Origin of the sequence: Raoultella sp. T31, assembly GCF_002806725.1 — a bacterium.
GTDB classification, from domain to species: domain Bacteria; phylum Pseudomonadota; class Gammaproteobacteria; order Enterobacterales; family Enterobacteriaceae; genus Klebsiella; species Klebsiella electrica.
In genome coordinates, this window is record NZ_PIBO01000004.1 from 114,412 (window position 1) to 172,082 (window position 57,671).

General features: G+C 56.1%; 42 protein-coding genes, 1 tRNA gene, 1 other RNA gene and 2 pseudogenes (2 of these 46 only partly in view). 26 read left to right on the forward strand and 20 right to left on the reverse strand.

Annotated elements, in window-relative coordinates:
- Together avtA and CWM52_RS04270 are read right to left on the reverse strand one after the other, a co-directional pair.
- Positions 1-984 carry the 5' portion of a valine--pyruvate transaminase gene (gene avtA, locus CWM52_RS04265; RefSeq protein ID WP_100682950.1) on the reverse strand. Its footprint begins 273 nt before the window's first position, so only the first 984 of its 1,257 coding nucleotides appear in the window; the start codon lies at positions 982-984; its stop codon lies beyond the left edge, outside the window.
- 174 nt (positions 985-1,158) lie between these two features.
- Positions 1,159-3,192 carry an alpha-amylase gene (locus CWM52_RS04270; RefSeq protein WP_100682951.1) on the reverse strand — a complete coding sequence of 678 codons (2,034 nt, stop codon included), beginning with the start codon at positions 3,190-3,192 and terminating at the stop codon, positions 1,159-1,161.
- 315 nt (positions 3,193-3,507) lie between these two features.
- Between CWM52_RS04270 and CWM52_RS04280 the strand changes: the two genes are divergently transcribed.
- Positions 3,508-4,326 carry a protein bax gene (locus CWM52_RS04280; RefSeq protein ID WP_100682952.1) on the forward strand — a complete coding sequence of 273 codons (819 nt, stop codon included), beginning with the start codon at positions 3,508-3,510 and terminating at the stop codon, positions 4,324-4,326.
- A 61-nt stretch (positions 4,327-4,387) separates the two neighbouring features.
- Here CWM52_RS04280 and xylR read toward each other — a convergent pair whose 3' ends face one another.
- The 4 genes from xylR to xylF all read right to left on the reverse strand — a co-directional run bounded on the left by xylR (position 4,388) and on the right by xylF (position 9,449).
- Positions 4,388-5,566, reverse strand: coding sequence for a D-xylose utilization transcriptional activator XylR (gene xylR / locus CWM52_RS04285; protein ID WP_100682953.1), 1,179 nt, complete (start codon positions 5,564-5,566; stop codon positions 4,388-4,390).
- A 125-nt stretch (positions 5,567-5,691) separates the two neighbouring features.
- Entirely contained in the window at positions 5,692-6,873 is a 1,182-nt protein-coding gene (gene xylH / locus CWM52_RS04290; RefSeq protein WP_100682954.1) for a xylose ABC transporter permease XylH, read from the reverse strand.
- A complete protein-coding gene (locus CWM52_RS04295; protein ID WP_100682955.1) occupies positions 6,851-8,392 on the reverse strand; it encodes a xylose ABC transporter ATP-binding protein in 1,542 nt (513 codons plus the stop codon). Before CWM52_RS04295 ends, xylH begins: the two co-directional genes overlap by 23 nt.
- Before the next feature lie 64 nt (positions 8,393-8,456).
- Positions 8,457-9,449 carry a D-xylose ABC transporter substrate-binding protein gene (gene xylF / locus CWM52_RS04300; protein ID WP_100682956.1) on the reverse strand — a complete coding sequence of 331 codons (993 nt, stop codon included), beginning with the start codon at positions 9,447-9,449 and terminating at the stop codon, positions 8,457-8,459.
- A gap of 374 nt (positions 9,450-9,823) precedes the next feature.
- Here xylF and xylA point away from each other — a divergent pair, with 374 nt between their 5' ends.
- A complete protein-coding gene (xylA, locus tag CWM52_RS04305) occupies positions 9,824-11,146 on the forward strand; it encodes a xylose isomerase (RefSeq protein WP_100682957.1) in 1,323 nt (440 codons plus the stop codon).
- Between the two features lie 88 nt (positions 11,147-11,234).
- Positions 11,235-12,692: a xylulokinase gene (xylB, locus tag CWM52_RS04310; protein ID WP_100682958.1), complete on the forward strand. Its 1,458-nt coding sequence runs from the start codon at positions 11,235-11,237 to the stop codon at positions 12,690-12,692.
- 38 nt (positions 12,693-12,730) lie between these two features.
- Here xylB and CWM52_RS04315 read toward each other — a convergent pair whose 3' ends face one another.
- The gene (locus CWM52_RS04315) at positions 12,731-13,726 is read right to left on the reverse strand and encodes an acyltransferase (protein WP_100682959.1); all 996 of its coding nucleotides are present in this window, start codon (positions 13,724-13,726) and stop codon (positions 12,731-12,733) included.
- A gap of 179 nt (positions 13,727-13,905) precedes the next feature.
- Here CWM52_RS04315 and CWM52_RS04320 point away from each other — a divergent pair, with 179 nt between their 5' ends.
- From CWM52_RS04320 to glyS, 3 genes are all read left to right on the forward strand, one after another.
- On the forward strand, positions 13,906-14,211 hold the full coding sequence (locus CWM52_RS04320; RefSeq protein ID WP_100682960.1) for a YsaB family lipoprotein: 306 nt from the start codon (positions 13,906-13,908) through the stop codon (positions 14,209-14,211).
- A 137-nt stretch (positions 14,212-14,348) separates the two neighbouring features.
- Positions 14,349-15,260, forward strand: coding sequence for a glycine--tRNA ligase subunit alpha (glyQ, locus tag CWM52_RS04325; protein WP_004205014.1), 912 nt, complete (start codon positions 14,349-14,351; stop codon positions 15,258-15,260).
- 9 nt (positions 15,261-15,269) lie between these two features.
- Positions 15,270-17,339 carry a glycine--tRNA ligase subunit beta gene (gene glyS / locus CWM52_RS04330; protein WP_100682961.1) on the forward strand — a complete coding sequence of 690 codons (2,070 nt, stop codon included), beginning with the start codon at positions 15,270-15,272 and terminating at the stop codon, positions 17,337-17,339.
- Between the two features lie 99 nt (positions 17,340-17,438).
- Here glyS and CWM52_RS04335 read toward each other — a convergent pair whose 3' ends face one another.
- Complete coding sequence (locus CWM52_RS04335; protein ID WP_100682962.1) at positions 17,439-17,627, reverse strand: hypothetical protein; 189 nt, start codon at positions 17,625-17,627, stop codon at positions 17,439-17,441.
- A 75-nt stretch (positions 17,628-17,702) separates the two neighbouring features.
- Complete coding sequence (locus CWM52_RS04340; RefSeq protein WP_100682963.1) at positions 17,703-17,912, reverse strand: YdgH/BhsA/McbA-like domain containing protein; 210 nt, start codon at positions 17,910-17,912, stop codon at positions 17,703-17,705.
- A gap of 379 nt (positions 17,913-18,291) precedes the next feature.
- Between CWM52_RS04340 and CWM52_RS04345 the strand changes: the two genes are divergently transcribed.
- A complete protein-coding gene (locus tag CWM52_RS04345; RefSeq protein ID WP_100682964.1) occupies positions 18,292-19,911 on the forward strand; it encodes an ABC-F family ATP-binding cassette domain-containing protein in 1,620 nt (539 codons plus the stop codon).
- A gap of 101 nt (positions 19,912-20,012) precedes the next feature.
- Here the strand turns inward: CWM52_RS04345 and cspA are convergent, their stop codons facing one another.
- From cspA to CWM52_RS04360, 3 genes are all read right to left on the reverse strand, one after another.
- The gene (gene cspA, locus CWM52_RS04350; RefSeq protein WP_000014594.1) at positions 20,013-20,225 is read right to left on the reverse strand and encodes an RNA chaperone/antiterminator CspA; all 213 of its coding nucleotides are present in this window, start codon (positions 20,223-20,225) and stop codon (positions 20,013-20,015) included.
- A gap of 261 nt (positions 20,226-20,486) precedes the next feature.
- Complete coding sequence (locus tag CWM52_RS04355; RefSeq protein ID WP_100682965.1) at positions 20,487-20,777, reverse strand: HTH-type transcriptional regulator; 291 nt, start codon at positions 20,775-20,777, stop codon at positions 20,487-20,489.
- Positions 20,778-21,018: 241 nt separating this feature from the next.
- On the reverse strand, positions 21,019-22,377 hold the full coding sequence (locus tag CWM52_RS04360; RefSeq protein ID WP_100682966.1) for an MFS transporter: 1,359 nt from the start codon (positions 22,375-22,377) through the stop codon (positions 21,019-21,021).
- Positions 22,378-22,817: 440 nt separating this feature from the next.
- Here CWM52_RS04360 and CWM52_RS04365 point away from each other — a divergent pair, with 440 nt between their 5' ends.
- The gene (locus CWM52_RS04365) at positions 22,818-23,528 is read left to right on the forward strand and encodes a DUF3053 domain-containing protein (RefSeq protein ID WP_100682967.1); all 711 of its coding nucleotides are present in this window, start codon (positions 22,818-22,820) and stop codon (positions 23,526-23,528) included.
- Between the two features lie 57 nt (positions 23,529-23,585).
- On the opposite strand, the gene ghrB is transcribed toward CWM52_RS04365, so the two are convergent.
- The 6 genes from ghrB to CWM52_RS04395 all read right to left on the reverse strand — a co-directional run bounded on the left by ghrB (position 23,586) and on the right by CWM52_RS04395 (position 29,551).
- Positions 23,586-24,557 carry a glyoxylate/hydroxypyruvate reductase GhrB gene (ghrB, locus tag CWM52_RS04370; RefSeq protein WP_100682968.1) on the reverse strand — a complete coding sequence of 324 codons (972 nt, stop codon included), beginning with the start codon at positions 24,555-24,557 and terminating at the stop codon, positions 23,586-23,588.
- 24 nt (positions 24,558-24,581) lie between these two features.
- A complete protein-coding gene (locus tag CWM52_RS04375) occupies positions 24,582-25,862 on the reverse strand; it encodes an MFS transporter (protein WP_100682969.1) in 1,281 nt (426 codons plus the stop codon).
- Between the two features lie 84 nt (positions 25,863-25,946).
- A complete protein-coding gene (locus CWM52_RS04380) occupies positions 25,947-26,885 on the reverse strand; it encodes a sugar kinase (protein ID WP_100682970.1) in 939 nt (312 codons plus the stop codon).
- Positions 26,886-26,888: 3 nt separating this feature from the next.
- Entirely contained in the window at positions 26,889-27,638 is a 750-nt protein-coding gene (locus tag CWM52_RS04385) for a sugar phosphate isomerase/epimerase family protein (protein WP_100682971.1), read from the reverse strand.
- 110 nt (positions 27,639-27,748) lie between these two features.
- Entirely contained in the window at positions 27,749-28,765 is a 1,017-nt protein-coding gene (locus CWM52_RS04390) for a LacI family DNA-binding transcriptional regulator (protein WP_100682972.1), read from the reverse strand.
- 123 nt (positions 28,766-28,888) lie between these two features.
- On the reverse strand, positions 28,889-29,551 hold the full coding sequence (locus CWM52_RS04395) for an OmpA family lipoprotein (RefSeq protein ID WP_100682973.1): 663 nt from the start codon (positions 29,549-29,551) through the stop codon (positions 28,889-28,891).
- A 166-nt stretch (positions 29,552-29,717) separates the two neighbouring features.
- Between CWM52_RS04395 and CWM52_RS04400 the strand changes: the two genes are divergently transcribed.
- Complete coding sequence (locus tag CWM52_RS04400; RefSeq protein ID WP_100682974.1) at positions 29,718-32,048, forward strand: molybdopterin guanine dinucleotide-containing S/N-oxide reductase; 2,331 nt, start codon at positions 29,718-29,720, stop codon at positions 32,046-32,048.
- Here the strand turns inward: CWM52_RS04400 and CWM52_RS04405 are convergent.
- Complete coding sequence (locus CWM52_RS04405; RefSeq protein WP_100682975.1) at positions 32,017-32,457, reverse strand: N-acetyltransferase; 441 nt, start codon at positions 32,455-32,457, stop codon at positions 32,017-32,019. The two genes, CWM52_RS04400 and CWM52_RS04405, sit on opposite strands and share 32 nt — an antisense overlap.
- A complete protein-coding gene (gene tag, locus CWM52_RS04410; RefSeq protein ID WP_100682976.1) occupies positions 32,435-33,016 on the reverse strand; it encodes a DNA-3-methyladenine glycosylase I in 582 nt (193 codons plus the stop codon). Before tag ends, CWM52_RS04405 begins: the two co-directional genes overlap by 23 nt.
- A 229-nt stretch (positions 33,017-33,245) precedes the next feature.
- Between tag and CWM52_RS04415 the strand changes: the two genes are divergently transcribed.
- From CWM52_RS04415 to CWM52_RS04500, 17 genes and pseudogenes are all read left to right on the forward strand, one after another.
- Entirely contained in the window at positions 33,246-33,890 is a 645-nt protein-coding gene (locus CWM52_RS04415) for an autotransporter outer membrane beta-barrel domain-containing protein (protein ID WP_100682977.1), read from the forward strand.
- A gap of 239 nt (positions 33,891-34,129) precedes the next feature.
- A complete protein-coding gene (locus CWM52_RS04420) occupies positions 34,130-35,332 on the forward strand; it encodes an MFS transporter (protein ID WP_100682978.1) in 1,203 nt (400 codons plus the stop codon).
- A gap of 362 nt (positions 35,333-35,694) precedes the next feature.
- Entirely contained in the window at positions 35,695-37,386 is a 1,692-nt protein-coding gene (eptB, locus tag CWM52_RS04425) for a kdo(2)-lipid A phosphoethanolamine 7''-transferase (protein WP_100682979.1), read from the forward strand.
- 91 nt (positions 37,387-37,477) lie between these two features.
- Positions 37,478-37,554 (forward strand) — tRNA-Pro (locus tag CWM52_RS04430).
- 34 nt (positions 37,555-37,588) lie between these two features.
- A non-coding RNA gene (locus tag CWM52_RS04435) (RtT sRNA) lies at positions 37,589-37,720 on the forward strand.
- 465 nt (positions 37,721-38,185) lie between these two features.
- On the forward strand, positions 38,186-40,132 hold the full coding sequence (locus CWM52_RS04440; RefSeq protein WP_100682980.1) for a helix-turn-helix domain-containing protein: 1,947 nt from the start codon (positions 38,186-38,188) through the stop codon (positions 40,130-40,132).
- Between the two features lie 403 nt (positions 40,133-40,535).
- Positions 40,536-40,699, forward strand: a pseudogene (locus CWM52_RS27050) (transposase); the annotation flags it as partial.
- An 822-nt stretch (positions 40,700-41,521) separates the two neighbouring features.
- Complete coding sequence (gene dppA, locus CWM52_RS04455) at positions 41,522-43,129, forward strand: dipeptide ABC transporter periplasmic-binding protein DppA (RefSeq protein WP_100682982.1); 1,608 nt, start codon at positions 41,522-41,524, stop codon at positions 43,127-43,129.
- A gap of 109 nt (positions 43,130-43,238) precedes the next feature.
- Positions 43,239-44,258, forward strand: a complete 1,020-nt coding sequence (dppB, locus tag CWM52_RS04460; protein ID WP_004868763.1) for a dipeptide ABC transporter permease DppB — start codon at positions 43,239-43,241, stop codon at positions 44,256-44,258.
- A 9-nt stretch (positions 44,259-44,267) separates the two neighbouring features.
- Positions 44,268-45,170, forward strand: a complete 903-nt coding sequence (gene dppC / locus CWM52_RS04465; RefSeq protein WP_100682983.1) for a dipeptide ABC transporter permease DppC — start codon at positions 44,268-44,270, stop codon at positions 45,168-45,170.
- Between the two features lie 10 nt (positions 45,171-45,180).
- The gene (gene dppD, locus CWM52_RS04470; protein WP_100682984.1) at positions 45,181-46,164 is read left to right on the forward strand and encodes a dipeptide ABC transporter ATP-binding protein; all 984 of its coding nucleotides are present in this window, start codon (positions 45,181-45,183) and stop codon (positions 46,162-46,164) included.
- Positions 46,161-47,174 carry a dipeptide ABC transporter ATP-binding subunit DppF gene (gene dppF / locus CWM52_RS04475; RefSeq protein ID WP_100682985.1) on the forward strand — a complete coding sequence of 338 codons (1,014 nt, stop codon included), beginning with the start codon at positions 46,161-46,163 and terminating at the stop codon, positions 47,172-47,174. The genes dppD and dppF overlap by 4 nt, the downstream gene beginning before the upstream one ends.
- A 492-nt stretch (positions 47,175-47,666) precedes the next feature.
- Positions 47,667-48,455: a cellulose biosynthesis protein BcsO gene (gene bcsO, locus CWM52_RS27055; protein WP_117433771.1), complete on the forward strand. Its 789-nt coding sequence runs from the start codon at positions 47,667-47,669 to the stop codon at positions 48,453-48,455.
- A 1-nt stretch (position 48,456) separates the two neighbouring features.
- Positions 48,457-49,249 (forward strand): annotated as a pseudogene (locus CWM52_RS04485) (cellulose synthase operon protein YhjQ/BcsQ).
- A 19-nt stretch (positions 49,250-49,268) separates the two neighbouring features.
- Complete coding sequence (gene bcsA / locus CWM52_RS04490; protein WP_100682987.1) at positions 49,269-51,380, forward strand: UDP-forming cellulose synthase catalytic subunit; 2,112 nt, start codon at positions 49,269-49,271, stop codon at positions 51,378-51,380.
- Positions 51,377-53,857, forward strand: coding sequence for a cellulose biosynthesis cyclic di-GMP-binding regulatory protein BcsB (gene bcsB / locus CWM52_RS04495; protein ID WP_100682988.1), 2,481 nt, complete (start codon positions 51,377-51,379; stop codon positions 53,855-53,857). Before bcsA ends, bcsB begins: the two co-directional genes overlap by 4 nt.
- Positions 53,854-57,671 carry the 5' portion of a cellulose biosynthesis protein BcsC gene (locus tag CWM52_RS04500; RefSeq protein ID WP_100682989.1) on the forward strand. Its footprint extends 235 nt past the window's final position, so 3,818 of the gene's 4,053 nt are visible here — the first part of the coding sequence; it begins with the start codon at positions 53,854-53,856; its stop codon lies beyond the right edge, outside the window. Before bcsB ends, CWM52_RS04500 begins: the two co-directional genes overlap by 4 nt.

The window sequence follows — 57,671 nt, forward strand, 5'->3', positions numbered from 1 at the left end:
ATCTTCCGGCAGATAGCGGCGAATAATGGCGATAGTTTCCTGTACGCGCTGGTAGTAGAACGGTTTGATGACCGTTTCCGACAGGCGCAGCAGGTCGTTGCGTTTGATCATTTCGCACATCATTGCCGGCCCCATTCCGCCCGGCGCAAGGCTGATGATCCCGTTCATATTGCTGATGGCGGTAATGATTTTCTCATTGGCGACGATGATCCCGCAGCGGCTTCCCGGCAGGCCCAGCTTGGACAGGCTCATACACAGCACAATATTCGGGTTCCACAGCGGTCTGGCGTCGCTGAAAATAATCCCCGGGAAAGGCACGCCATACGCGTTATCAATCACCAGCGGGACGCCGTGCTGGTGGGCCAGCGCATCCAGTTTGATCAGCTCTTCGTCGGTAATCACGTTACCGGTCGGGTTGGTCGGGCGAGAGACGCAAATCATCCCTGTCTCTTCCGTGACCTGCAGGTGCTCAAAATCGACGTGGTATTTAAACTGGCCTTCTGGCAGCAGCTCAATATTCGGGCGGGTGGCGACAAACAGATCCTCTTCGAGGCCCGAGTCGGCGTAGCCGATATATTCCGGCGTTAGCGGGAACAGGACTTTGCGGGTGCTACCATCCGCACGGCGCCCGGCAAAGAGGTTAAACAAGTAGAAAAATGCACTCTGACTGCCATTTGTTAGTGCAATATTCTGTGGTTCGATCTCCCAGCCCAGCTCTTCACGCAGCATCTGCGCCAACGCGCTCAGAAGTTCGCTTTTTCCCTGCGGACCGTCGTAATTACAAAGCGCATCAAGGGCTTTGCCGTTGGTGAGCATGTCGGCCAGCAGGTTCTGGAAGTAGTCGTTCATTTCCGGGATCTGCGCGGGATTACCGCCGCCCAGCATGATTGCGCCCGGAGTGCGCAGGCCGTCATTGAGGTCTTCCATCAAGCGGGTAATGCCTGAATGACGGGTGAATTTGTCGCCGAAAAGTGAAAATGTCATTGCGGATAATCTGTCGGTCTTCCTGGAAAGTGGATAACCATAACGCCAGCCTCGACGCGGTGCAAATCGGCAGGAAAGTCTAAGATTTCATTTTTATGCTGGATTATCGATTTTTATTAGTCTTTTATTCTAAAAAGGCTCCCGGAAGCGATCGGGGAGCCATCACAAGAGGGGCTATCGTTGACCCGCCCAGACCACCATTACTTTGTCATCGGCGTTTTCACGGACGAAACCGTAACCCTGCGGCATCGAGAGCGTGGTTTGTTTACCCATGCCAATCGCCGGGTGGCGGGCGCGGAACTGGCCGAGTTTCTGCCAGTGGCTGACGCTGAGCGCGGCTTTGTCCGCGACGTCCTGCCAGTTCATATCCGAACGCGTCCCCTGCAGCGGATCTGAGCCGGTAGGCCCGAACGGCCGCGCGGACTCATCGCCATAGAAGAGCTGTACCGCGCCTGGCGCCAGCAGCAGCAGTTCTGCCGCGGTGCTGCCGCCTTCGCGGAACAGACGCGTGTCGTGGGATGAGAGATAGCTCAGGACGTTAAACGTCTGCAGTTTATCCGCCATCTGCTGCCAGGTCAGGTCAATACTGGAGAGACAGCCTGACGCTTTCGCCGCCTGATCCTGGTAGTCGAAGTTAATCATCGCATCAAAACCGTGGCGGTAGTAATCGCTCTGCATGACGCCGTGGCCCCAGGCCTCGCCGGTCATCCAGAACGGCGCGTTATCCAGCGCTTTTTCCGGGTTGGCCTTTTTCCATGCCGCCAGCGCCGCGGTGGCCTGGTTTTTTAACTGTTGCCAGGCGGCCAGTTCGACGTGTTTGGCGGTATCGACGCGGAAACCGTCAATGCCGTAATCACGCACCCACTGACTCAACCAGTGGGTCAGATAATCGCGCGGCGTATAGCCGGGAATTTCTTTCGCCGCCGTATCCGGCTTGTTGCGATAGAAGTTTGGTAACCCGGAAGGGACCGTTGATTCCGTTTTCAGATCCGGCAGGAAGGCCAGGGACATGGTCAGATCGTCAAAGCCGGGGTTGTCGTAGTCGCCAATATCGGTGCGAATCCACTTTTTACCCCACCACTTTTCCCAGCCGGCTTTATCGCTGAAGTTGATGTAGTCGTTGAAGCTGTGCCAGGTCTGACCCGGGCCGGGTTTCCAGTTGGTCCAGTGTTCCCCGAGGGTCTTTTTTAGCTCCTCGCCCTGCAGATACAGCGCGCCGAATTTGAACGCCTGCATATCGGCGAGAGTGGCGTAGCCGGTGTGGTTCATCACCACATCGAACAGGATGCGAATGCCGCGCTTGTGCGCCTCATCAACCAGACGACGCAAATCGTCCTCGCTCCCCATATTGGCATCCAGTCTGGTCCAGTCCTGAGCGTAGTAGCCGTGATAGGCGTAATGCGGGAAATCGCCCTTGGTTCCGCCGCCGACCCAGCCGTGAATTTGTTCCAGCGGCGAGCTTATCCACAGCGCGTTAACGCCTAACGCTTTCAGGTAGTCGAGTTTGCTGGTCAGCCCTTGCAGGTCGCCGCCGTGGAAGGTGCCGATTTCCTGCATCCCGTCTTTGTGCCGCCCATAGCTGTTGTCGTTGGCCGGGTTACCGTTGACGAAACGGTCGGTCAGCACGAAATAGACGGTGGCGTTATGCCAGTTGAAAGGAGCATCGGCGGGGGTGTCTGCCCGCTCAAGGAGCAGTAAACCGTTGCTGTTGGGGGCCGGTTGCAGCGTAATTTTCCCGGCGCTGACCGTGGCGAGATTGCCGCTGTAGAAATCACGGACTTTGCTGCCCTCGGCAAAGGTCTGACTGACATCCAGCGTCAGCGGCTTGCCATCCCATTTTGGACACTGGCGCAGTTGCGGTGCGGAAGCCGTCGCCGCCTCTTTTTCCTCCAGCGAAAGCATCAGCGTTGGCGTACCGGAGCGGGTATCCACTTCAAGCGTGTAGCGACCTTCGCGGAAGACCCGCCACTGCGCGGGGGCGCCGCGGCAGGGTTCCATGGACAGCATCTGGTTGAGTTTGATGGCCCCGGTGGGCTGCCAGCACTGTTGGCCAAAATTAATTTGTAGCGGGCGCGTCCCCTTCGCCACCTCATTTTGACTGATAAATCTGCCGGTGCCCTCTTCGGTAAAGGCCGGAAAATCGGGGGTGGTCCAGGCGGCGAAGGCCATTCCTGGCAACAACAGCGACGCTAGCGCAGCGAGTTTCATTCTGGAGTCCTGTCAGCGGTTTTTTGTTCAGTTTGCCTGCTAACCCGGATAATGAACTCATCCCGTCTGCGCTTTTGCAGGGAGGACAAAAAGGGCTGAGTGACAGAGGTCAAAAAACAGGCGAAAAATGAGAGGGAGCTAGCATTTTCGTTCGCTGGTGACCGCGCAGAAACCGATTTCAGATGACAGCTTTTAGGAATTGGACTATTTCTGTTAGTGCTCTCACTGGGTATTTTTGATACTATTCGCGATTCAATTAACGTTTTTTTGCGTAAAACAAGGTGTTGGAATGATTAAATCCGACCAGGAGACCTAATGATATCGATTCCCATGCGACGATATGGGGCTGCGATACTCATGTTACTTACCTGTATATTTTCAGGGAGTGTGTTGGCAACAACCCACATAGCAACAACGAGTCATAAAGCCTCACAAGTAAAGAAAAGTAGTCAGGTTAAGGTAAGCAGTAAACAAGAGTATTCTCGCAATAGTGTAAAGAGTAGTTCACTTCCTGATTTGCGAAAATACCCTTCCGGAACCCCAAGGAAAAAAGCGTTTCTCCGGACGGTAATGCCTTATATTACTAAACAGAATCAGGTGATTACCGCCGATCGTAACTGGCTTGTCGCCAAACAATACGACTCGCGCTGGTCACCGACAGAGCGCACGCGTCTGAAGGATATTGCGGCACGCTATAAGGTGAAATGGTCTGGCAATACGCGTCATATTCCATGGAGCACGCTGATGGAACGCGTTGACATCATTCCGAACAGTATGGTGGCGACCATGGCGGCGGCGGAAAGCGGTTGGGGTACCTCCAGACTGGCGCGGATGAACAACAATCTGTTTGGTATGAAATGCGGTGGCGGGAACTGCAGCGGCGCGATGAAAGGCTACTCCCAGTTTGATTCTGTGGAGGAGTCGGTACAGGCTTACGTGACGAACCTGAACACACATCCGGCATACAGCTCCTTCCGTAAATCCCGCGCGCAGCTGCGTAAAGCGGATCAGGAACTGACGGCCAGCACCATGATTCATAAGCTGAAGGGTTATTCGACGAAAGGGTCGAGCTATAACAACTATCTCTTCGCGATGTATCAGGACAACCAGCGGCTGATTGCTGCCCATATGTAATAAAAAAATGCCCGGAGCGTCAGCCCCGGGCATTTTTCTTTGTGGTCTCACTTTCTATTCGCTACATCATCACTTCACTGTGCCTGTCCCGGTACTCCTTCGGCGTCACGTCGTACTCTTTCTTAAATACCGAATAGAAATATTGCAGCGACGGATAGCCGCACATTTGCGAAATTTCATTAATCGATAGCGTGGTGGACACCAGCAGACTGCGGGCCTTTTCGAGTTTCTCGCGGTGAATGATGGAGTGAATGGTATCGCCGACTTCCTCCTTGAAGCGCTTCTCGAGGTTAGAACGGGAAATACCGACGGCATCCAGCACCTGTTCGACCTTGATGCCCTTGCAGGCGTTATTGCGGATGTAGTGCATGGCCTGAATCACCGACGGATCGCTGAGCGAGCGATAGTCCGTGGAGCGCCGTTCGACAACGCGCATGGGCGGCACCAGCCGACGCTGCAGCGGGAGCGGCTCTTTATCCAGCAGTCGATGCAGCAGCTTGGCCGCCTGGTAACCCATCTGCCGGGTCCCCTGTGCCACTGAGGAGAGCGCGACGCGCGACAGATAGCGGGTCAACTCTTCATTATCAATGCCGATGACGCACAGCTTTTCCGGCACCGGAATATGCAGCAGTTCGCAGGCCTGGAGCACGTGGCGGGCGCGGGCATCGGTCACGGCGATAATCCCGGTTTGCGGGGGGAGCGTTTGCAGCCAGTCCGCCAGCCGGTTTTGCGCGTGTTGCCAGTTTTCCGGCGCGGTCTCCAGCCCCTGGTAAACCACGCCGCGATATTTCTCCTTCGCGACCAGCTGGCAAAACGCGTGTTCGCGCTCGACCGCCCATCGTTTTCCGCTGGAAGCGGGCAGCCCGTAAAAGGCGAAGCGCTGGACGCCCTTTTCTTTCAGATGCAGGAAGGCGCTTTCGACCAGCGCGGCGTTATCCGTTGCAATGTAGTGCACCGGGGGATAGCATTCGGGACGATGATAGGAGCCGCCGACGCCGACAATCGGGACCTCGACGTCGGCCAGCAGTCTTTCGATTTCCGGGTCGTCATAATCAGCAATCACGCCGTCGCCCAGCCACTCCCTGATATTCTCGATACGCGCCCGAAAATCCTCTTCAATGAAGATATCCCATTCCTGTTGCGATGCCTGTAAATATTCTCCTACCCCTTCGACGACCTGCCGGTCGTAGGCTTTGTTGGCATTGAATAGCAGCGTAATACGGTGGCGCTTTGCAAACATAGTCTCTTTTCCTGGTTTTCCCTTTCTGGCCATACAATACCGGCCAATGCCCGAAACATGGCAAGCCTCTTATGCGTAAAGCTGGCGGTAGCGCAAAGAATTCGGGCATTCTTAATTCGGCAGACTTACGCTCTGCGCTTCGTCGCCGAATCCATCCATACCGCCAGCAGTAAAATGGCGCCTTTGACGATGTACTGCCAGAACGTGGCGACGTCCATCATGCTCATGCCATTATCCAGCGCCGACATGATAAATGCCCCCATGACCGCACCGGCGACGCTACCAACCCCGCCAGCGAGGCTGGTGCCGCCGATGACGCAGGCGGCGATAGCATCCAGCTCGGCGATGTTACCGGCTGAAGGCGAGCCGGCGCCCAGCCGCGAGCTGAGGATCAGACCGGCGATGGCCACCATCAGACCATTGATGGCGAAAACGGCCAGCTTGGTACGCTCAACGCTAATTCCGGACAGACGCGCGGCTTCCAGATTGCCGCCAATGGCATAGATTCGCCGGCCAAAGGCTGTGCGGGTGGCCATAAACATCCCCGCCAGCAGCAGGGCCGCCAGGATGAGAACCGGCGTGGGGACGCCGCGATAATCGTTTAATAGCCAGATGGCGCCGAGCACGATAACCGCGGTGATGCTCTGGCGAGCCACCGTCGAGGTTGGTGCGGGTGTGGTTAATCCCAGAGACTGGCGACGCAGGCGACCGCGCCATTGCCAGACAATAAAGGCCGTCATGCCAATGACGCCGATGCCGAAACCCAGACCGTCAGGCAGATAGCTTTGTCCAATTTGCGACATCGCCGGGCTGGTGGGCGAGACGGTGGTGCCGTTGGTGATACCGATCAGAATGCCGCGGAACGCCAGCATCCCGGCGAGGGTGACGATAAACGACGGAACTTTGCGGTAGGCGACCCACCAGCCGTTCCAGGCGCCGAGAATCAGCCCCATCGCCAGCGTGACCACAATGGTCAGCGGCAGCGGCCAGCCGAGCCAGACGTCAAAAATCGCCGCTGCGCCGCCGAGCAGCCCCATCATCGAGCCCACGGAAAGATCGATCTCGGCGGAAATAATGACGAACACCATCCCGACCGCCAGGATGCCGGTGATCGCCGTCTGCCGCAGCAGGTTAGAAATATTACGCGCGCTTAAATAGGCTCCTTCGGTGGCCCAGGTGAAGAACAGCATAATCACCACAATCGCGGCGATCATCACGAAAACCTGCAGGTTCAGCCCTTTGAGTCCAGCCATACCCGCAGGGGCGGGCGGGATGATTTTTATCTCAGACGACGTGTTTTTCGACATGGTGTTCGCTCCTCAACGCGGCTTCCATCACCTGCTCCTGGGTCAGATGATGATTGACTAAATTGGCTTTCAGCTTGCCTTCATGCATCACCAGCACCCGATCGCTTAACCCGAGAACTTCAGGCAGTTCGGACGAGATGACGATGACGGCGATCCCCTGCTGCACCAGCTGATTAATCAGTTTGTAGATTTCGTATTTCGCCCCGATATCGATGCCGCGTGTGGGTTCATCGAGAATCAGGATGCGCGGATTCAGCAACAGGCAGCGGGCCAGAATCGCTTTCTGCTGGTTGCCGCCGCTCAGACGACCAATGGCCAGCTCCGGCGATGACGTTTTGATTTTCAGCCGCTGGATGGATTGCTGGATGCAGTGCTGCTCCCCGGCGTCATCGAGGCTGCTCAGCGGGCCGGTAAACTGATTTAACGCCGCCAGAGTGATGTTCTTACCCACCGCCATCACCGGCACGATACCGTCTTTCTTGCGGTCCTCCGGGACCATGGCAATACCGTGGGCGATAGCCTGCTGGCAGTGATGAATCGCCACCGGCTGACCGTCAATGAACACTTTCCCTTCCCAGCGCCCCGGCCAGACGCCAAACAGGCACTGGACGGCCTCGGTACGCCCGGCACCGACCAGCCCGGCAATGCCGAGGATTTCACCGCGACGCAGTGAAAAAGAGATATCGTTGACCCGCTTAATGTGCCGGTTGACCGGGTGCCAGGCGGTTAAATGCTCGACGCGTAAAATTTCATCGCCGCAGTCGTGCGGCTCGTTCGGGTAGAGAGCGGTGAGTTCGCGGCCAACCATCATGGTTATCACATCATCTTCATTCATGCCGCTGGCATCGCGGGTGCCAATATGCTGGCCATCGCGAATGACGCAGATGGTGTCGGAGATGGCCTTCACCTCATTCAGCTTGTGGGAGATATAAATACAAGCGATGCCGTGGGCCTGCAGATCGCGAATGATATCCAGCAGAATGGCCGTTTCCTGCTCGGTGAGTGAGGCGGTGGGTTCATCAAGGATTAATAACCGCACCTGCTTACTGAGCGCTTTGGCAATTTCAACCAGCTGTTGTTGCCCAAGGCCGAGATCGCCGACGCGGGTATCGGGTGAAATGGTCAAATTCACCTGTGCCAGCAGCTTCTGGCAGCGCAGAGTCATGGTTTCATAATCAAGGAGACCATAGCGGGAGATTTCCGCGCCAAGAAAAATATTCTCCAGAACGCTCAGGTGTTTAACCAGCGCCAGCTCCTGGTGAATAATGGCGATACCTTTGCGTTCGGTGTCGCGAATATGACTGGGCTTAAGCGTTTCACCGGCAAAAATAATCTCACCGTCATAGCTGCCGTGAGGATAAATTCCGCACAGGACTTTCATGAGCGTGGATTTACCAGAACCATTTTCGCCGCAGAGTGAGACAATTTCGCCTGCGTTAAGCCGCAGGCTGATATTATCCACCGCCTTCACGGTCCCGAAGGTTTTGGTGATGTTTTTCATTTCAAGTAACCAGGACATAGATGCTCCGCATAAGCGATATCCAGCTGGACGAGAATGACGCCCCGGCGAGGGGCGTCAGGAATTATAAATCGCTCTTTTTGTGGAAACCGTCTTTGATAACCGTTTGTTCAATATTGTCTTTATTCACTTCGATCGGGGTGAGCAGGCGGGACGGGACATCTTTAAGTCCGTTATTCAACGTGGTATCAGCATGCGGCGCTTTATCATTGCCGAGCTCGACGGCAATTTCAGCGGCGGTGGTGGCAAGCGTGGTAATCGGTTTATAGACGGTCATGGTCTGCGTGCCGGAAATAATCCGCTTCACGCCCGCAAGGTCGGCATCCTGGCCGGAAATGGCGACTTTACCCGCCAGACCCTGCGCGCTTAATGCCTGAATCGCGCCGCCGGCGGTGGCATCGTTGGAAGCGACCACCGCGTCGATTTTGTTATTGTTAGCAGTGAGGGCGTTCTCCATAATCTTTAATGCGTTTTCCGGCAGCCAGCCGTCAACCCACTGGTCGCCAACAATCTTAATTTTACCGGAGTCAATATAAGGCTGGAGAACTTTCATTTGCCCGGCGCGGAACAGTTTGGCGTTATTATCTACCGGGGAGCCACCCATCAGGAAATAATTCCCCTGAGGGACTTTATCTACCAGACTTTGGGCCTGCATTTCGCCCACTTTTTCATTATCAAAGGAAATATAGAAATCAATGTCTGCATTATTTATCATACGATCGTAGGCCAAAACTTTAATACCTTCCTGTTTGGCTTCTTTAATCACATTACTTAATACCTGGCCGTTGTAGGGAATGATAACCAGGACATCAACGCCGCGGTTTATCATATTTTCAATTTGCGACATTTGCGTTTCTTCATTGCCATTAGCAGACTGAACAAATACTTTGGCACCTAATGATTCAGCTTTGTTGACAAATATATCGCGGTCTTTTTGCCAGCGCTCAAGGCGGAGATCGTCAATGGCCATACCAATCTTAACTTCTTTCGCAATCCCCGCCATACTGGTCAGCAGGAGTGAAGCACAGAGCGTGAGGCAAAGGTTCTTTATCTTCATAATAATCAGCCTTTTTTGTAAAGTGCAGGATAAGACGAACGGGGTAAAGAAACGGCCTGGTACGTAGTAAATTCTTAACAGCTAAAGGAAGACTGGCAATTATCTGTTCTTATTTCTGGATTACGAAATTTAGTTTGTTTTCTGATTTATGACCGCGATCTGGTTTTTAAAAATAAATAAAGTCGCTATATCATTGATATGTCATTGAAACGATAGCGTGAGTAGTATTAGTAATATTCAGTTGTGCGATCTGGCGCACGTTTGTGGATTCTCTCAATCACGGTGTGAAATAACGTAATTGAGGAAAGTAAAACATGAATTCTATATTGGCTTATGACTTATTACCCGCCGCACCCCTGAATATGGAGTTCATTATGCAAACCTATTTCGATCAACTCGATCGCGTTCGTTATGAAGGCCCAAAAACCACTAACTCGCTCGCGTTTCGTCACTATAACCCGGACGAGCTGGTGCTGGGCAAACGCATGGAAGAGCATCTGCGGTTTGCCGCCTGCTACTGGCATACCTTCTGCTGGAACGGGGCAGATATGTTTGGCGTGGGCTCCTTCAATCGTCCGTGGCAGCAACCGGGCGACGCGCTGGAAATGGCGAAGCGTAAAGCGGATGTCGCCTTTGAGTTTTTCCATAAGCTTAATGTGCCGTACTACTGCTTCCATGATGTGGATGTCTCTCCGGAAGGGGCGTCGCTGAAGGAGTATCTGGACAATTTTGCCCGGATGGTCGATGTACTGGCGGCGAAGCAAGAGCAGAGCGGCGTGAAGCTGCTGTGGGGGACGGCAAACTGCTTTACCAACCCACGCTATGGCGCAGGGGCGGCGACCAACCCGGATCCGGAGGTCTTCAGCTGGGCGGCGACTCAGGTGGTGACCGCCATGAATGCCACACACAAGCTGGGCGGGGAAAACTATGTCCTGTGGGGCGGTCGCGAAGGCTACGAAACCCTGCTCAATACCGATCTGCGCCAGGAGCGCGAGCAAATTGGCCGCTTCATGCAGCTGGTGGTGGAACACAAACATAAAATCGGCTTCCAGGGCACGCTGTTGATTGAACCAAAACCGCAGGAACCGACCAAACATCAGTACGATTATGATGCCTCTACCGTCTACGGTTTCCTCAAGCAGTTTGGCCTCGAAAAAGAGATCAAACTGAATATCGAAGCCAACCATGCGACTCTGGCCGGACACTCCTTCCACCATGAAATTGCAACCGCCATTGCGCTGGGTCTGTTCGGCTCCGTGGATGCCAACCGCGGCGATCCGCAGCTGGGCTGGGATACCGATCAGTTCCCGAACAGCGTGGAAGAGAATGCGCTGGTGATGTATGAAATTCTCAAGGCCGGCGGCTTTACCACCGGCGGGCTGAATTTTGATGCCAAAGTTCGTCGCCAGAGCACCGATAAATATGATCTGTTCTATGGTCATATTGGGGCGATGGATACGATGGCGCTGTCGCTGAAAGTGGCGGCCCGTATGATCGAAGGGGGCGAGCTGGATAAACGGGTCGCGAAACGCTATGCCGGCTGGAATGGCGACCTGGGTCAGCAAATCCTGAAAGGGCAGATGACGCTGACGGAGATTGCGCACTACGCGGCGCAGCATAATCTGGCTCCTCAGCATCAGAGCGGCCATCAGGAGCAGCTGGAAAACCTGGTTAACCATTATCTCTTTGATAAGTAATAAGGATGCCCGGCAGTGTCGGGCGTGAGTGAGAGCACGCTTTCTCGCGCCACGGTTAACCGTGGCGCACTGTTTAAGGAGAGACCGTATGTATATCGGGATTGATTTGGGCACCTCGGGCGTAAAGGCCATTCTGCTCAATGAGCAAGGTGAGGTGCTGGCTTCGCACACTGCGCCCCTCACCGTATCGCGGCCACACCCGCTATGGTCCGAGCAAGACCCCGAGCACTGGTGGCAGGCGACGGACCGCGCAATGAAAGCGTTGGGTGAACAACACACGCTGCGCGATGTAAAAGCGGTGGGGATCGCCGGGCAGATGCACGGCGCAACGCTGCTGGATAAACACCAGCGGGTGCTTCGCCCGGCTATTTTGTGGAATGACGGCCGCAGCGGCGACGAGTGCGTCCAGCTGGAAAAAGCGGTAAGCCGCTCGCGACAAATTGCCGGTAACCTGATGATGCCGGGGTTTACGGCGCCAAAATTGCTCTGGGTCCAGCACCATGAACCCGAGATCTTCCGCCAGGTGGACAAGGTGCTGCTGCCGAAAGATTATCTCCGCCTGCGTATGACCGGTGACTTTGCCAGCGATATGTCTGACGCCGCCGGGACGATGTGGCTGGATGTGGCCAAACGCGACTGGAGCGATGAGCTGCTCGCCGCCTGCGGCCTGAGCCGCGATAACATGCCGGCGTTGTTCGAAGGTTGCGAAGTGACGGGAACGCTGCGTCCCGCCATCGCCGAGGCGTGGAATATGCCGCAGGCGCTGGTGGTCGCTGGCGGCGGCGATAACGCTGCCGGTGCGGTAGGCGTCGGCATGGCGGATGCGGGGCAGGCGATGTTGTCCCTGGGAACCTCCGGGGTCTATTTTGCCGTCAGCAACGGTTTTCTCAGTAAACCTGAAAGCGCCGTACACAGCTTTTGTCACGCTCTGCCGGGACGCTGGCATTTGATGTCGGTGATGTTGAGCGCCGCTTCCTGCCTCGACTGGGCGGCAAAACTGACCGGCCTCGGCATGGTTCCTGCGCTGGTGGCGGCGGCGGAATCGGCGAGCGAAAACGCCGATCCCATCTGGTTTTTACCCTATCTTTCCGGCGAGCGCACGCCGCATAACAACCCACATGCTAAAGGGGTCTTTTTCGGCCTGACACATCAGCACGGCCCGGCAGAACTGGCGCGTGCGGTACTGGAGGGCGTGGGCTACGCGCTGGCGGATGGAATGGATGTGGTGCATGCCTGCGGCGTGACGCCGGAGAGCATCACTCTGATTGGCGGCGGCGCGCGTAGCGCCTGGTGGCGGCAGATGCTGGCTGATATCAGCGGCCAGCAGCTGGATTACCGTACCGGCGGCGACGTTGGGCCTGCGCTCGGGGCTGCCCGGTTAGCGCAGCTGGCGCAACATAAAGAGGCGGTTTTTTCAGAACTGCTGCCGCAGCTGCCGCTGGAACAGGCCCATCGACCGGATGCCGAGCGCTTTGCTCGCTATGCGCCGCGTCGCGAAACGTTCCGGCAGATTTATCAGCAGCTGCTGCCGCTGATGTCGTCATAAGCGTCCGCCCCGAATGGGGCGGATTAATTTTTGCCGCGCTAGCTGACCAGGCGTCGGGTATCCAGGCGCTGTACCAGCGTCGACAGCAGCAGGCTACCCCCCAACGCCGCGCCGAATATCCAGAAGATATCCAGCAGCGGCCAGCGCGTCAGTTCCACTCCGCTGGCCCGTAACGCATGAATGATCAGGGCATGAAATCCGTAGATCCCCAGCGAATGGCGTGCAATCAGCGCCAGGGCAGGGATCGGACGTGCGTTGAGGGTATTCTTCACCAGCGTGAGCAGGGTTATCGCGCAGACAAACACCGCCGGCCCGCAATATAAGTACCAGGTATCGCCGAAGTCGCCGCGCCACTTCAGCTCGTGCAATGTCCCGCGGGAAATCACCCACACCGTGGCAGCGAAAAGCGCGGCGCACAGCAGCGTGAGCCACTTTTTATCGGTGTCCATCATGCCGATCGCCCGCCCCAGAACGCCATACAGAACATAGTAAAACGTATCGCCGTTGATATAGAGATTGAGCGGCAGCCACTCGATGCCGCCAGCCTTGACCGACACCATGTTGGGGTTGGCCAGAAGGCCTACTACCAGCATCAGAATCAACAGCATCCTGCCGCTGACCTGCTTAACCTGCAGCAGCGGCGAGAGCAGGTAAATGACGATAATCGCGAAGAAAAACCACAGATGATAGAACACCGGCTTTTGCAGTAAGTGCTTGAGTGACAGCACCACGTTGATATGGGTGAACAGCGTGATGTAGAGCAGGGACAGGGCGCTATAAAACGCCACGCACAGTACTATTCGCAGAAAATGCCGCGGCTGGGCGCTGCGCTCACCGAAAAACAGGTAGCCGGATATCATGAAAAACAGCGGGACGCTGACGCGAGAAGCCGAATTAAGCAGGTTGGCGATATCCCAGTCCAGCAAGCTGATGATATGCGGGTGGGTGATATACCAGGTGGTGCTGTGAATCATCACTACCATCAGGCATGCGATGCCGCGCAAACTTGTTATCCAGTTTATTTTTTCCTGCATCGGTACCTCAGTTGCTCCTGCTTAAAGAGGGTCTGACTCCTCCTGGCCGGCCATGTCGCAATGGAAAATTCCGAGTTTATCGCGACGCTCTTGTCGAGATGCGCAGAGATTCGCACAATGCCCGGACAATTTCACGTAACCTGCACGATAACGAGTTGCTAACAAGGCGGTTGAGGAAAATGGTGATGAAATATTTCTTTTCTGGACTGTTATTGCTCCTGCTGGCGGGATGCAGCCAACAGCCGCCTCAGTCGGTGCAAAAAGCGCAACGTGCGCGGATTACGCCGCAAATTACCCTCAATATGGCGCAACTGTGCAAGGATAAGGCGGCAAAACGCTACAGCACCGGGCCCCGCATGGTGGACATTAGCCACTTCGAGCAGTTCCAGGGGAGCTATGAGCTGTCGGGTCTGACATCGCAGAATGAGCGCTTTATCTGTTCTTTCGATCCAGACGGGCAGTTTTTACATCTTTCTATGCGTTAAATCGGCACCTGATGCCGCGCGATGGCGTTAATTCCCGCAATTTTATTTAAACAACACCGTTTCGTACTGTATATCTCGCAGCCAGCGGGTATACTGATCCCTTCCTTTAAATCCACACGTATCCAGCACGAAATAATATGCAAAAGTTTGATACCAGGACCTTCCAGGGCCTGATCCTGACCTTACAGGATTACTGGGCTCGTCAGGGCTGCACCATTGTTCAACCACTGGACATGGAAGTCGGCGCCGGCACCTCTCATCCAATGACCTGCCTGCGTGCGCTGGGGCCAGAGCCGATGGCGACTGCCTATGTGCAGCCTTCTCGTCGCCCGACCGATGGCCGCTACGGCGAAAACCCGAACCGCTTACAGCACTACTATCAGTTCCAGGTGGTCATTAAACCATCGCCGGATAACATTCAGGAGCTGTACCTTGGGTCTTTGAAAGAGCTGGGCATGGATCCGACGATTCACGACATCCGCTTCGTGGAAGACAACTGGGAAAACCCGACGTTGGGTGCCTGGGGTCTCGGCTGGGAAGTGTGGCTGAACGGGATGGAAGTGACGCAGTTCACCTACTTCCAGCAGGTCGGCGGCCTCGAATGTAAGCCGGTGACCGGCGAGATAACCTACGGTCTGGAACGTCTGGCGATGTACATTCAGGGCGTTGACAGCGTTTACGACCTGGTCTGGAGCGACGGTCCGCTGGGTAAAACCACCTACGGCGACGTGTTCCATCAGAACGAAGTGGAGCAATCCACCTATAACTTTGAATACGCAGACGTCGACTTCCTGTTCTCCTGCTTCGAGCAGTATGAGAAAGAAGCGCAGCAGCTGCTGGCGCTGGAAACCCCGCTGCCGCTGCCTGCCTACGAGCGCATTCTGAAAGCCGCCCACAGCTTCAACCTGCTGGACGCGCGTAAAGCCATCTCCGTCACCGAGCGTCAGCGCTATATTCTGCGCATTCGCACCCTGACTAAAGCCGTGGCAGAAGCCTATTACGCTTCCCGTGAAGCCCTGGGCTTCCCGATGTGCAACAAGAATAAATAAGAGGCGGCCATGTCTGAAAAAACTTTCCTGGTGGAAATCGGCACCGAAGAGCTGCCACCAAAAGCCCTGCGCAGCCTGGCGGAATCTTTTGCTGCGAACTTTACCGCGGAGCTGGATAACGCTGGCCTCGCCCACGGCAACGTCGAGTGGTTTGCTGCCCCGCGCCGTCTGGCGCTGAAAGTCGCTAATCTGGCGGCGTCGCAACCGGATCGCGAAGTTGAAAAACGCGGCCCGGCGGTTTCTGCCGCGTTCGACGCGGAAGGCAAACCGAGCAAAGCGGCCGAAGGCTGGGCGCGTGGCTGCGGTATCACCGTTGGCCAGGCCGAGCGTATGGTCACCGACAAAGGTGAATGGCTGCTGTATCGCGCGCACGTCAAGGGCGAAAGCGCGGAAGCGCTGCTGCCGAACATGGTGGCGACCTCGCTGGCAAAACTGCCGATCCCGAAACTGATGCGCTGGGGCGCCTCCGACGTGCAGTTCGTGCGTCCGGTTCACACCGTGACCCTGCTGCTGGGCGACAAAGTCGTCCCGGCAACCATTCTGGGCATCGCCTCCGATCGCGTGATTCGCGGCCATCGCTTTATGGGCGAGCCGGAATTCACTATCGACAACGCCGATCAATACCCGCAAATTCTGGTTGAGCGCGGCAAAGTCATTGCTGACTACGAGCAGCGTAAAGCCAAAATCAAAGCCGATGCCGAAGACGCGGCGCGCAAAATTGGCGGCAACGCCGATCTGAGCGAAAGCCTGCTGGAAGAAGTGGCCTCGCTGGTTGAATGGCCGGTGGTGCTGACCGCGAAATTCGAAGAGAAATTCCTCGCGGTGCCGGCAGAAGCGCTGGTTTACACCATGAAAGGCGACCAGAAGTACTTCCCGGTCTACGGTAATGACGGCAAACTGCTGCCGAACTTTATTTTCGTCACCAACATCGAGTCGAAAGATCCGACGCAGATTATCTCCGGGAACGAAAAAGTGGTTCGCCCACGTCTGGCGGATGCCGAGTTCTTCTTTAACACCGACCGTAAAAAGCGTCTGGAAGATCATCTGCCGCGTCTGCAAACCGTGCTGTTCCAGCAGCAGCTCGGCACCCTGCGCGACAAAACCGACCGCATTCAGGCCCTGGCGGGCTGGATCGCCGGGCAGACTGGCGCCGACGTCAATCACGCAACGCGTGCGGGTCTGCTCTCCAAGTGTGACCTGATGACCAACATGGTGTTCGAGTTTACCGACACTCAGGGCATCATGGGCATGCACTATGCGCGTCACGATGGTGAAGCCGAAGATGTGGCGGTGGCGCTGAACGAGCAGTATCAGCCGCGCTTTGCCGGCGACGATCTGCCGTCTAATCCGGTAGCCTGTGCGGTAGCGATTGCCGATAAGATGGATACCCTCGCGGGCATCTTCGGTATCGGCCAGCATCCGAAAGGCGATAAAGACCCGTTTGCGCTGCGTCGTGCCGCGCTCGGCGTGCTGCGTATCATCGTTGAGAAGAACCTGAATCTCGATCTGCAAACGCTGACCGAAGAAGCGGTGCGTCTGTACGGCGATAAGCTGACTAATGCCAACGTCGTCGATGACGTCATTGACTTCATGCTCGGTCGCTTCCGCGCCTGGTATCAGGATGAAGGCTACACCGTCGACACCATCCAGGCGGTACTGGCACGTCGTCCGACGCGTCCGGCTGATTTCGATGCGCGTATGAAAGCGGTATCTCACTTCCGCACCCTGGAAGAAGCGGCCGCTCTGGCAGCAGCCAACAAGCGCGTATCTAACATCCTCGCGAAATCCGAAGAGACGCTGAACGATGCCGTTCATGCCTCCGTGCTGAAAGAAGCGGCAGAAATTAAGCTGGCGACCCATCTGGTGGTCCTGCGCGACAAGCTGCAGCCGTTCTTTGCCGAAGGCCGCTATCAGGAAGCGCTGATCGAACTGGCCTCCCTGCGTGAACCTGTAGATGAATTCTTCGAAAACGTGATGGTGAATGCGGAAGATAAAGACGTCCGTATCAACCGTCTGACGCTGCTGTCGAAACTGCGTGACCTGTTCCTGCAGGTAGCGGATATTTCCCTGCTGCAATAATCGTTTGTTTTTGCATAACAAAAAACCTGCCCTGGGGCAGGTTTTTTTATAGCGCTCAGCGACTCTCTCGCCTACCCGGACGCCTTGCGGCGGCCAGATTTACTGCAAATTCCCCGCGGTCAGACTCTCTTTATCAAAAGCGTGGCTGACGTTAATACGGTTCTGATGCACTGCGGTGTCCATGTTGGAACCGGCTTCCGGCTGCGCGGGACGATGCTCTGCGGCGATGGCGCCGGATGATAATGAAGCGGCCAGAAACAGGGCGGTTATCACGCTGATATTTTTCATTTTATCTTCCTTTTCATCGTGTTGTCGTTGTCGCCTGTCTGGTTAACGTCCGGCGGCCCGGCAAGAGAGATTGCGTTATTTGCTCAGTTCTGCGGTCATATGCACGCGGTTGTTGAACTGGGCGCTGGTGATTTTATACGACGCGCCTTGTTCAGCGGCCTGAGCGGCAATTTTGGCTTCAGCACGATCCAGCGTGGAGGCGGTGGCGCTGATGCTCTGAGCGAAAGCACCGAAAGACATCAGAGAAAGAGCAGAAACTGCAACGAAAGTTTTGATAGATTTCATGGTCGTATTCCTTAAGTGATTTTGTTTGGTATGGAGCGTTTTTGCTCCGATGTGATAAATGATAGGACGATTATTGATCGATTAAAACTGGAACAATTTGCGCATCTCATTCAAAAAAATAGAATAAAAAATTCGCATATAAAACGGGATGATTTCGGGGTGTTTTGACGTTTTAGCCGCGGGAGAGTCGCTCAACCCGCAGGAGTTTGCGGAAAAATTAATCTTGAAATACAAGGACGAGTATGGCTATCCTGTGCCCCGACGAATCCCTCGTCTCACAGAGAGCACACTGAAAATGGACCAACACACCTGCTGAATTCGGATCCTTGCTGGCGCACTGCGTCTGTAGGGGAAATATGAATTTCATTCAGGAGTGCTTATGGCCCATCGTGCCCAATCCCCCTCTTTTATTTTGCATCAGGTCACCTGTCAGTTTGCGACGGGAGAGACGCTATTTGGTCCGTTGAATCTCTCGCTGGAAAATGCCCTCAGTGGCCTGGTCGGGCGTAATGGCGTCGGGAAAACCCGTCTGCTGCGCCTGCTGGCCGGTATCGATACGCCTTCTGGCGGGCATATCGAACGGCCTGTTTCTCTGGCCTGTGTTGCGCAGCAGCACGCGATAACCCCGCAGACCACGCTGGCCGGGCTGCTGGGCTACGGGCCCTACTTTGCGGCCTTGCAGCGCCTCGGGCGCGGTGAGGCTCTGGCTGACGATGTCGATTGCCTCGAGGGCTGCTGGGACCTCCCGGATCGCCTGCGCGCAGGTTTTCGCGAGGCGGGTTTAGCCGATTTTGATCCCGAGCGCCCCGCATCATCATTGAGCGGCGGTGAGCGGGTGAAGGCCCTACTATGCGGCGCTTTTCTGTCCGCGGCCGATTATCTGCTGCTGGATGAGCCCACCAATCACCTGGACAGGCAGGGTCGCGACTGGCTGTATCACCAGCTTGAATGCTGGCCCGGCGGGGCGCTGATAGCCAGCCACGATCGCGCGCTGTTATCCCGCATGTCGCGCATACTCGAACTGACGCCCGGCGCGTTGCGCAGCTACGGCGGTCACTATGCCGCTTATCAACAGCAGCACGACGCGGAGCAGCAGGCCGCGCGCGCGGCGTTAGACCATGCCGCCACCGAGCGCCGTCGCACGCGGGCGCGGATGCAAAAAGAGCACGATGCCAGTCAGCGACGTTCTGCTCAGACGCTGCGCGTGGTGGATACGCTGAATATCGCCTCCTTTGAACGGGTAAAATATAAAGGAGCGGCGAAGGAGCGGCCCGGTACACTGCATCGCCAGCACCAGGAGCAAAATTGCGCGCTGAACGCCGCGGTTCTCCAGGCCCGTGAGCGGGTAGAGGAGGAGGCCACGGTGATGTTCACTCTGCCGGGAAGCCAGGTTGCCGCCGGTAAACAGGTGTTGGTCCTGGAGGCTTTGCAGTTGGCTTTCTCCGCCATACCGCCGCTCGACTGGCGTCTTGACGGGCCGCTGCGCGTGGCGTTGCGTGGCCCCAACGGCTGTGGCAAAACCACGCTGCTGAAAACGTTGATCGGTCTGGAATCGCCGCTATCCGGCGAGTGCCGGGTGTCGGTGCAGACGGCCTGGCTGGATCAGCATCTCACGCAGCTGGACCTGTCGCTGTCGGTCATGGCGCACCTTAATCTTGATGATACGCCGCTGGAGGCGGGTGTATTACGCAGCCGTCTTGCCCGGCTGCAGCTGGGCGCGGATAAAATCAATCTGCCGCTGTCGGCTTTAAGCGGCGGCGAGCGGCTAAAAGCCGCGCTGGCCTGCGTGCTATGGCGGCGAGAAGCCGCGCAGCTTCTGCTGCTAGATGAGCCGACAAACCATCTTGATTTGGCTGCCGTTCAGGCTATTGAGTCGGCTTTAGCCGCGTTTCCTGGCGCAATGATTGTCGTCTCTCATGATGAGGATTTTTTGCGGGGACTGCGGCTGACCCACTCTTTGACGTGGCAGGAAGATGGCTGGCATTTCTCAGCGCGGTGAAGACAAAAAGCTGCCCTCTGATGAGCGGCGGTTTTTTATTAGCAGATAAAAAAAATCCCCGCCGCGAGGCAGGGATCTTGAATTCTGAGCTTAATTTAAGCTTACAGGCTGGTTACGTTGCCAGCTGCCGGGCCTTTAGCGCCGCTTTCGATGGTGAAGGAAACTTTCTGACCTTCATCCAGAGATTTGTAGCCATCGTTCTGGATAGCAGAGAAGTGTACGAACACGTCTTTAGAGCCATCGTCAGGAGTGATGAAGCCGAAGCCTTTGTCAGCGTTGAACCATTTTACGATACCAGTCATTTTACCGGACATAGCGAAATACCTTTAAATAATAAATGAACCTTTCGGCGGTACGGTCTGGACTACAGATTTGAAGCTATAAAGGGAAAGTTCACTACCGGGGTATCTATGATAACCGCTCAAGGACTACTCTATACTAATGCTCTGTGGTCTGTACATCAAACCTGCGAGCATTAACTCATTTTTGCGGTGTGATAGCAAACCTTTTTTCATAGAAATAAAAACGGTCCCGATATAAGGACCGTAACCAGACCTGATTCTTATTATAGAGCTTTAGTCGATAATCTGCCTTGAAAGCTGCGGGTTTGCCTGAATCAGGCGCATTAATTTGAGCTCCGTGGATGAGGGTTTCACCCGTCTTGATTCCCACTCTTGTACCATCGCCACGCTGACGCCCATGGCATTGGCAAAATCATCAATTTTCAGACCAGTGCCTTTGCGAAGCTGTTCAAACTCGCTAAATGCGGTCTGCTTACGAGGCTGGGCGATCGTCTGGGAAATATCTTTGAAAACAATTTGTTCCAGGCTGCTAAGCAGTTCAAACACCGGATCTTTATATTCCATTGAGAACTCCTTCTGTCACACAGCAAAAGAAAATTTAGTCAAGCCTGTTAAGAATAGTCAGAAAAAACACAAAGAATAGTCACGGTGGTTATTATGTGCAGGCAGCCTATCGTCTTAACGGATATTCGGGGATGAAAACGGCAGATAAGGTGATGATTAATCATCAGACGTGTCGCAATGGAAAATTTTTGTAAACAGATGAAAAATCCGCCAGGCCAGCGGTTGCCCGCTGGCCTGAGGGTCAGGCTTTTTGCATATTTTCGGTTTTTGCCTGCGCAGGTATCGGCTGGCTCTTGCTTATCTTATATTTCACCAGCAGCGCGATGGCGGATAAAAACGCCGGAATCGACAACAAGGTAAAGATGGTCACGAAGGAGAGCTGCGCCTGCATCAGGAAGGCTCCGCTGAAGGCGCCGAGGATGCCGCCAAACCGGCCGAGGCCCAGCATCCAGGCGACGCCGGTCGCCCGGCCCTGGGTGGGGTAAAATCCGGCGGCCAGGGCCGGCATTGATGACTGAGCGCCGTTCATAATACTGCCGGCAATAAAGACCATTACGCCCATCAGCACCAGGCTGTTGGTGGAGAAGCCGACCAGAAAGACGCAAATGCCGGTCAACAGCCAGCCTACGGCGACCACTTTATTGGGGTTCATTTTGTCCATCAGAGCGCCGAGGATCAGCACCCCGATACCGCCGCCCAGCGGAAAGAGCGCGGTGATAATCGAAGCCTGGCTCATTGACGCCCCGGTTTCGCGAATCAGCAGCGGAAGCCAGCTGGTCAATAAATAGAAAATCAGCAGCCCCAGAAAGTAGGTCATGCACAGCATCATGGTACCGACGAGATAACGGGGGGAGAAAATGACGGCCAGGGCCGATTTGTCTTTCACCTGGCCGGCTTCACGCAGCTCAAACTCAACCTGTTCAGGCAGCGGGGCGATACGACGCAGAATGGCGGCAATACGCTGCGATGGCTGGCGCTTGACCACCAGATAGCGCGCCGACTCCGGCAGTAAGAACACCAGCGCGACGGCGAGTAGCAGAGGCATCACGCCGCCCAGAATCAGGACGCTTTGCCAGCCGTAGTGCGGGATCATCCAGGCCGAGAGGAATCCACCCAGCGAAGAGCCCATCGGGAACCCGACAAACATCAGATTGACCAGCAAAGCGCGACGGCGTTCCGGCGCATACTCGCTCATCAGCGTTGCTGCGTTTGGCATGGCGGCGCCCAACCCGAGGCCGGTCAGAAAGCGCAGCAGCGTCAGTTGATTGAGGCTGGTGGCGAAAGCGGTCAACAGACTAAAGCTTCCGAAAACCACAATCGACATGAGCAGAACTTTTTTTCGGCCAATGCGGTCGGCCAACGGGCCTGCGGTCAGCGCCCCCACCGCCAGACCGACGAGCGCAGCGCTCATCACCGGGCCTAACGCGGATTTTTCCACACCCCATTCCTGTACCAGGTCAGAGGCAATAAAGCCGATGATGGCGGTATCAAACCCGTCCATCGCGACGGTAATAAAACACAGGGCCAGAATCATCCACTGGTACTTCGTAAACGGATGTTCGTTGATAAAAGCCTGAATATCGATGGTTGTCTTATTCATACAGCATTCCTGGCAGCCGGAGCGGGGGACGGTGTCGGGCAATTGCCGCCTCTCTCGCTGTCGTTAATGTGATTTGTGCGATAATCGAACGCATCGCCGTTAATCGCTCATTTATCAAACCACTGAACCTGGCCTCAGGCAACGCAACCGGTCCAGGAAGCGTGCGATTATCGTTCGCTTTCACGGATTCGACGCGCAACAATGATTTTATTTACAATAAAATCATGCTGTTACTGACCATTCTCGCCGGGCGAGTTATGGCGTTAATTGTGATGGGCTTAACAGACGCTGGCGTTCTCCCGTCAATCGCCGCGAACGGTGCTTTTCCTGCGTAAGATTGTCAGGAAAGAGTATCCTGCAAGGCCGACCTGGACTATCCTTGTCAGCGTCTGGCACGCGTGTGTCCGTGTGCGCTTTTTTTGGCTGAAAGGAGTAAAAAAATGGCGACAGGAAAGTCCTGCTCTCGCTGGTTTGCGGCTATTGCGGCCTTATTAATGGTGGTTAGCCTGAGTGGGTGTTTCGATAAAGAAGGCGATCAGCGCAAAGCGTTTATCGACTTCCTGCAAAATACGGCAATGCGTAGCGGCGAACGTCTGCCGACGCTGACTGCCGATCAGAAAAAACAGTTTGGTCCTTTTGTTTCCGATTACGCGGTGATTTACGGCTATTCACAGCAGGTAAGTCAGGCGATGGATGCGGGTCTGCGTCCGGTCGTAGACAGCGTGAATGCGATTCGCGTGGCGCAGGATTATGTGACTCAGCGTGAACCGCTGCGTCAGGCAAACGGCGCGCTGGGCGTACTGAGCCAGCAGCTGGAAAATGCGAAAATGCAGGCCGATGGCGCACATAGCGCGCTGAAGCAGAGCGACGATCTGAAGCCGGTCTTTGACCAGGTTTACAGCAAAGTCGTGACCGCCCCGGCGAACGCACTGCAGCCGCTGATTCCTGCTGCGCAGGTCTTTACTCAGCAACTGGTGCAGGTGGGTGATTTTATCGCTCAGCAAAATGCTCAGGTGAGCTTCGTGGCAAACGGGATTCAGTTCCCGACCTCGCAGCAGGCCAGCCAGTACAACGCTCTGATTGGCCCGCTGGCTGCCCAGCATCAGGCTTTCAACCAGGCGTGGACGGCGGCGGTTAACGCAACGCGTTAACCGGTTCGCCAGCCCGGGTCAGGAGTTGACCTCGACCCGGGTCGCTTCAGCTTACCCTCACTTCACCTGCGGGTTGACGCAGTTCTTCTCAACCTTGCCATTCAGCGCATCAATCAAATTGTCTACCGCACAAGCCGCCATATTGTAGCGGGTCTCATGAGTGGCAGAACCGATATGCGGCAGCGCGACGACGTTCGGCAGACTTAACAGCGGCGACTCTTTCGCCAGTGGTTCCTGCTCGAAAACGTCCAGACCCGCCGCGTGGATTTGGCCATTCTGCAACGCGGCAATCAACGCCTTCTCATCGACAACCGGGCCGCGCCCCGCATTAATAAAGATGGCGGAGGGCTTCATTCTGGCGAATTTTTCCGCGTTGAACAGGTGGTGAGTCTCGGCGGTCAGCGGCAGGATCAGACAGACAAAGTCGGCTTCCTGCAGCAGCGTATCCAGATCGCAGTAACGCGCGTTAAAACGCTCTTCCGCCTGCGGGTGGCGGCTGCGGGCGTTATACAGAATCGGCATGCCAAAACCGGCGTGCGCGCGCTGCGCCAGGGCCATCCCGATACGGCCCATGCCGACGATCCCCAGCGTTTTATGGTGCACATCGCTGCCGAACCAGTCCGGGCCGATGCTTTTCGTCCACTCCCCGGCTTTCACCCGGTTAGCCACCTCCACCACCCGACGGGAAGTGCTGAGCACCAGCGCCATCACTGTATCGGCAACGGTTTCGGTCAGCACGGTCGGCGTATGCATCAGCAGCACCTTGCGCGCATTCAGCGCCCCAACGTCGAAGTTGTCATAGCCGACGGAAATGGTGGAGGTCGCACGAAGCCTGGGCATTTTCTCCAGTAACGCGGCGTCAACTTTTTCGCTCGACCCCAGCAGACCTTCCGCCTGGGCAAAGGCTTCCGCATGCTGCTGGACGGTGTCAGGGCTCAGGTTTTTCACCCGAGTGACGGTAAAGTGTTTTTCCAGACGTTGCTGCAGGTCGTCGGGAAGCGTTTTATAGAGAATAACGGACGGCTTCATGCGGATCTCCGTAAATAGTAAAGGTCAGGCGTGACGAGCGCCGATAGGGAGCTTTTGATTGTTAGCAGGCTTAACAATTAAAGTAAGCCATACCGAAGCAAAAAGCGCCACTCCCATGAAAATGTACGAGGCTGACGGACTACCGGTGGTGCCGTTCAGGTAGCCTACAAACCACGAGCCAAAGAATGAACCTAATGCCCCCATGCTGTTGATGAGCGCCATTGCGCCGCCGGCGACGTTACGCGGCAGCATTTCCGGAATGATGGCGAAGAACGGGCCGTAAGGGGCGTACATTGCCGCGCCGGCAATCACCAGCAGCGTATAAGAGGCCCAGAAATGGTTAGCGCCGACGGCCCAGGAGCCGATAAAAGCCAGCCCGCCAATCAGCAGCAGCGGCCAGACGAACAGTTTACGGTTCTGCATTTTATCGGACGCCCAGGAGACGACGATCATCGCAATCGTCGCGGCCAGATAAGGCACCGAAGAGAGCCAGCCGACTTCCACCATCCCCATATTGACGCCGCCGCTGCGGATAATTGACGGCAGCCACAGAACAAAACCGTACACGCCGATGCTCCAGGCAAAATACTGCATGCACAGCAGAATGACGTTACGTGAGCGGAAGGCTTCGCCGTAGTTACGCACGGCTTTAATACCCTGCTGTTCGCTCTCCAGCTGCGCCTGCAGCGCGGCTTTTTCGTTTTCCGACAGCCAGTTCACCTGCGACGGTTTATCTTTGACCAGCACCCACCAGCAGAAGGCCCAGAGGATGGCCGGAACGCCTTCAATAATAAACATTTCACGCCAGCCGAAGGACTGAATCAGGTAGCCGGAGACCACCGACATCCACAGTACCGTGACTGGATTCCCAAGGATTAAGAAGGTGTTGGCGCGTGAACGTTCTGATTTGGTAAACCAGTTGCTGATGTAAATCAGCATCGCCGGCATGACGGCCGCTTCAACGACGCCGAGAATAAAACGGATCGCCGCCAGCGCCGGAATATTGTGCACCATCCCGGTCAGCGAGGCGCAGGCACCCCACAGGATCAGGCAGATGAAAATCAGCTTACGTACGCTACGGCGTTCAGCATAAATCGCCCCCGGGATCTGGAAGAAGAAATAACCGAGGAAGAAAAGTGCGCCAAGAAGCGATGAGATACCTTTGGTAATGCCTAAATCTTCCGTAATGCCCGCTGCCGAAGCAAAACTGAAGTTTGCGCGATCAAGATACGCCAGGCTATACGTGATAAACACGATAGGCATGATGTACCACCAGCGTTTGGTTGCATTGGTAGAGCTGTTCATAGGCTTGCCTCTAAAGTTGAGGTTCATGACGCCGCCGCCGTATGTAGGGTACAGAGGAGGCCGTTATTATTACGCCGGTCCGGGCTATTCGCCCAGCGCCTCGCGTGTGGGTAATCCTTCGCTGTCGCCCTGGACCTGAATGGCCAGCGCGCCAATTTTGTTGCCGCGCCGTATCGCTTGTTGCAGCGTTTTGCCCTCCAGCAGAGCGCTAATCACGCCGACGGCAAAACCATCGCCGGCGCCCACGGTATCGACGACGTTATCGACTTTGACGGCTGCGACGGCGCCCTGTTCGCCCGCGGCGGTTTTGAACCAGGCGCCGTCGCTGCCGGTTTTAATGATCACGGCCTGAACGCCGCGCGTGAGATAGAAATCGGCAATCCCTTGCGGAGTTTGTTGGCCGGTGAGGATCATGCCTTCTTTGATGCCCGGCAGAACCCAGTCGGCCTGAAAGGCGAGCTGATTGAGTTTTTCCACCATTTCGGCTTCGCTTTTCCACAGCACCGGGCGCAGATTCGGATCGAACGAAATAGTCTTCCCCTGGGCCTTCATGGCGGCGGCGGCTTGCTCCAGCAGGGCGTATGAACTCTCCGACAGCGCGGCGGCCACGCCGCTGAGGTGCAGATGGCGAGCGCTGGCGAAGTAATCAGCGCGAAAATCCTCTGGCGACAGATGGCTGGCGGCGGAACCTTTGCGGAAGTATTCCACAATGGGATCGGTTCCATTTTCGGCTTTAGATTTCATCTGAAAGCCGGTTGCGTAGCGGCTGTCTTCGCTGACGCCGCGCGCATCAATCCCTTCTTTGGCCAACGAACGAAGGACAAAGTGGCCGAAACTGTCTTGACCCACGCGGCTAACCCAGCCGACTTTCAGCCCCAGACGCGCCAGGCCGGTGGCGACATTCAGCTCCGCGCCGGCGACGCGTTTCATAAAGTGTTCTACTTCAGCCAGATCGCCGGTTTCCGTCGCGACAAACATCGCCATCGCTTCGCCGATGGTGACGACATCTAATGTGTTTTCCATGACTTATTCCTCGCGTAACAAATTCACATAGCGACGGGTGACGGCCGTCAGATCGTGACCCACCAGCGGAAACTCGATCCCGCGTGGGGCATCGGCAGGCAGGTTGGCGAGCAGCGCCAGCCAGCGAGCAGGGGCCTCGTCAGGAGGGACGGCGCGAAAGTGCGCATGATGCGGCTCTGCTGCTTTGACGTGGATGTAGCTGACGGCGGGCGCCAGATGACGTGCAGCCTCTTCCGGCGAATCGCCGACCCACAGCCAGTTACCCATGTCGAAGGTCAGCGTGACGGGCAGCTGATTCACCCGACAGGCGGCTTTAAAGCGCTGCATTGGCGCAAGCTGGCCGCAGTCGGTCTGGTCGTTCTCTACCACCAGCGTCATGCCGCTCTCCTGCAGGATGCGGCGCAGCGATTCCAGACTGTTGTTATGGGTAAAATGGCCGAGCGACAGTTTTAACCACAGGGCGTTAAGGGTCTGCGCTTCCTGCAACAGCGTCGGCAGACGCGGGTTAAGCGCACCATTCGCTTCAAACAAGGCTTCCGGTGCGGAGTAGCAGGTCAGCAGGTTGTGGCGCTCGATGGTGGCGGCCAGCGCCGGCAGTTGCTTGAGTTCGTCGGCGCTGAATAGCTCGCGGCGAATCTCCACGCCATCGGCGCCGGATCCGGCGATAAACGGCAGTACGGCGGACTGACCGCCAAGTTCTTTAAGGCAATCATGACCATAGGCGGCGGTCACGACAATAATTTTTCTGGCCATCTGACAAACTCCCGGTAGCGCTGTAGCGAATCACACTATTACGCTAGATGGTACCGGTTCCAAAGAAAAGCAGAGGATGTCTAATTTATGATCACCATCACGAAGGAAGGTTAGCGGGAGGTCGATCCCCGCACGATCAGCTCGCCGGAGAAGACCCGTTCGCAGATGGGGTCGGTAGTGCCTTCAATCCGGCGCACCACCTGCTCAACCGCGGCATAGCCAATCTGCCAGGTGGGCTGTTTGAGCGTGGTAATACCCACGCCCGCCAGCTCCGCCCACTCCAGTTCATCGAAGCCGAGCAGGCCGATGTCGCTGCCCCATACCAGGCCGATTCGCTTGAGCGCGCGCGCAACCTGTAGCGTCAGGGCGCCGTTGGCGGAAATCAGTGCCTTGCGCATGCCGCGGTGGCGGGAGTGGAACTGGCGCAGCACCGTATCGAGCATGGCGCCGTCGTTGAGCGGAACTTCCGCGTTTTCCGCGACGATGCCGCTGTAGCGCTGGAGGGTGGCGCGAAACGCGCTCAGGCGTTCGCGACGGGTGTTCACCGAACCGAGCGGCTCGCTGAGGAACAGCAGGGCTTCAAACCCTTTCTCCACCAGATGTTCTGTGGCGGTGGTCGCGGCCTGGGTGTTGTCCAGACCGACGACATCACAGGCGAAGTCCGGGATTTTGCGGTCAATGAGCACCATCGGCAGCGCCGACTGCTGAAGGCGATTCAGCCCCTCTTCACGCATTCCGACGGCGTTGACCACGATCCCCTCAACCTGGTAGCTGCGCAGCAGGTCGAGATAGTGCAGCTCCTGGTTGAGCTCGTTATTGGTATTACACACCAGCAGAGTAAAGCCCTTTTCGCGACAGGCCGCTTCGATGCCGCTGAGAACATTGACCGAGTAGGGGTTGGTGATATCGGCGATGATCAGGCCAATCAGCCGGGTACGACCATGTTTCAGGCCGCGGGCCATCAGGCTGGGACGGTAGTTGAGTTCGGCAATCGCTTTTTCAATGCGCGCCAGCAGGTCATCGGAAAGCAGGTGCTTCTCGCCATTGAGGTAGCGTGAAATGCTGGTTTTGCCGGTGTTTGCGGCTTTCGCCACATCGCTAATGGTTGCTCGCGCCGCTTTCGCCATGATGGCTTCCTTTGCTGAAATCTGGAGAACACCTTAGCGCGAAAATCTGCTATATCAAGCATTTTGCCCGGCAAGCGGCGCTTACCGGGCGAAGGAGACGGCGGTCGCGGTCGACCGCCGGACTTACTGGAGCGGACTTAGGGTGATTTCTACGCGACGGTTTTGCGCTTTCCCTTCCGTCGTGCTGTTGCTGGCGATAGGGTTCGCCGGGCCCATGCCGCTGGTGCGAATACGGTTTGCCGTCACGCCCTGGGTGATGAGGGCGCTGGCCACGCTGTCGGCACGTTGCTGCGACAGGCGCATATTCAGCTCCTGACTGCCGGTGCTGTCGGTATAGCCCACGACGTTAACCGCGGTTTTCTCATACTCTTTCAGCACCATGGCCACGCCGGTGAGGGTGTTTGCTCCGGCCGGTTTCAGGTTGGCGCTGCTGCTGTCAAAGGTGACATTATTTGGCATGTTCAGCACGATGTTATCGCCATTTCGCGTCACGCTGACGCCCGTTCCCTGCATTTTCTCGCGCAGTTTTGCTTCCTGCACATCCATGTAATAACCGATGCCGCCGCCCAGCGCCGCCCCGGCCGCTGCGCCAATCAGCGCGCCTTTGCCGCGATCTTTTTTCGAAGAGGAGAGTGCGCCGACGCCCGCGCCGACCAGCGAGCCGATCCCGGCGCCGATGCCGGATTTCCCGGCTTCACGTTCGCCGCTATACGGGTTGGTGGTACAGCCAGAAATCGCCAGGGTGCCGCTAACCACAGCCGCAATCATGAGTACGCGTTTTTTCATCTTCTTTCCTTAATCCTTTTTATTCTTTGTCACAGCGTGCGTGACGGTTGATTATGACGTCCCGTTACGTAGAAAATTCCCCGGACCGGTACTCTTTTTGTAAATAACATTGAACGGTCATGTCACAGGCCGTCACAACCCTGCATTCGCTGACCAGGAGCTCGCTTTGCCAACCTCATCTGCAACCAAAACCATCTTAACCGCGGCTCACTGGGGGCCTATGCTGGTTGAAACGGATGGTGAAAATATCCTCTCTTCCCGCGGCGCGCTGGAGACCGCTTTCGCCAACTCCCTGCAAACCGCCGTGCGCGAGCAGGTACACAGCAAAACCCGCGTCCGCTATCCGATGGTACGTAAAGGTTTCCTTGCCGCGCCGGAGAGTCCGCAGGGCGTGCGCGGCCAGGACGAGTTTGTGCGGGTGAGTTGGCAGGAGGCGTTGGATCTTATCCACGCGCAGCATCGGCGGATTCGGGAAAGCTACGGCCCGGCATCGATTTTTGCCGGCTCCTACGGCTGGCGCTCTAACGGCGTGCTCCACAAGGCGGCGACGTTGCTGCAGCGCTATATGAGCCTGGCAGGCGGATATACCGGGCATCTGGGGGACTATTCCACCGGCGCGGCGCAGGCGATCATGCCCTATGTGGTTGGCGGCAATGAAGTTTATCAGCAGCAGACCAGCTGGCCGATGGTGCTGGAGCACAGCGATGTGGTGGTGCTGTGGAGTGCCAACCCGCTGAATACGCTAAAAATTGCCTGGAATGCTTCCGATGAGCAGGGGATCCCGTGGTTTGACCGCCTGCGTCAGAGCGGGAAGCGGGTGATCTGTATCGATCCGATGCGATCGGAAACGGCGGAGTTCTTTGGCGAGGCGGGCGAATGGATCGCTCCGCATATGGGGACGGACGTCGCGATGATGCTCGGCATTGCCCATACGCTGGTCGAAAACGACTGGCAAGATGATGAGTTTCTCGCCCGCTGTACCAGCGGCTATGACGTTTTTGCCCGCTATCTGACCGGTGAAAGCGATGGCACGCCGAAAACCGCAGAGTGGGCGGCGGAGATTTGCGGCGTTAGCGCGGACAAGATCCGCGAACTGGCGGCGCTCTTCCACAACCATACCACCATGCTGATGTCCGGCTGGGGGATGCAGCGCCAGCAGTTTGGCGAGCAGAAGCACTGGATGCTGGTGACGCTTGCCGCGATGCTGGGGCAGATTGGTACCCCCGGCGGCGGTTTTGGCCTTTCCTACCACTTTGCCAACGGCGGCAATCCGACCCGCCGGGCGGCGGTGCTGGCGTCGATGCAAGGCTGTGTGGCGGGCGGCACCGAAGCGGTCGAAAAAATACCGGTGGCGCGTATTGTGGAAGCGCTGGAAAACCCCGGCGCGCCGTATCAACACAACGGAATGGACCGGCATTTCCCGGATATTCGCTTCGTCTGGTGGTGCGGCGGCGCGAACTTTACCCATCATCAGGATACCAACCGCCTGATTCGGGCCTGGCAGAAACCGGAGCTTATCGTCATTTCGGAGTGCTTCTGGACCGCCGCCGCCCGCCATGCCGATATTGTCCTGCCGGCGACCACCTCGTTTGAGCGGCACGATATGACCATGACCGGCGATTACAGTAACCAACACCTGGTGCCGATGAAACGCGTGGTCGCGCCCCGCGATGAAGCCCGGGATGATTTTGACGTCTTTGCCGATCTCAGCGAGCGCTGGGAAGAGGGCGGGCGGGCGCGTTTTACCGAAGGGAAAACCGATCTGCAGTGGCTGGAGACCTTCTATCAGATCGCCGCGCAACGCGGGGCGAGCCAGCAGGTGACGCTGCCGCCATTTGATCAGTTCTGGCAGGCTAACCAGCTGATTGAAATGCCGGAAAACCCGGAAAATGCCCGTTTTGCCCGCTTTGCGGCATTCCGTGCCGATCCGCAAGCTAATCCGCTAAAAACCGCCAGTGGCAAAATGGAGATTCACTCTCCAACCATTGCCAGCTTTGCCTACCCGGACTGCCCACCGCACCCGATGTGGCTGGAGCCGGACGAGTGGCACGGCAATGCTCAGCCCGGACAGCTGCAGGTGCTGTCCGCTCATCCGGCGCATCGTCTGCACAGCCAGCTCAACCATACGTCGCTGCGCGAAAAGTACGCTGTTGCCGGGCGCGAGCCGTTAACCCTTCATCCGCGGGACGCGCAGGCGCGCAATATTGCCGATGGCGACGTTGTGCGGGTATGGAACGCGCGTGGCCAGGTGCTGGCTGGCGCCGTGGTGACGGAGGGCATTCGTCCAGGGGTTATCTGTTTACACGAAGGGGCCTGGCCCGATATCGACCCGCAGGCCGGTATTTGCAAAAACGGCGCGGTGAATGTTCTGACCAAAGATATTCCGACCTCGCGACTGGGCAACGGCTGCGCCGGGAATACGGCGCTGGCGTGGCTGGAAAAATATGACGGCCCCGCGCTGACGCTTACGGCGTTTGATCCGCCGGCCAACGCATAATCCAGGTCGGCTGTAGCGTATCGTCCTGCCATGCGCAGTCTTCTATCCGGAAGCCTTGCGCATGGTAGAAATTCACCGCCTGAATATTTTTCTGGTAAACCTCAAGACTGAGCCAGAGGTAGTGCTGTTTGACCTCGTTCAGCAGCGCGCTGCCGATGCCGCGGCGGATAGCGTCCGGTGCGACAAACAGCGCACCGATAAAGCGGGATTCCATCACACTGACAAAACCCTTTATCGTCGCGTCCTCTTCCCACACCCAGGTGCTGGCGGCGGGCAGGTAGACATCGCGCACGACGGCGATGCTCTCGTGCCAGTACGTTTCGTCGATAAAGGGATGGGCATGAATCGTGCTCTCCAGCCACAGGGCGAGCAGCGGGCCGATCTCTTTAGCGTCCCACTTGCGGATCATCATCGCCTCCCGGGTGACAAAAGCAGCTCGTCACATGATCGTTGACCAGGCCGCAGGCTTGCATAAAGGAGTAGCAGATGGTGGAGCCGACAAACTTAAAACCACGCTTTTTCAGCGCCTTTGAGAGCGCGTCGGACGCTGGTGTGGTGGTGGGGATCTCCGCCAGCGTGGCGGCATGGGAGATCTGTGGCTGATTGTCGACGAAAGACCAGACAAAATCGGTGAAGGATTCGCCGCTCTCTTCCATGGTCAGGAAGGCGCGGGCGTTGCCAATAATGGCCTGAATTTTCCCGCGGTGGCGAATAATTCCGGCGTCCTGAAGCAGGCGTTCAATATCGGCCTCATTCATGGCGGCGACGCGAAGCGGATCGAACTGATGAAAGGCCTGACGGTAGTTTTCACGCTTTTTCAGCACCGTAATCCACGACAGCCCGGCCTGCTGGCCCTCGAGGCAGATCATTTCGAACAGTTTAACGGCATCTCTTTGCGCAACGCCCCACTCGTTATCATGATACTGGATATAAAGCGGGTCCTGGCTTACCCATCCGCAACGCTGCATGTCTCTCTCCCTTTAGTTATAAAACTTACGTGTTCGCCTTGACGGCTGAAAGATAAAGATAATAGTTAATACAGGGATACTACCCTCAAATATACCTGCCATTATTCAGGTTGCATGTGCATTGGCTGTATTCGTTCGCCCAATCACATTATTCAGGGTATTCAGGTGAAGCCCGTTCCATAAAAACACAGCAATAATGCCAGGTTGGCTCTTTTCTGGAGTCGCATTAATGATAATAAAGAAATGCAATGGCCTTCGGGGGATGATTCTGCCGGCGTGTGTGGTCGTCTGGGGCTCGTTTGTCAGTGACGCGCATGCCTGGCAACAGGAATATATCGCTATCGATACCAAAAGTAATACCCCTGAACGCTATACGTGGGATAGCGATCGCCAACCGCGCTATGAAGATATTCTGGCAGAGCGTATGAATGCGTCCGGCGATCTTCCCGGTATTGCGCTGAATCAGGCGGTGGTACCGCCGGATAGCGGCCGCGGGATGAGCGTGGGGTGGAATTTTACGCTGGGCAACGGTATCACTTCCGGCCCGGTGGCGAGTTTGCGTAGCGAGGTGATATCGACCGCTCCCGCGCGCCGCGCGTCAGACAACCCCTACGTAAATACGCTTGGCTGGCGGATGGATTATCAGGCGCTATGGGGCGTCCATCCGTGGGCGCAGGTGAGCTATAACCAGCCGCTCTCTGCGGATCTGACTGGGCCTAATCGCGGGCAGGATGGTGCCTGGCGCGATGTCACCTTCGGGGCGGATATGGCGCTCAGTTCACACCTTGCGGCCTGGGCGGCATTATCGCAGGCGGAGAATACGGCAGCGGGCGCCAGCTATCTCTATGTGATGGGGGTGAGCGCCAACTTTTAGCCTTTTTTTAGCATGCGTGAAACGTTATTATTACCTAATAAACACAGTAATGGCGCATTGTTGTAAGATAGTAATCACTAACTTATTTCTGCTGCTGCCATGTCCCTACCTTTTTCGATGTCATTCATTCCGGCTTACATGCATTTCATTCCCTGCTGATGGCATTTCATGCCTTTTTTACCCTGGCGTTCGGCTGGCTTCGCTATTGTGGCGACAGTTAATTATTCAGGATATCTGCTATGAACGCTGCAAACAGTCAATATACCCGCTGGCTTACGCTGGCCGGCACGATCGTCACACAATTCGCGCTGGGATCGGTTTATACATGGAGTTTGTTCAACAGTTCCCTTTCCGCAAAACTGGACGAACCGGTAAGCCAGGTGGCTTTCTCTTTCGGTCTGTTAAGCCTCGGTCTGGCGCTATCCTCTTCCGTCGCCGGTAAACTGCAGGAACGCTTTGGCGTCAGACGCGTCACCATGGCTTCCGGTATTTTGCTGGGGCTTGGCTTTTTCCTTACCGCTCACGCCAACAGCCTGATGATGCTCTGGCTGAGCGCGGGCCTGTTGGTGGGGCTGGCGGATGGCGCGGGCTATCTGCTGACGCTCTCCAACTGCGTGAAGTGGTTCCCGGAGCGTAAAGGACTGATTTCCGCCTTTTCCATTGGTTCCTATGGCCTCGGTAGCCTCGGGTTCAAATTTATTGATACTCACCTGCTGGCCACCGTCGGGCTGGAGAAAACCTTTATTATCTGGGGCGCCATTGTCCTGGTGATGATTATTTTCGGCGCCACCTTAATGAAAGATGCGCCGAGTCATACCGCCGCTTCTCGTAATGGCGTGGTGGAGAATGACTTCACGCTGGCCGAGTCGATGCGTAAACCGCAGTACTGGATGCTCGCCGTGATGTTCCTGACTGCCTGCATGAGCGGCCTGTATGTTATTGGCGTAGCAAAAGATATCGCGCAAGGGATGGTGCATCTGGATGTCGCGACGGCGGCGAATGCGGTCACCGTTATCTCTATCGCCAACCTGAGCGGACGTCTGGTTCTGGGGATTCTGTCGGATAAAATTTCCCGTATCCGCGTCATTACTATCGGTCAGGTGGTTTCACTGGTCGGCATGGCTGCGCTGCTGTTTGCCCCGCTGAACGCCACAACCTTCTTTGCCGCGATTGCCTGCGTCGCCTTTAACTTCGGTGGAACGATTACCGTGTTCCCGTCGCTGGTCAGTGAATTCTTCGGTCTGAATAACCTGGCAAAAAACTACGGCGTCATCTATTTGGGCTTTGGTATCGGCAGCATCTGCGGATCGTTGATTGCCTCGCTGTTCGGCGGCTTCTACGTGACCTTCTGCGTTATCTTTGCCCTGCTGATTCTCTCCCTGGCGCTCTCCACAACGATTCGCCAGCCGAAAGGTGAAGCCTACAACGCAGCCCACGCCTGATACGCCATCTTTGCGACGTCATACCGGCATTTCCTGAGCTATTCGTGCCTGTCCAACCAAATATTTTGTAAATGTTTGGTTGGATCACATTCCCGCCTGATACTTTTTTCTTTCTCTGTGGTCTACTTAGCGCGCTTTATAGAGGTTTCTTATACTCACCGCCCTTCAAACTGCCTTATTGTTGACTGCGCTTGTTCGCCTCAGTCACTGCTTGAGTAAGCACCAGAGGGTCACGAGCCTGTCGCCTCAAGGCATCTCGAATGGGTTTGAGTCGTTAATCAACCTGAACGCACCCTATTAACCTGCCCGCTTATATTGCGTGAGTCAGGCGGTTTTATCTCTTCTTTTTCCAGGTTTCATGCATGAATTATATTAGAACGATGACACAGCAGAAAGTCAGTCTCTGGCTGGCGCTGTACATCGGCTGGTTTATGAACGTTGCTGTGCTGTTCCGTCGCCTTGATGGTTATGCGCAGGAATTTACCCTCTGGAAAGGGCTTTCCGGGATTGTGGAACTGGTTGCCACCGTGCTGGTGACATTTTTCCTGCTGCGTATTCTGTCGCTGCTGGGCCGACGCGTCTGGCGAATACTCGCCACGCTGGTGGTGATTTTCTCCGCTGCCGCCAGCTATTACATGACCTTCCTGAACGTGGTGATTGGTTACGGCATCATTGCATCGGTCATGACCACGGATATCGACCTGTCTCAGGAGGTGGTTGGCTGGTATTTGATTCTGTGGCTGACCCTGGTCAGCGCACCGCCGCTGCTGCTTATCTGGAGCAACCGCTGTCAACACACGCTGCTGCGGCAAATTCGGACGCCGGGCCAGCGGGTAAAAAATATCGCTATCGTTGCCCTCGCCGGGTTAATGGTCTGGGGGCCGATTCGTCTGCTCGAACTGCGGCAGAAGGACATTGAGCGTAGCTCTGAAGTTGATATGCCGAGCTACGGCGGGGTGATCGCCAACTCGTATCTGCCATCGAACTGGCTTTCCGCGCTGGGGCTGTACGCCTGGGCGCAGGTGGATGAGTCCTCAGATAACAAGTCGTTGGTCAACCCGGCAAAGAAATTCACCTATGTTGAGCCGCAGGGCCTGGATGATACCTACGTGGTGTTCATTATCGGTGAAACCACCCGCTGGGACCATATGGGAATCCTGGGTTATAACCGCAATACCACGCCGAAGCTGGCGCAGGAGAAAAACCTGGTGGCCTTCCGCGGCTACTCCTGCGATACCGCGACCAAACTCTCTCTGCGCTGCATGTTTGTGCGTGAGGGCGGGGCGGAAGACAATCCGCAGCGAACGCTGAAAGAGCAAAACGTCTTTGCTGTCCTGCACCAGCTCGGCTTTACCGGCGACCTGTATGCGATGCAGAGCGAGATGTGGTTCTACAGCAATACCATGGCGAACAGCATCGCCTATCGCGAGCAGATTGGCGCGGAACCGCGTAACCGCGGCAAAAGCGTGGACGACATGCTGCTGGTGGATGAGGTTAAGCGTTCTCTGATGAAGAATGATCATGGTAAGCACCTGATTATTCTCCATACCAAAGGTTCGCACTTTAACTATACCCAGCGTTACCCGCGCAGCTTTGCGCAATGGCAGCCGGAGTGTGTGGGGGTGGACAACAAATGCTCGAAAGCGGAGCTGATCAACTCTTATGATAATAGCGTGACCTACGTCGATCATTTTATCGTGAGCGTGCTGGATCAGCTGCGTGATAAGAAGGCGATTGTGTTCTATGCCGCCGATCACGGAGAGTCTATCAACGAGCATGAGCACCTGCACGGTACGCCGCGTAAGATGGCGCCGCCGGAACAGTTCCGCGTGCCGATGATGGTGTGGATGTCGGATAAGTATCTGGCTGCGCCAGATCATGCCGCTGCGTTTGCCCGCCTCAAAGAGCAGGCGGCGATGAAAGTCCCGCGTCGTCACGTTGAGCTGTATGACACCATCATGGGCTGCCTGGGCTACACCTCGCCGGACGGCGGGATTAATGAGAATAACAACTGGTGCCGCGTTGCCGACGCGGGGAAAACCGTGGCGAAATAGCGGGAGTGGCGAGTTTCTCGCCGCTTGAGCTATTTTTTCCAAATAAGGCATTGACGGGTGTGAGTCTCAGCAGTAAGATGCGCCCCGCATTCGGTGATTGGCGCAGCCTGGTAGCGCACTTCGTTCGGGACGAAGGGGTCGGAGGTTCGAATCCTCTATCACCGACCAAATTTAAAAAGCCTGCTCAACGAGCAGGCTTTTTTGCATCTGTGGCCGACGAGGATGAGAACCTCCGGGGGCAGAGGTTCGACCCGAGCGTAGCGAGGGAACGTTGCTTTAGCAACGGCCCGCAGGGCGAGCCACGCAGTGGCGAGTCATCCTCTATCACCGACCAAATTTAAAAAGCCTGCTGACCCGTCCTGAATAGCGTTGACACGTTTCTGACTTAAACCCGGAGATCTGCCTCCGGTACTGTTCATTCCTCCTTTTTGTAACGATTGACGCACGTACTGGCGTCTGTCACCGTTTTGGCGCAGACATACAGGATAAACTTCAAGTTCGCGCGATTGTTGCTTTCGGCAACTGCTTTTTTCATGCCTTGCCTGAGGGCTCTTTTACGGTCCCAGGACTGTATCATTTGCTGTTAACATAGCATTCAGGATGCAACGATTCATTGTAACATTTTAATAATTAATGACTTTATTATTCATGCAATAGCATGATGTATTATGCGTGTTGAGACGGATACTGAAATTTTGGATACACTGCAGGCGTTTGTATTGATAATACGATTAGCTATTCGCTCAGGTTGTCCTTCTCTCTTCCTGGATTGTTAAATTAAACAGGTACCGACCCGATTATGTTTCCTGTCAGTGATTTGCTGGACTTACAAACGCTTTCTGAATCAGTTGAACTGGAGTTTAAGCTGGCTAAGGGAGCGGATGGTAAAGGTAAGCTGCCGGAGGATTTCTGGCGAACATACAGCGCGATGGCGAATGCTCGTGGTGGTTATGTCGTGCTGGGCGTCAGGGAAAAGAAAGGGAATTTTATCGTTGAGGGGATCAGCGATATTGCTACCGTTACGAAGCAACTGTTTGATATTGCAAACAACAAGAAAAAAGTAAATGTCAATTTACTGACCGATCAATCGGTACAGGTCATCAATCTTGATAATAAAGCGATCATTGTCATCGAGATCCCCATAGCAAGACGTGAGCAAAAGCCGGTCTATCTCAATAACCAGCCGATGACGGAAACATATATCCGTCGCCATGAAGGTGACTGTCACTGTTCTGAAGAGCAAATTAAAAGAATGCTCGCGGAGCAGGTTGAGGATAGTCGTGATGATCGGATTCTTAGCGGGTTTGATTTTAGCGATATCGATCAGGATAGTTTGCGCGCCTACCGTAATCTCTTTGCGGTTGCGAAGCCCCAGCATCCTTGGCTGGAGCTGGATATCATCGATTTATTCAGAAACGTCGGTGGCTGGCGCAAAAATCGTCAGAGCGGGGAGGAAGGCATAACCCTTGCTGGTATTCTGATGTTTGGTACCTGGAACGCCATTCAGGATGCGGTTCCAAACTATTTCGTTGATTATCGCGAGCGGGATGACACGCAACCGGATTCCCGCTGGATCGACCGCATCTATCCGGATGGTTCGTGGTCAGGCAATATTTTTGATTTTTACCGCCGGACATATCGAAAACTCATTACCGACCTTAAAGTACCTTTTGAATTGCAGGACGGCATTCGGCTGGATGAAACCAAAGTTCATGAAGCTATCCGCGAGGCGCTTGTTAATACTCTGGTGCATGCTGATTACACGGGCCGAAGCTCTATCTTAGTGGTCAGGCGGCCGGATCTTTTTGGCTTCCGTAATCCTGGGTTGATGCGGATACCGCCGGAAATTGCAGTGAAGGGTGGGGAAAGCGACTGTCGTAACCGCCGTATGCACCAGATGTTCTTAATGATTGGTGCAGGTGAGCGTGCTGGCTCTGGTGTGCCAAAAATTATGAGCGGTTGGAAATGGGCGAACTGGCGCACACCAAAGTTGTATGAGAAAACGGAACCCTCCGAACAAACGCTGCTTGAACTGTCAACAGTAAGCCTTGTATCACAGGAGGTTACTGAACGGCTTGATGATTTATTTGGCCAGCGTTTTCATCTGCTTGATGATCTCGAACGAATGATCGTTATCACAGCGGCGACAGAAGGTTGGGTAAACCATGAGAGAGCATGTCAGCTCACAAGCAGACATTCTCGTGATGTTACCCTGGCATTTCGAAAGTTAGTGGATAAGGGCTTTCTTGTCGCCAGTGGTGAAAAGCGAGATAAATCATACAGCTTACCTGGAATGGGGTTGCCGTCTCCGGAAGAAGTATTCGCTAATGCGTTAAGCTCCACATCGAACTTAACGCATAGTGATATCAGCTTAACGCATAGCGACCCTGACTTAGTGGATAGTCATCAGGGAAGAGATGAACACGGTCGGTTTATCAGCCACTTGCTAGATAAACCGTTTATTGATGATCTTGACGTATTGAGCGATGGATTCCGGAATGTACTTGAAGTGTTAGCTGCGCCATCACGGGAGCACCGTCGACTGGAGGCTGAGGTGATGAAGGAACTGCTTGTCCAGTTGTGCGATGGGCACTATTTATCTGTCGCGGTAATGGAAATATTGTTAGGACGTAAGGCGCAGAGTATTCGCCAGAATTACTTAAAACCTATGGTGGATTCAAAGCAGCTGAAGCTGGCGTTTCCAGACAAGCCTAATTCGCCAAGACAAGGGTATACGCTCGCTTAGATTTTCTATCAATAGGCTTTTGGTGCAGGTGGTCTTTTCGGGCAGGGCTATTCCCTTCGGCCAGTATACTGATGATTTCTGAATGGTTGAGGGCATGGCTGCTAAGGATTTCGAGAGCAAGACGGAGAGGGGAGTTATCGTGGGGAGAAAGTGGCTTATTCTCGCCAGCTTTCTGCATGGTTTAACCAGCGTTCAAGACACTCCTGATGCAAAGTACCGCAGTTGTGGTGGTTGATATTGAATACCGGAATCAACTCATCGTTATCATCGGAAGGGACGGGGTATAACAGTAATGCGAAAGACGAGATTTAAATGATGTTGTTAATGACATAGCGGTGATCTCCTGTTAGCGAACCACTCAGCCATCACAGTGATTTCCCCCTGAAAACAGTGCCAGTCTAAACTGAAGTCTCCGGTCTCTCTTCCCGCTCACAGAGAGGCTTATTGCCATGAAAAGACCCGCTATCCCGAAGAACAATTACCTTTGCGCTGAAACAGGCAGAAACCGGCACCCGCGTCGGGGAAGTCTGCAGAAAGACGGGTATTTCTGAGACCACTTTCTACAGCACGCCGCATTGCACATTTTCCTGCCTCCCCCTGCTGGCTGCAAAAACGGGTCGTTGCCCAAACCTGCGTAAAAGTGAAATCCCGCGTATTAATGACGTTGAGCTGCGGGTCGGGCGCAACGATGCCGGGGGGGGGATAGTTAACCAAAGTCACAAAAAAGGCACGAATCCTTGTTTCATGTTGCCTGTTAACTATTTTGTGACATCTTCCATTGTATTTTTTTATATATCTAAGGCTCTTTTTTCGCGAAGCTTATGGATAACGGCAGCATTTTCCGCTGTGCGTTTTAACGTTCGCGCTATTAATCGCTCACATATTGGCCACATCGCAATAAATTTTCACCATTTACCAGAATTGCTTATCACTGGCTGTTATCGGTTATTAAGTTATTTATGCTGCCTGATCGCCGCTAGCATAAATTTCTCTGCTGAAAATAGCGTCCTGAAGTTTTTTTAATCTTTGCCTGCTGATTCTCACCCCGGATGTAAAACCCGGTTAGCTGTATTGACGTTTACGCATTCTGTTGACAGATTGTAGGGCATGAGGGGCATTTCATGGAGAATCCGCACTGCAACTCAGGCGTTTTTGTGAAAGGAATCCCCATCTCTCTCAATGCCTTCGGGCACCACCGACCGGACCGGGTATATTCTAATAGTTCGAGCAACGGGAAGGCGGCAAGCTGAGCATCCCCGGCAGCATAGATAACTATGTGACTGGGGCTATCGAGCGTAGCCAACGCATCCGTAGTGCGAAATATGATGAATAAAAATAAATAAAGGCCTGGCGGATATATGCAAACAACATCACATTTGGAGCAGAATAATGAGTATTTCCTTGAAAAAGTCAGGGATGCTGAAGCTTGGTTTGAGCCTGGTCGCCCTGACCGTTGCTGCAAGCGTTCAGGCTAAGACCCTGGTTTATTGTTCTGAAGGTTCGCCGGAAGGCTTTAACCCACAGCTATTCACCTCTGGTACCACCTATGACGCCAGCTCGGTACCCATCTATAACCGTCTGGTGGAATTTAAAACCGGTACTACGGAAGTTATTCCAGGCCTGGCGGAAAAATGGGAAGTGAGCGCGGACGGCAAAACCTATACGTTCCACCTGCGTCAGGGCGTGAAGTGGCAGAATAATAAAGACTTTAAACCCACTCGCGATCTGAATGCTGACGACGTGGTATTCTCGTTCGATCGCCAGAAAAACGCGCAAAACCCGTACCATAAAGTGTCTGGCGGCAGCTATGAATACTTCGAAGGCATGGGCCTGCCTGACCTGATTAGCGAAGTGAAGAAAGTCGACGATAAAACCGTCCAGTTTGTGCTGACCCGCCCGGAATCGCCGTTCCTTGCCGATCTCGCCATGGACTTCGCCTCTATTCTGTCAAAAGAGTATGCTGACAACATGCTGAAAGCCGGTACGCCGGAGAAAGTGGACCTGAACCCAATCGGTACCGGCCCGTTCCAGCTGCTGCAGTATCAGAAAGACTCCCGTATTCTGTATAAAGCCTTCCCGGGCTACTGGGGCACCAAGCCGAAAATCGATCGCCTGGTCTTCTCTATCACCCCTGATGCTTCCGTGCGCTACGCGAAACTGCAGAAAAATGAATGCCAGATCATGCCGTACCCGAACCCGGCAGATATCGCGAGCATGAAACAAGATAAAAACATTACCCTGCTGGAACAGCCGGGCCTGAACGTCGGCTATCTCTCCTTCAACACCGAGAAGAAACCGCTGGATAACGTCAAGGTCCGCCAGGCGCTGACCTATGCGGTCAATAAAGAAGCGATTATCAAAGCCGTTTACCAGGGCGCAGGCCAGGCGGCGAAGAACCTGATTCCGCCGACCATGTGGGGCTATAACGACGACGTTAAAGACTACACTTACGATCCGGAAAAAGCGAAAGCGCTGCTGAAAGAAGCGGGTCTGGAGAAAGGCTTCTCCATCGATCTGTGGGCGATGCCGGTACAGCGTCCGTACAACCCGAACGCGCGCCGTATGGCGGAGATGATTCAGGCTGACTGGGCCAAAATCGGCGTGCAGGCCAAGATAGTCACCTACGAGTGGGGCGAGTATCTGAAGCGTGCGAAAGCAGGCGAGCACCAGACCGTCATGATGGGCTGGACCGGCGACAACGGGGATCCGGATAACTTCTTCGCCACCCTGTTCAGCTGTGCGGCGGCAAAAGACGGCTCGAACTACTCTCGCTGGTGCTACAAGCCGTTTGAAGATCTGATTCAGCCGGCACGTGCGACCGACGACCACAACAAACGTATCGAGCTCTACAAGCAGGCTCAGGTGGTGATGCATGACCAGGCTCCGGCGCTGATCGTCGCTCACTCCACCGTCTATGAGCCGGTGCGTAAAGAAGTCAAAGGCTACGTGGTCGATCCATTAGGTAAACACCACTTCGATAACGTCTCTATCGAATAATAACAGTGTGTTCCCCCCCTCTCCCCGCCTTGGGGAGAGGGAATTGACATTTGTGAGCAATACAGACGTCCGGTCACCAGGCGGGGCGTCACTATAGAGAATCCGGGTTATGTTGCAGTTCATCCTCCGACGTTTGGGACTTGTCATCCCGACATTTATCGGTATTACCCTTCTCACCTTTGCCTTTGTGCATATGATTCCCGGTGACCCGGTGATGATTATGGCGGGCGAACGTGGTATTTCCCCTGAACGTCACGCTCAGCTGCTGGCTGAAATGGGCCTTGATAAGCCGATGTGGCAGCAGTATGCCCACTATATCTGGGGTGTGCTGCATGGGGATTTAGGCATCTCGCTGAAAAGCCGCATTCCGGTGTGGCAGGAGTTCGTGCCGCGCTTTAAAGCTACGATGGAACTGGGCGTGTGCGCGATGATTTTCGCCGTCATCGTCGGTATTCCGGTGGGCGTACTGGCGGCGGTCAAACGCGGCTCTATCTTCGATCACACCTCCGTCGGCCTCGCGCTGACCGGCTATTCCATGCCGATCTTCTGGTGGGGCATGATGCTTATCATGCTGGTTTCGGTACAGCTCAACCTGACGCCGGTTTCCGGACGCATCAGCGACACCGTATTCCTTGACGATACCCTGCCGCTGACCGGTTTTATGCTGATCGATACCGCGATTTGGGGCGAGCCGGGCGATTTTATTGATGCCTTAATGCACATGATCCTGCCTGCCGTGGTGCTGGGCACCATTCCGCTGGCGGTAATTGTACGTATGACCCGTTCATCGATGCTGGAAGTGCTGGGCGAAGATTATATTCGCACCGCGCGCGCCAAGGGGCTGACCCGGATGCGCGTCATCGTGGTCCATGCGCTGCGTAACGCGATGCTACCGGTGGTCACGGTGATTGGGCTACAGGTCGGGACGCTGCTGGCGGGCGCCATTCTGACCGAAACGATCTTCTCCTGGCCTGGTTTAGGGCGCTGGCTGATCGATGCGCTGCAACGCCGCGATTACCCGGTGGTGCAGGGCGGGGTACTGCTGGTCGCGACGATGATTATCCTCGTCAACCTGCTGGTCGATCTGCTGTACGGCGTGGTGAACCCGCGTATTCGGCATAAGAAGTAAGGGGCCATCATGTCACAAATTACTGAAAATAAAGTTGTCGCCGCACCGGTGCCAATGACCCCTTTGCAGGAGTTCTGGCACTATTTCAAACGCAACAAAGGGGCGGTTGTCGGCCTGGTCTACGTGGCGATTATGATTATTATCGCCGTGTTCGCTAACTTCATCGCCCCCTATAACCCGGCGGATCAGTTCCGCGACGTACTGCTGGCGCCACCGGCCTGGCAGGAAGGGGGAAGCTTTGCGCATCTGCTGGGTACCGATGACGTGGGCCGCGATATTCTGTCGCGCCTGATGTACGGCGCGCGCTTATCGCTGCTGGTTGGCTGTCTGGTGGTGGTGCTGTCGCTGATTCTTGGCGTGGTGCTCGGCCTGGTAGCGGGCTACTTTGGCGGCGTTGTTGACTCCATCATTATGCGCGTTGTCGATATTATGCTGGCGCTGCCGAGCCTGCTGCTGGCGCTGGTGCTGGTGGCTATCTTCGGCCCCTCGATTGTGAATGCTTCGCTGGCGCTGACCTTTGTCGCCCTGCCGCACTACGTGCGATTGACCCGCGCCGCGGTGCTGGTGGAAGTGAACCGCGACTACGTCACCGCTTCACGGGTGGCAGGCGCGGGGGCGATGCGTCAGATGTTCATCAACATTCTGCCTAACTGTCTTGCGCCGCTGATCGTTCAGGCGTCTCTGGGCTTCTCTAACGCTATTCTCGATATGGCCGCTCTTGGCTTCCTTGGCATGGGTGCGCAGCCGCCGACACCGGAGTGGGGCACGATGCTCTCCGATGTGCTGCAGTTCGCGCAGAGCGCCTGGTGGGTCGTCACCTTCCCGGGTGTCGCGATTCTGCTGACGGTGCTGGCATTTAACCTGATGGGTGACGGTCTGCGTGACGCGCTCGATCCCAAACTGAAGCAGTAAGAGGTTCGAGATGGCGTTATTGAATGTTGATAAATTATCGGTGCACTTCGGCGACGAAGGGACACCGTTTCGCGCGGTAGACCGCGTGAGCTACAGCGTTAACCAGGGTGAAGTGATTGGCATTGTCGGCGAGTCCGGCTCCGGTAAATCGGTCAGCTCCCTGGCTATCATGGGGCTGATTGATTACCCCGGCCGCGTGATGGCGGAAAAGCTGGAATTTAATGGCCGCGATCTGAAGCGTATTTCAGAAAAAGAGCGCCGCCAGCTGGTGGGGGCGGAAGTGGCGATGATCTTCCAGGACCCGATGACCAGCCTCAATCCCTGCTACACCGTCGGCTACCAGATTATGGAAGCCATTAAGGTGCATCAGGGCGGCAATAAGAAAACCCGTATTCAGCGGGCTATCGATCTGCTGACGCTGGTGGGCATTCCTGACCCGGCATCGCGTCTTGATGTCTATCCGCACCAGCTCTCCGGGGGGATGAGTCAGCGCGTGATGATCGCCATGGCGATAGCCTGCCGACCAAAGTTGCTGATTGCCGATGAACCAACCACCGCGCTGGACGTGACCATCCAGGCGCAGATCATCGAGCTGCTGCTGGAGCTGCAGCAGAAAGAGAACATGGCGCTGGTCCTGATCACTCACGATCTGGCGCTGGTGGCGGAAGCCGCGCACAAGATTATCGTGATGTACGCCGGTCAGGTGGTGGAAGCCGGCGATGCGAAGGATATCTTCCGCGCACCGCGCCATCCGTATACTCAGGCGCTGCTGCGCGCGCTGCCGGAGTTTGCCCAGGATAAAGCGCGGCTGGCGTCTCTGCCTGGCGTGGTGCCCGGGAAATATGACCGCCCCAACGGCTGTCTGCTAAACCCACGTTGCCCCTATGCCACGGATAAGTGTCGCAGCGAGGAGCCGGAGCTGAACCGCGTTGATGGCACCCGTCAGTCGAAATGCCACTACCCACTGGATGATGCCGGGAGGCCTACGCTATGAGTACCCATGAGGCCACCACGCAACAGTTTTTGTTGCAGGCCATTGATCTGAAAAAATATTACCCGGTGAAGAAGGGGCTGTTTGCCCCTGAACGGCTGGTTAAGGCGCTGGACGGCGTCTCGTTTAACCTTGAACGCGGAAAGACGCTGGCGGTGGTCGGCGAGTCCGGCTGCGGAAAATCGACGCTGGGCCGTCTGCTGACGATGATAGAGATCCCGACCGGCGGCGAACTTTACTATCAGGGGCAGGACCTGTTAAAGCCAGACGCCACGGCGCAAAAGCTGCGGCGGCAGAAAATCCAGATTGTGTTCCAGAACCCCTACGGCTCGCTGAATCCGCGCAAAAAAGTGGGACAGATTCTGGAAGAGCCGCTGCAGATCAATACGTCACTGAGCAAAGAACAGCGCCGTGAAAAAGCGCTGGCGATGATGGCGAAGGTCGGGCTGAAAACCGAGCATTACGATCGCTATCCGCATATGTTCTCCGGCGGTCAGCGGCAGCGTATTGCGATTGCCCGGGGTCTGATGCTGGACCCGGACGTGGTGATTGCCGATGAACCCGTCTCGGCGCTGGACGTGTCGGTTCGCGCGCAGGTGCTGAACCTGATGATGGATCTGCAGCAGGATATGGGGCTGTCGTATGTGTTCATCTCCCATGACCTGTCGGTCGTGGAGCACATTGCGGATGAAGTGATGGTGATGTATCTCGGCCGCTGCGTGGAGAAAGGGTCTAAGGACCAGATCTTCAACAATCCGCGTCATCCGTATACTCAGGCTCTTCTGTCGGCCACCCCTCGTCTGAACCCGGACGATCGCCGCGAACGTATTAAGCTGACCGGCGAGCTGCCGAGTCCGTTGAATCCGCCGCCGGGCTGCGCCTTTAATGCCCGCTGCCGTCGTCGTTTCGGCCCGTGCACGCAACTGCAGCCGCAGTTGAAGAACTATGCTGGACAGCTGGTGGCCTGCTTTGCCGTCGACCAGGATGAAAACCAGCAAAAACCGCTCGCCTGATGTTCCCCGCTGCTGTCGAAGGCGCCAAAACTTTCGACAGCAGCCGCTTATTATTCCCGGAGAAGAGTAAGGCTTAAGAAAGTACCTAGCCGATGTTTTTAGCTTAAATAATTTATTCGACCTATTTCTACAACGATATAAAAAGACTAAAATATATCCCATCAAGCGTCATGGCTATTTGTTCTGCTCATCACCTCAAGATTAATGAGATAAAAAACGGATTATTTCAGTGGTGCCGCAAGTTCTGGCCGGGTGGCGTCTGGACCTCCTAAAAAATGGAGCTATCATTTTTTATAAGAAATGGTAGGGTAACCACAAAACTATCAGTGATTTACGCTACCTTGTTCGATACCCCCCTATAACGTCATTGCATTGTTGGTCATTCTGACCAACTTAAGTTGATGAAAAACAATACAATAAACTATGCTCTAAAGGCGTAGTATTAAAATAAAAACAGCTAAAATATTATTTTTTAGAATCATGAGGTTATCCATGACCCATTATGATGATTTGCAGCGCTTCAAGGAAAAGACTCGTACGCAAAGTCTGGATTTCAAGGACCTTTCATCACACGCCGCCGCCAGAGAACAGGGAGATTGGGTTATTCTCAATCAGCTTTCGCCTGGGGAAAGCAAAGAGTCTTCTCTGGCCATGGGAGGGTCGGTATCGTTGCCGATACCACAGCCGGTCCCTACGGATATGTTTCATTGGGTTGAAGCTGACCCCGTGCACTCGCCGTTATCCTTGTCGCCTGCAACCCCGGCTCCGGTAATACCATCCCCGGTGTCCGCCTCTGCTCCGCATGACCCTCTTCCGGCGGTAGAAAATACGCTGGCAGCGGAACCTGCGCCGACAATGGCCGCGTCCGTTGCACCTGCTCCAGCCGTTGCGCCTGCTCCAGTCGTTGCGCCTGCTCCAGCCGTTGCACCTGCTCCAGCCGTTGCGCCTGCTCCAGCCGTTGCACCTGCTCCAGCCGTTGCACCTGCTCCAGCCGTTGCACCTGCTCCAGCCGTTGCACCTGCTCCAGCCGTTGCACCTGCTCCAGCCGTTGCACCTGCTCCAGCCGTTGCACCTGCTCCAGTCGTTGCGCCTGCTCCAGCCTTTGCACCTGCTCCAGTCGTTGCGCCAGCACCACCGGTCGCTGTTCGTCCGGTCGTACCGTCTGCGCAGGCGGCTGAAGGTTATGCTCATTTATTTGCGGTAAAAGCCGTTGAACCGGTGGCGAAAAATAAAGATCAGCCGCTGAAATCACTTTTAGAAAGGATTGCGACATGCCGTTGATTTGCGTGTGTTCTCCCAAAGGCGGCGTAGGAAAAACGACCCTCGCGGCAAATCTGGCTTATTCGTTAGCTCGCGCTGGCAGCAAAGTTCTGGCGATCGATTTTGATGTGCAAAATGCGCTACGCCTGCATTTTGGCGTCCCTCTGAGCGATGATCGCGGCTATGTCGCGAAAGCGCTGGAGCTTCACGACTGGAGCCAGTGCGTGCTGAGTGCGGGCAGCAATATCTTTGTTCTGCCCTATGGCGACGTCAGCGACGCACAGCGTCAGGCTTTTGACGAACACCTGGCCAGCGACCCCCATTTCCTCACCCGTGGGCTGGCGGCCTTATTGAATTACCCCGGGTTAGTTATCATCGCCGACCTGCCTCCAGGTCCTTCACCGGCGCTGACGGCATTAACGCCGCTGGCCGATCTGCACCTGATCCCGCTGCTGGCGGATACCGCCTCGATGTCGACGCTGTCGCAGGTGGAAAAGCAGCGTTTAACCGGCGGTAAACTCAACCACAAACTTGGGCACTTTTTCGTGCTGAATCAGAGCGATAATCGCCGTCAGGTCAGCCGTGACGTCACCGCGCTGATGGAGGATAAACTGGGCGATCGTCTGTTGGGTATTATCCATCGTGATGAGAGCGTCGTTGAAGCGAACGCTTCCCAGAAGTCGATTCTCGACTTTAGCTCTTCCTCTGCAGCCGCCTTTGATATTGAAATCATGGCAAAAAAAATCTCTGCGCTGTTGGGTATTAAAATTGGCGACGGCACGGTGCACAGCCAGCCTCGTATGTCAGGGCTTTAACTTATTGCAGGGCTGCTGAATGAAAAAGTCTCTTTTCTGGTTGCTGGTACTGGTGCTATCGCCTGTTGCCGTTCTGGTCATTATTACGCCGATGGACAGCCAAAAGCAGTATCTTTTTGGTCTGCTAAGCATCGGTATTCTGTTTTTAATGGGATTTAGCAAAAAGCGCAGTATTTCGGTCATTATGGTCGTGACTTCGCTGCTGATGTCTACCCGTTATATGTATTTTCGCCTGACGCAGACCCTGCATTTTAACTCTACTATTGAGACGGTGCTGGGGATTGGGCTGTTTCTGGCGGAAGTTTATATCTGGGTGATGCTGCTGCTGAACTACCTGCAAACGGTCTGGCCGCTGAAGCGCGAAATTGTCCCGTTGCCGGATGATATGAGCACATGGCCGACGGTTGATATCTATATTCCGAGCTATAACGAACCGCTGGAGGTGGTGCGCGATACCGTTCTGGCGGCGCAGTGTATCGATTACCCGGCGGATAAAATGAAAATTTACCTGCTGGATGATGGTAAACGTAGCGAGTTTGCGGTATTCGCCGCCGACGTTGGGGTTGGCTATATCACCCGTAATGATAATAAACACGCCAAAGCGGGTAACCTCAACCATGCGATGACCATCACCCAGGGTGAGCTCATCTGTGTCTTCGACTGTGACCACGTCGCGACCCGCGTATTCCTGCAGGCGACGGTTGGCGGGTTCCTCAAGGACCCGATGCTGGCGCTGGTACAGACGCCGCACTACTTCTACTCGCCGGACCCGTTCGAGCGTAACCTTTCCGTTGGCTGCAATATCCCTAACGAAGGGATGCTGTTCTATGGCCCGATTCAGCAGGGCAACGATAACTGGAATGCGACCTTCTTCTGCGGTTCCTGTGCCGTGATTCGCCGTAAAGCGCTGGAAGATATCGGCGGCTTTGCGGTGGAAACCGTCACCGAAGATGCGCACACCGCGCTTAAATTTCAGCGTCTGGGCTGGAAATCATCGTTTCTCGACATTCCACTGGCCGCGGGTTTAGCCACCGAACGTTTAGTCGTGCACGTCATTCAGCGTACCCGCTGGGCGCGTGGCATGACGCAGATTTTCCGTCTCGATAACCCGCTACTGGGCCGCGGGCTGACCTTCCAGCAGCGCCTGTGTTATCTCAGTGCGATGATGTACTACCAGTTTGCCCTGCCGCGGGTGGTGTTTGTGACCGCCCCGTTAGCCTATTTGCTGTTTAACCTGAATATTATTTACTCCTCGGCGAGCCTGATCGTCTCGTATGCGCTACCGCATCTGTTCCTCGCGATTTATGTCGGCTCGCGGATGAACGGCCGCTATCGCTACAGCTTCTGGGGGGAAATCTATGACATCGTGCTGGCATTCCACCTGGTGCTGCCGACGCTGGTGACGATGATCTTCCCCAAACGCGGTAAATTCAACGTGACCGACAAAGGCGGGCTGCTGGATGTGGGCTACTTCGACTTTACCGTCGTCAGGCCGCATCTGGTGGTGGCGTGTTTGCTCGCGGCTGGCGTGATTGTCGGTATCGTCAGGGCCATTGGTCATGACTATTTCGGCTCTGATCCTAACGTTATCGCGCTGAACGTCGGCTGGGGGCTGTACAGCCTGATCTTCCTGCTGGCGGCGATTGCCGTCGCGCGGGAAACCCGCCAGGTGCGGAAAACGATCCGCATCGACGTCAATATTCCGGTATTGATTCACTACGCCAGCGGCATCGTTTCGCGCAGCCATACCGCAGACCTGTCGATGGGCGGATGCCGTGTCGCGGTCCCGGACGATCGTCATCTGCAGGATGATATCGAAGAGATTGAACTGATTCTGCAATCCGGCGCGATTTGTATTCCGGCCGAACAGGTTATCGCGGACGAACGCTTTATTCGCCTTAAGTTTGATGAAAACATTCCTCTCTCTCTGCGCCGTGAACTGGTACGAGTGGTGCTGGCGCGCGCCGATGCATGGATTAAGCCGCCGCGCCCGCAGGACAACCCGTTCCGTTCGTTTGTCACCATTTTACGCTGCGTATTTGAACTGTTCTGGCTGAGCTGGAAAACACGTCGCAGCCGCCGCCAGCAGAAACCTGTTGCGAGTACCGCGCAGGAGGATGGCCAATTATGAAACGATTAACCACGCTTGCGCTGCTGGCTGGCATGTTTTCTATACCGGCGCTGCACGGTGAAGAGGCGCCGGCCGATCGCTCTGCGCCGCTGAATTTCCCGTTACCGGGCGTGACCACGGGTGGTGTCCCCGCCGATGAATCTGCGTTAAGCGCCGGGGCGGAATCGTCGTCCGCGCCAGATGTTCCGGTGACGGCAGACCCTTCTGCCGCGTCAGAGTCATCGATCGCATCGACCCCCGCGACAACCGAACCGGCGGCAGATCCGGCCGCCTCGCTCCCCGTTATGCCTCCACCGGCCAAAACGGCAATAGCGGATGTCGCGCCGTTAACCTCAATAGTCGGGGGCAGTCTTAATCTGGCTCAGATGGGGATGCCGGATGGCATTATCCTCAGCGGCGGTCAACAGCAGGGTGGCGCCTCTTTTACGCTGCCTTCAGACCAGGTGGTGACCCACGCGGAACTGATGCTGGATGTTCAGGTCTCGCCGGATATGGCCGCCCGCAACGCCACGCTGCAATTGATGCTCAACGGCCAGCCTTTAGGTACGGTGCCGCTGGGCACCAACGAGGCGGATATTTCTCATTATCAGCTGGATATTCCGGCGGCGCTGATGGTCTCCAGCAACAACCTGAGCTTCAAAGTGAATGATGGCGACAACATGCAGTGCCTGCCCAATACGCCTGACACGTCGGGAGTCACGATTTTACCGGCTTCGCGTTTTAAGTGGGAAAGCCAGCCGCTGAATCTCAGCAATGATTTGAGCCATTTCCCGCGTCCCTTCTTTGACAGCATGCAGATGACCCCGGCGGATATCGCGGTGGCCTATCCGGAGAAATCGGCAGCGGATATCTTCAGCGCCGCAGCGCTGATCTCGTCGTGGCTGGGTATTCAGGCGGATTATCGCGGGATTGCTTTTAGCGCGCTGCGCGACCGTTTACCGGAGCGCCACGGCATTATTATCGGCCATCCGGGCGACCAGGTCGGCGGGCTGACGCTGCCGCAAACCGATAAACCGCTGCTGCAGATTGTCGATAACCCGGGTAACCCCACCTACAAACTGCTGCTGATTGTCGGGCAAAACGATGCGGACCTCCGTGCGGCAGCCTGGCGGCTGACCCGCGGTAATATCGCCCCGCAGACCGCGAGCCTGAGCGTGGATCCGCAGGCGATCCCTATCGACAAGCCGTATGATGCCCCGCGCTGGATCCCGACCGATCGGCCGGTAAAAATTAGCGAGCTGCTGCGTAAAGATCAGAGTATGACCGTAAGTGGCGTCTGGCATGAACCGCTGCGCGTGGCTTTCCGCGCCGCGCCGGATCTCTATCTGTGGGACGGGCAAACCATTCCTTTGCAGATTGGCTACCGTTTCCCGTCGGAAAACTGGATTGATGAGGATCAGTCGTTATTAAGCGTGACGCTCAATAACACCTTCCTGCACAATCTGCCGCTCAATAAGCAGGGGCCGCTGGAGAAAGCATGGCGTCAGCTGGGCGGCGATGTGCGCCAGGAGCGGTTTACCATTGCGCTGGCGCCCTATCTGATCTACGGGGATAACCAGCTGTCGCTCTATTTCAACGTGGTGCCGAAGCAAAACGCCCCCTGTTCGGTGGTGCTCAATAGCAATATCAAGAGCCGGATTACCGATGATTCGTGGATTGATTTAAGCAATACGCGCCACTTCTCGCTGCTGCCGAACCTCTCCTATTTCGTCGGTGCGTCGTTCCCGTTCTCGCGGCTGGCGGATTATTCGCAAACCACGCTACTGCTGGCGGAAAAACCGTCGGAAACGCAGGTCGCCACGCTGTTAAACCTGGCGGCTCGCTCGGGTAACGCCACCGGCACGGCGCTGGCGAACAACCGGGTTGTTTTAGGCGTCCCCAGCGGCGGGGCGGGCCTTCAGTACCTGCGCGATCGCGATGTGCTGGTGGTCAGCACCTTCGATCAGAAAACGTTTAACCAGCGCTTGTTAGAAGATTCTCCTTATTATCAGACGGATAATCAGCTGGGCGTGCGCGAGTCGGGACTGAGTTCAAAAATACAGCGCTGGCTGGCCGGCGACTGGACATCCGCCAGCCTCGATGCCGATCGCTATCTCTCCTCCAGCAGCGCCTGGCGTGGCTTTATTAGCTATCGTTCACCGTGGAACCCGCAGCGGACGGTGGTGGTGGCGATGGCCAGCACCGATGATCAGTTGACGAAGCTGGAAAGCGACCTTGATTCACCGCGAATCAACGCCGGTATCCGTGGCGATACGGCGATTATCACCAGCGACAATGGCGTTCGCAGCTTCCAGGTGAGCACGCCATTCCCTAGCGGGCAGATGCCGTGGTACATGATGGCCGTCTGGTATGCCAACCAGCACTCCGGTCTGCTTGCGCTGCTGGGACTGCTCGCGACAACGATAATCGGCCTGGCGCTTACCGCCATGTTTAAACGCCATGCACGCAAGCGTCTGAATTCGGGGGACAGCCAATGAAACGAGCCATTAAAATGAAGAGCAGGGCGACCCGCAGATTATCAACGCTTTGCCTGTCCGGCGCGCTGACCCTTGGCGCCCTCGGCGATGCCACGGCGGCGGGCAATGATGCCGCATTGCAGGCGCTGTTTGCCCAGGCGAACTACTGGCATGAAAAATCGCACGATGAGCTGGCGATGGAGTCGCTGCAGAAAGTGCTGCTGGTTGACGCCAACAACGCGCAGGCCATGTATCTGATGGCGCTGTGGGCCCAGCAGGGCGGCGACCTTCAGACGGCCGCCCAGTGGCGGGCGCGGCTGGCGAAAGCGTCGCCAGACAGCCCGAACCTGCAGGAGCTGGATAACGCCAAAAAATTGTCTCAGGTGCCGCAGGGGCAGCTGAGTCTGGCCAGACAGCAGGCGCGCAGCGGTAATATTCCGGCGGCGCTGGCGACCTGGCGCAGCATGTTCAACGGCAACACGCCGCCGCCGGGGCTGGCTGGCGAGTACTACATGACCATGGCCAGCGACAAGACGCTCTATCCGCAGGCGGTTAATGAGCTGCGTCAGTACGTGGCGCAGCATCCGCAGGAAAACGCCCCGCGCGTCGCCTTAGGCAAGGCGCTGACCTGGCGGGAAGATACCCGGCGGGAAGGGATCTCCATGCTGGAATCGATGGCCAGCGGCAGTAAAGATGCCGACAGCGGTCTACGCCAGGCGCTGCTGTGGCTGGGGGCGCTGGAGGGAGATCAGGCGTTTTACGATACCTGGATGCAGCGTCACCCGCAGGATACCGAAGTACAGAATTACTATCGCCAGCGGATAAGCGGCCAGGCGCGCGGCCAGGGGTTCGCTAACCTCAATAGCGGCAATACCACGGCGGCGAAACAGCAGTTTGAACAGGTGCTGCAAACCAACCCGCAGGATGCGGACGCGCTGGCCGGGATGGGATATATCGCCCAGCGCAACGGTGACTTCCAGGCCGCATCGCAGTATTTAAGCCGGGCGGCGGATCTCGGCGGTAATGATTCGGCGGCGCGCCGTCAGCAGGCGGCGGATGCGCTATTCTACGGCCAGCTGGCGCAGGCCCAGCAGGCGTACAAACAGGGCAATATTAGCCAGGCGCTGGCGCTCTCTGCGCCGCTGGTTCAGCAGAGCGGGGCGCGGGGCGCATCGGCCAAACTGTTCCGTGCCGATGTGCTGCGCCATAACAAAGATCTCCCTCAGGCGGAACAAACGCTGCGCTCGCTGCTCAGCGAGCAGCCGCAAAATGGCCCGGCGCGCGAGAACCTTTACTACATCCTGCGCGAGCAAAATAAAACGGCGGAAGCGCAGGCGATGTTACGCACGCTGCCGGAGAGTTTGCAGCAAAAGCTACAGCCGCGCATCGTGACCGGTATGCCGGGAGATTCGCTACGCCGACAGGCGCAAGAGCAGGCCAACAGCGGCAACGTCAACGGCGCTATCGCGACATTGCGCCAGGGGGTCTCCCGCTACCCGGATGACGCCTGGATGCGTCTCGACTTAGCCCGCCTGCTGCAAAAATCCGGCAATGACAGCGAGGCCGCGTCAACGATGGCCGCCGCGTATCGCCCCGGCGCCAGCAGTAACGCTCTCTATGCCGCCGCGCTGTTTGCCAGTGAGAACGGCGGCTGGCAGCAGGCGCAGACGCTGCTGGGGCGGATCCCCGCCGCCAGCCAGACCAGCCAGATGCGCGACCTGCGTCAGCGGGTCAACTACAACCTGCAGCTGACCACCGCGCAAGACTATCTCGCCCAGGGCAACACGGTGGCGGCCTCCAATACCCTGAAAGCGATGTCGGCCACGCCGCCAAAAGCACCGGCTGACGTGGGTAAACTGGCGCGACTGCTGGCGCAGAGCGGCGATGTTGCCACGGCGGTAACGCTGGTGCGCAACAATATCAGCGGCGGAATCAGCGGCAACGCCGGCGACTATGCCGATCAGGTAGCGGTCCTCAATCAGGCGGGGCTGACCAATGAAGCGCAAACGCTGCTGGCGAACCCGCAGCTTCAGGCAAGCAGTACGCCGACGCAGCTGGCGAGCATCCGCAATGGTTACGTGATCAACGAAGCCGATCGTCTGCGGGAGCAGGGCAACTATGCCGCGGCGTATGACAAGCTGATGGGCGCGATGCAAAGCGACCCGCAAAATACCGATCTGATGTTCGCGATGGCGCGTCTTTACCAGAGCGGCAAAATGAACAAAGAAGCCGGGGTGGTTTATGACTACCTGATGACCCGCGATACGCCGGATCAGGCGGCGCGCTCCGGCGCTATCGATGTCGCGCTGTCGGCCGGCAATAACGACCGGGCAGCGCAGCTGGCCGGCGGATTGCGTCAGGACAACACGCCGGATCGCCTGCTGCTGCTGGCGCGCGTCGCGGAAGCGCAGGGACACCATCAGCAGGCGATGACGTATCTGCGCAGCGCGCGCGGCAAACTGCTGGGGCTGCAGAGCAGCAACAGCGCGCAAACGCCGACCGTTGGCGGCGTGCTGGCGGCGGATAACCCCTTTGTCGGCGTCTCCCGTACACCGTCCACGATGCGAACGGCGTCGGCCTACGGGCAGTATATGCCGTGGCAGGTTTCCCAGGTGTCGACAGGCAGCGGAACCACGCTGCCCGGCATCCAGCGTCCCGACCTTCCGCTGGAGACCGCGCAAACCCGTATGCTGCGCCAGGTCGATACTATGATGGAGTCGCTACAGGATAAAACCGGCACCTGGCTGCAGGGCGGCATGGAAGTGCGTGGCCGCGACGGCGAATCCGGGACCAGTAAGCTGACCGAGATGAAAACGCCGCTGACCTGGTCCTCATCGCCGTTCGGCGACTCGCGTTTTGACTTTACCGTGACGCCGGTTTCGTTGAATGCCGGCACCGCCAGCGGCGACGCCTGGCGACGCTACGGCGCGAACCCGCTCTCCAATGCGGTCTCCAACATGGTTTCCACCGCCACCAGCGCGCAGGCGGCGATTACGGGGATGACCGAGACGGAGCGTACGGCGTACTTTGCCAGCCATCCGGGGGCCCTGGCCTTGAGTTCGCTGGGGACGTTGGATGCGTCAGATTTTAACGCCACGACCCGCAGCGGGATGGAGAATCTGGCGAAACTTGGTACCTATGACTCCGGACGGGTCGCCGGCTATCTGGCTTCGTCCAACCAGAAACCGAATGTCGATCAGACCAGCGGTTCGACGGATGCGCAGAAGGCAAATGGCGTCGAATTAGCCCTGGCGCTGGGCGGCGATGATTATCGGGTGGACATCGGCAGTACGCCGCTGGGCCAGGATCTCAACACCGTGGTCGGGGGCGTGAAGTGGTCGCCGAAACTCACCAACTACCTGTCGTTGATCTTTACCGGCGAGCGCCGTTCGCTGACCGACAGCCTGCTCTCTTACGTCGGGCTGAAAGATACCTACTCCGGGAAAACCTGGGGGCAGGTGACGAAAAATGGCGGAACCCTGCAGCTCAGCTACGACGATGGCGACGCCGGTTTCTACGTCGGTGGCGGCGGCTACAGCTACATTGGCAGCGATGTCGCCAGCAACACCAGTATCAACGCCAACGCCGGGGTCTATCTGCGACCTTACCATGATGAATATCGTCAGCTGCAGGCCGGTCTGAGTATGAGCTACATGGATTACTCGAAAAACCTGAGCTACTTCACCTATGGTCAGGGGGGCTACTTCAGCCCGCAGAACTACGTAAGCGTCTCGCTGCCGGTTAACCTGACGGAGAAGTATGACAACTGGACGATGAAGCTTGGCGGCTCGGTGGGTTATCAATCCTATAGCCAGGATAAGAGCGCCTACTTCCC

Excerpts from the sequence above, each read along its gene's own strand:
- xylB (WP_100682958.1), top strand. The coding sequence starts at position 11,235 with ATGTATATCGGGATTGATTTGGGCACCTCGGGCGTAAAGGCCATTCTG.
- CWM52_RS04315 (WP_100682959.1), bottom strand. The coding sequence starts at position 13,726 with ATGCAGGAAAAAATAAACTGGATAACAAGTTTGCGCGGCATCGCATGC.
- dppF (WP_100682985.1), top strand. The coding sequence starts at position 46,161 with ATGAGTACCCATGAGGCCACCACGCAACAGTTTTTGTTGCAGGCCATT.
- CWM52_RS04390 (WP_100682972.1), bottom strand. The coding sequence starts at position 28,765 with ATGGCGAAAGCGGCGCGAGCAACCATTAGCGATGTGGCGAAAGCCGCA.
- CWM52_RS04345 (WP_100682964.1), top strand. The coding sequence starts at position 18,292 with ATGGCCCATCGTGCCCAATCCCCCTCTTTTATTTTGCATCAGGTCACC.
- bcsB (WP_100682988.1), top strand. The coding sequence starts at position 51,377 with ATGAAACGATTAACCACGCTTGCGCTGCTGGCTGGCATGTTTTCTATA.
- dppC (WP_100682983.1), top strand. The coding sequence starts at position 44,268 with ATGTCACAAATTACTGAAAATAAAGTTGTCGCCGCACCGGTGCCAATG.
- dppA (WP_100682982.1), top strand. The coding sequence starts at position 41,522 with ATGAGTATTTCCTTGAAAAAGTCAGGGATGCTGAAGCTTGGTTTGAGC.
- glyQ (WP_004205014.1), top strand. The coding sequence starts at position 14,349 with ATGCAAAAGTTTGATACCAGGACCTTCCAGGGCCTGATCCTGACCTTA.
- CWM52_RS04280 (WP_100682952.1), top strand. The coding sequence starts at position 3,508 with ATGATATCGATTCCCATGCGACGATATGGGGCTGCGATACTCATGTTA.
- bcsO (WP_117433771.1), top strand. The coding sequence starts at position 47,667 with ATGACCCATTATGATGATTTGCAGCGCTTCAAGGAAAAGACTCGTACG.
- xylF (WP_100682956.1), bottom strand. The coding sequence starts at position 9,449 with ATGAAGATAAAGAACCTTTGCCTCACGCTCTGTGCTTCACTCCTGCTG.
- CWM52_RS04385 (WP_100682971.1), bottom strand. The coding sequence starts at position 27,638 with ATGGCCAGAAAAATTATTGTCGTGACCGCCGCCTATGGTCATGATTGC.
- xylR (WP_100682953.1), bottom strand. The coding sequence starts at position 5,566 with ATGTTTGCAAAGCGCCACCGTATTACGCTGCTATTCAATGCCAACAAA.
- CWM52_RS04380 (WP_100682970.1), bottom strand. The coding sequence starts at position 26,885 with ATGGAAAACACATTAGATGTCGTCACCATCGGCGAAGCGATGGCGATG.
- eptB (WP_100682979.1), top strand. The coding sequence starts at position 35,695 with ATGAATTATATTAGAACGATGACACAGCAGAAAGTCAGTCTCTGGCTG.
- CWM52_RS04355 (WP_100682965.1), bottom strand. The coding sequence starts at position 20,777 with ATGGAATATAAAGATCCGGTGTTTGAACTGCTTAGCAGCCTGGAACAA.
- cspA (WP_000014594.1), bottom strand. The coding sequence starts at position 20,225 with ATGTCCGGTAAAATGACTGGTATCGTAAAATGGTTCAACGCTGACAAA.
- xylH (WP_100682954.1), bottom strand. The coding sequence starts at position 6,873 with ATGTCGAAAAACACGTCGTCTGAGATAAAAATCATCCCGCCCGCCCCT.
- tag (WP_100682976.1), bottom strand. The coding sequence starts at position 33,016 with ATGCAGCGTTGCGGATGGGTAAGCCAGGACCCGCTTTATATCCAGTAT.
- CWM52_RS04415 (WP_100682977.1), top strand. The coding sequence starts at position 33,246 with ATGATAATAAAGAAATGCAATGGCCTTCGGGGGATGATTCTGCCGGCG.
- CWM52_RS04365 (WP_100682967.1), top strand. The coding sequence starts at position 22,818 with ATGGCGACAGGAAAGTCCTGCTCTCGCTGGTTTGCGGCTATTGCGGCC.
- bcsA (WP_100682987.1), top strand. The coding sequence starts at position 49,269 with ATGAAAAAGTCTCTTTTCTGGTTGCTGGTACTGGTGCTATCGCCTGTT.
- CWM52_RS04420 (WP_100682978.1), top strand. The coding sequence starts at position 34,130 with ATGAACGCTGCAAACAGTCAATATACCCGCTGGCTTACGCTGGCCGGC.
- CWM52_RS04360 (WP_100682966.1), bottom strand. The coding sequence starts at position 22,377 with ATGAATAAGACAACCATCGATATTCAGGCTTTTATCAACGAACATCCG.
- CWM52_RS04405 (WP_100682975.1), bottom strand. The coding sequence starts at position 32,457 with ATGATCCGCAAGTGGGACGCTAAAGAGATCGGCCCGCTGCTCGCCCTG.
- CWM52_RS04440 (WP_100682980.1), top strand. The coding sequence starts at position 38,186 with ATGTTTCCTGTCAGTGATTTGCTGGACTTACAAACGCTTTCTGAATCA.
- dppB (WP_004868763.1), top strand. The coding sequence starts at position 43,239 with ATGTTGCAGTTCATCCTCCGACGTTTGGGACTTGTCATCCCGACATTT.
- glyS (WP_100682961.1), top strand. The coding sequence starts at position 15,270 with ATGTCTGAAAAAACTTTCCTGGTGGAAATCGGCACCGAAGAGCTGCCA.
- CWM52_RS04335 (WP_100682962.1), bottom strand. The coding sequence starts at position 17,627 with ATGAAAAATATCAGCGTGATAACCGCCCTGTTTCTGGCCGCTTCATTA.
- CWM52_RS04340 (WP_100682963.1), bottom strand. The coding sequence starts at position 17,912 with ATGAAATCTATCAAAACTTTCGTTGCAGTTTCTGCTCTTTCTCTGATG.
- dppD (WP_100682984.1), top strand. The coding sequence starts at position 45,181 with ATGGCGTTATTGAATGTTGATAAATTATCGGTGCACTTCGGCGACGAA.
- CWM52_RS04375 (WP_100682969.1), bottom strand. The coding sequence starts at position 25,862 with ATGAACAGCTCTACCAATGCAACCAAACGCTGGTGGTACATCATGCCT.
- CWM52_RS04320 (WP_100682960.1), top strand. The coding sequence starts at position 13,906 with ATGGTGATGAAATATTTCTTTTCTGGACTGTTATTGCTCCTGCTGGCG.
- CWM52_RS04270 (WP_100682951.1), bottom strand. The coding sequence starts at position 3,192 with ATGAAACTCGCTGCGCTAGCGTCGCTGTTGTTGCCAGGAATGGCCTTC.
- CWM52_RS04295 (WP_100682955.1), bottom strand. The coding sequence starts at position 8,392 with ATGTCCTGGTTACTTGAAATGAAAAACATCACCAAAACCTTCGGGACC.
- ghrB (WP_100682968.1), bottom strand. The coding sequence starts at position 24,557 with ATGAAGCCGTCCGTTATTCTCTATAAAACGCTTCCCGACGACCTGCAG.
- xylA (WP_100682957.1), top strand. The coding sequence starts at position 9,824 with ATGCAAACCTATTTCGATCAACTCGATCGCGTTCGTTATGAAGGCCCA.
- CWM52_RS04395 (WP_100682973.1), bottom strand. The coding sequence starts at position 29,551 with ATGAAAAAACGCGTACTCATGATTGCGGCTGTGGTTAGCGGCACCCTG.